Here is a 53,761-nt window from a genome sequence, read left to right as displayed (position 1 = left end):
TTCTTAAGGTGAAGCAAAAAGATAAAGGAGTGTTTGAATATGCATACCGATTTTACGAAGATGTACATTGATGGCCAATGGGTCGAAGGGTCAAGCGACAAATCGATCGATAACACCAACCCGTTCACGGACGAGACATTGTTCTCGATTCGTTCGGCCGACGAGTCTGATCTCGACAAGGCTTATGCCGTTGCGAAAGAAGCACAAACCGAATGGGCGACGATGCTGCCACAAAATCGACGGGCCTTGATTGAGAAGTTCGCCGAAGTGACGTTACAACATAAAGAAGACATCATCGAGTGGCTCGTCAAAGAATCGGGTAGCACACGTATCAAAGCAGAAGGTGAATTTTTAGCATCGATGGCGATCATCAAGGAAGCGGCGACGTTCCCATTCCGGATGGACGGACTCATCAAGCCGTCAATCGTCCCGAACAAAGAGAACCGGGTCTACCGGAAACCGCTCGGCGTCATCGGCGTCATCAGCCCATGGAACTTCCCGTTCCACCTCGCAGTCCGCTCAATCGTCTCCGCGCTCGCGACGGGCAATACCGTCGTCGTCAAACCGGCGACAGCGACACCGGTCACAGGTGGTCTCCTGTTCGCCTCGTTATTTGAAGAGGCGGGGCTTCCGAAAGGCGTCTTGAACGTCGTTGTCGGTCGCGGTTCGGAGATTGGGGACGCCATCGTCGAGCACCCGGTGCCAAAACTCATTTCGTTCACTGGTTCGACCGAGGTCGGCAAAGGCATCGCCGAGAAGGCCGGACGCCTGTTGAAGAAAACAGCGCTCGAACTCGGCGGGAATAACGTCTTCGTCGTGTTAGACGACGCCGACATAGATCGTGCCGTCGAATCGGCCGTCTACTCGAAGTTCTATCATCAAGGGCAAATCTGTATGTCGACGAACCGGATTCTCGTCGCCGAGTCGATTCACGATGCGTTCCTTGAAAAATTTGTGGAGCGGGTTCGCGCCTTGAAGTTCGGCAACCCGAACGAATCGGATACACAAGTCGGGCCGCTCATCGATCACGATCAAGTCGACCGCATCCTCGATCAAATCAAGCAGACGGTCGACGCCGGTGCGACGCTCCAGGTCGGCGGCAACGCTGACGGGAACGTGCTCGAGCCGACTGTCGTGAGCGGTGTCACGAATGACATGCCACTCGCGAAAAATGAGATTTTCGGACCGGTCGCCGTCATTCTGTCGTTCAAAGATGACGCCGAGGCGCTGAAACTCTCGAACGAACTCCCGTACGGACTGAGCGGTGCCGTCCACGGTTCAATCTATCGCGCGACCGAGTTCGCCCGCCAAGTCGAGACGGGGATGATTCACGTCAACGACCAATCGGTGAACGATGAGCCGCACTTGCCGTTCGGTGGTGAGAAAGATTCTGGTCTTGGCCGTTTCAACGGCGAATGGGTGCTTGAGGAGTTCACGACGCTCCAATGGGTATCGGTCATGCATGAACGCCGTGAATACAAACCATTTTTCTCATAAGCACAAAAAACTGTTTCGGTCCGTGGACCGAAACAGTTTTTTTATACCTTCTTGACGAATTCTGATTTGAGCTTCATCGCACCGAAGCCGTCAATCTTGCAGTCGATGTCATGGTCCCCGTCGACGAGACGGATGCCCTTCACTTTCGTGCCTTGTTTGACGACGAGCGACGTCCCTTTCACCTTTAAATCTTTGATGACCGTGACCGTGTCCCCGTCTTGGAGCACGTTTCCGTTCGCGTCTTTGATTTGCGCGTCCGCTTCTGCCTCGGCCGCCTCGCTCGGTGACCACTCGTACGCACATTCCGGACAGACGAGCAAGCTTCCGTCCTCATACACGTAAGACGATTGACACTTCGGACAATTCGGTAGTTCTGTCATGCTGATTCCTCCATTCGATTCACTGTTCCCAGTATACCGTATTTTCGGAACGTCGACAGCTAGCGGTCAGCCTTCTTGCGGAGTCTCGGGACCTTTCAAATCGAGTTGATAAAACGATAAGTCGAGCCACTTCCCGAACTTGTAGCCGGCTTTTTTAATCGTACCGGAATGGACGAACCCTAACTTTTCATGTGCTTTGACGCTCGCGATATTGGCTGCATCGATGCCACCAATCATCGTCTTCACATTCCGCTCTTCACCGATGCGGATGATTTCTCGGAGCAGCTTGTTGCCGATGCCTTTGCTGCGGTATCCAGGATGGACGTACACCGAGTGTTCGACCGTATAATGATAGGCCGGCCAAGGACGAAACGGTCCAAACGTGGCAAAGCCCATCACGACATCCCCTTCCTCCCATACGATGATTGGAAGTCCGGCCGCTTTTTTCTCCTCGTACCAAGCGATTCGATTTTGAAGCGTCACCGGTTCGTAGTGATAGACGGCGGTACTGTTGACGATGGCATCATTATAAATATGTAAGACAGCTTGAAGATCATCTCGACGACAATTGCGAATCATGAGAACACCACTTTCATACGTTTTCTTCATTATACTTATCTCGATTTCAAAATACACCTGGCGATTCGCTCCCACATAAAAAAGTCAGCCGTTTTGACTGACTTTTTCACATTATGCTGCCAAACGATCGCACATCGAGGCGCACTCGACACAGACGCGCGCACATTCTTGGCAATGGGCATGCTTATGTTTCTCGCATTCCTGGGCACACGCCTTACAGACGACCGCACAAGCCCGGGCGAGTTCGGGCACGAACGCCGAATCTCGCGTCATCGCCTCGGCGAGAAACGAACAGATGGCGGCGCACTCCCGGTCGAGCCGGATGCAGTCAACCATCATCTTAACGTCATGTTCTTCCAGGCACGACTCGAGACAGTAATTACACGTCTCCACACAATCACGTAACGTCTCCAGTTCATTTGCATAAATCCGATGCATACAATCAGCCTCCTTTTCCAAAATGAAGTGACAGTCACATCCTCTTTGTTCCCTAATCTTCAAAAGAAAAACGACCGTCGACTAGTGTCTCGGGTCGTTCACAAACGTACGGTATAAATAGGCGACTCCGTTCAACAAACGCTCTGAATAGCGCTTCGGCATGAAACGGAGCCGATAAAACCGATACATCCGCTTCAAATCTTCCCATTGGTGATCGACGTGCTGTCCTTGGCGGAAGCGGGCCAAGTCGATTAAATAAATACGGCCTTCCGGCGTCAAAATCAAATTGCGCAAATGAACGTCCGACGGCGTTAGTCCGAGGTTTCGTGCCGCGATGAGCGCTGCATCGACTTGCTGAATGTACGACGCATCAATCCAAATCCCTTCCGTCAAACATTCGAATAGCGTCTTGCCCTCGATGTAGTCGATGACGATATAATTCACACCTGCTTCATACAAGCGTGGGAATTGAGGTAACCCTTCGAGCGTTCGATAAATCACAGCCTCTTCAGCTGCGATATGCGTATAATCCGGAAAGAACACTTTGATGACGAGTCGCGTGTCTTTTATGCGAAACACGGCGGCACTGCGCCCAATCCCGTGCAGTTCGAGATCGGCATGAGCGGCGGTCACGTATGTTTCCTGACCTTGTTGCTCAAACGTGACGTTCGCATATTGTTCGTAATGATTCATAAGTCACTCCTCTTTTTCTAATCATCTCTGTCTCATCATAACTGAAATCGCTTTAGTTTGACTCGGTTCATGTCCTTCCAATACGCCCCAAAAGTGACGCCCTCCTGTTTTATCCTTATAATGAAAGCGACAAACAATGAGGAGGAACTTACCATGCAACGCATCGAACTGACAGAAGACTTATCATTCTCACGAATCATTCACGGCATGTGGCGTTTGGCCGAATGGGACATGAGCCCGCAGGAACGCCTCACTTTCATCGAACAATGTATCGAACTCGGCATCACGACGTTCGATCACGCTGATATATACGGTGGCTATACGTGTGAAGGATTGTTCGGCGAAGCGCTTCGTCTCAAGCCATCACTCCGCGATCAAATCGAGATTGTGACGAAGACCGGCATCAAGCTGACAGGCTCTTTCAACCCTGGCCAATCCATCAACCATTATGATACGACGAAAGAACATATCATCCGTCAAGCCGAGCGCTCGCTACAGGAGCTCGCCATCGATCAGATTGACACGCTTTTGATTCACCGTCCCGACCCGCTCATGGACCCGGACGAAGTCGCCGAGGCGTTCATCACGTTGCAACGAAGCGGAAAAGTGCGTACGTTCGGGGTCTCGAACCATGTGCCGGCAACCCAACAGTTGTTACAGTCACGTTTACCGTTCCAACTCGTGACGAACCAGCTTGAGCTCTCACCGATGCAACTGAAGCATTTTGAAGATGGTACTGTCGACCTATGCCACGAGAAACGGATGCCACTCATGGCGTGGAGCCCTCTCGCCGGCGGACAACTGTTCACCGAGGCCGCTTACGCACCGCTTCGTGAAAAATTGGAGGAAATCAGCGATCGGCATCAAGCGGGCGGCATCGACGCCGTCGTCTACGCGTGGCTCTTGAAGCACCCGGCCAAGATCATGCCGATCGTCGGATCTGGGAAAATTGAACGAGTACGGACCGCTGTCGATGCGCTTCAGATTGACCTGACGCGAGAAGAATGGTTCGAAATTTTGAAGGCGGCCCGTGGCCGTGACGTGGATTGAAGTTAAAAATAAACAAATAAACCCCTTTTAATACCATTTAATTATTTCTGAAGATTTTCGTCATTTTCAAGAACGTCGTCATTACAATGTTCATTCGTCAAAAATCGACACGTGTCAAATGGAGAAATTCCATTTCATATCCATAAGTGTAAAACAAGCCCGTTCAGTTCAAGTTGAGCGGGTTTTTTGATTTTTTTTAAAAAAATCGCATTAATTTTCCTAAGACTATAGTCACAAAAAAATGGTGCTAAAATGATGAAAGTTAATCATTAAAGGAGTGCACCCTGTGAAAAAGTACCTGATTCTTTGTACGCTCGCCATGTTGTTCGTCCTGTTCGGATGCGAAGAAGAACATGCATTTCGTTTACATACGGCTCCAGAGTACTATCAAGGTCGCGCCTCTCTGCCTTCTGGTCAACAAATCGAGATGACCGAGTCCGACCGGACGAACGTCCTTGATGCCTGTTACCCAGAGGACGCCATCACCCGTGCGCCTGATGGAGAGCGTCTCTTGATTGGCACGGTCAAATTGAGCCAACCGCTTACGACCACGGCCTCGACCGAAGTCTTTCCGACCGCCACATTTTTTGAAGTGGAAAATCAAACCTACGTCCAATGCCAAGCCGATACCATCACCTATATGAAACAAATCGATGCGTTGCCGGATAGTCTCACTCCGTACCGCGACCAAGCCGTCTCATCATCCGCGACGTCGAAGCTTCGAGTTGCGCAACCGCACGAGCAAGTCCATTTCACCGAAGAGATGAAAAAACCGGTCGGCAATGAGCCTTATCCAAAACGTCACGGTTTCGAACAGACGCTCGTCCACGTGACGATGCCGTTCAACGGTTCGTTCGAATTCACGTTCGAGTCACCCGAATCGCGTGAGACCATCACGTTGCCCATCAACGAATCGTCACGTCAACCGTTCCTGTCCCTCGGCTTAGGGACCGAAGTGTCTCAAGACACGCAACAGTACGGGCTCCATCTGTCATCCGATCAGACGTTATATGAGGACGTCCTGCGACCGCAGGATGCCACCTACGATCGAATGCTCGGGGCACGGCAGGCGAGCACGCTCCCGACCAAACTCGTTCCGAACGAGCGCTATCCACTGTTCAGTTTCTCCTTCATCCGCGATGGCAAACCTTATAAACACGTCGTTTCTATCACCTATAAAGAAGAGACGTTGTTGCACGGCGACCGCTTGAAAACAAAAATGCGGCAACAATTCGCCAATCGACGTCACGTCGTCGCCCATGAACTGGCTCTAATCGGCACAGAATCAAAAGATGCACCGTTCTTGCATCATGCCAACGCCGAGACCGTCCAGTTCGTGTTTCAAGCCATCGATCGCTCAAAAGCCGTGGCCACGGCCGGAACCCCAGCGCCGACCCCTTATTTGACGGTGTTCGAGGGCATTTGTGCTCAAACGTTCGATCTCAGTTACACGGAAGACGATGTAATTTTGACAAACACGAAGACAGGCTCACATTTCAAATTGCTCCGCGCCGATGCCGAACGGTGGCGCGACCTTTCCATCGGACAAGCAAACAACTGACGACACTTTTCAAGCCAGACTGGCTCACCGGTCTGGCTTTACACGTTATATAGGCAAAATCGGAAAGCCTCCTTGGCTCGCTATGCGACAATGACAACAAACAGTGCAAAGGAGAGAGTGTGATGACGAAACGATTCGAGCGCGACGTCGCCAGCCATTGGCCGGTCGCCTATAAACAAAACGGATATCCGCACGTGCAGCAGGGTTGGGTCTTGCCTCCGGAAAGAAAAGACGAGTTCGACCCGTTCATCTTGATGGCCGAGGACTGGTTCAAGCGGGGAACGTTCTCTGACCATCCTCACCGCGGCTTCCAGACCATTACCTACGTGATTGACGGACGACTTGAACATATCGACAACCATGGCGGACATTCGATTTTAGATGCGGGTGACGTTCAATATATGAATGCGGGCTGGGCGGCACGTCATGCCGAGGAGGCCGTCGACGACGACTTGATTCATACGCTTCAACTATGGCTCAACTTGCCGAAAACACTTAAAACGACGACGACATCTTACCAAAACGTATATGTCGAAGAGGCACCGCTCGTGCCGATTGACGGAGGACACGTGCGTGTCTATTCGGGTGACATCGCCGGAGTGACCGGACCGATGGACAGTCTCGTCCCCATCACGATGAGCGAAGTGAGCTTACAGAGTGGGGCCGCCTATGAGCACATCATCCCGACGAATCATAACGCTTTCGTCTACGTTCTCGCGGGTTCCCTCGAACTCGGAACGTCAGCGACACCGCTTGCGAAGACGCACGCGGCGACGCTCACGTACGATGAGACGAGTGACGGTGAGAGCGTGGTCCGCCTCAAAGCGACGTCACGTGCGAAACTGCTCATCTACTCAGGTAAGCCGATTCGGGAAGACTATATCGCCCACGGTCCGTTCGTCGTGAACACCGAAGAGGAGATTCGTCAGGCGTTCCGCGACTACCATGCCGGTGGTTTCGGTCCCCCGGCCGTCAAATAAAATAAGCCGCGCCTAGGGCGTGGCTTATTTTTTATCTGGCATGAGCACGGTCTGCTGCGTCGGGACGCGACCGATCGGGACGGTCCGTTCGACGAGGACATAGCGCTTACCGTCTACTTCAAACTTCCGGTCGCCGAGATAATGGGCCGACTTCCCGTCTTCATACAGCTTCGTCAAAATCGCCGGCACATATTCATTCAAGTTCGTGTAATGCTCATCGAGCGTCATGACGATATTGCCTTTGCCATAGCCCAACCATTGGTTCGACATGAATAACATGAGCGAAATGGTGCCGATGACACCGATGACTAAAATGACTGTCTCCATCAAATCCTCCCCGATCTCGTATGTGTTTAAATGGCGTGATTATCGTACGCCAAGACTAATCTTCTACTTTAGAGATGCTTCACGACGAACTGTCGCTTCGGTTGAAAGCCAATTTCGCTATAGAACGCGGCCGCCGCTTCGTTCACCGACCAATAATCCAGTTCGATTGACGGAAATCCGTGCGCGATGGCATAGCGTTCCACTTCTTCCATGACCAAGCGTCCATACCCTCGCCGCTTCGCCTCCGGGTTAATGCTGATTTGATGCACGTAGAGTGTCCGGACAGCTTTCCGAAACGCGTTCGCCTCACTCACTCGCTCTTGAAAACAGACGTAGCCGACTGTGTCTCCGTCGACCTCTGCCGTGAAGAAATGATAATCGTCTCGCGCCATCATCTCCGAAAACGCCGCTTCCATCGAGGCGTGATTGTAAGGCGCAAAGAACGCCGGCGCCAACTGAAGATGATGTTCATGGATTGGACAGTTCAACGTCGCAATCAACGCCGCATCATCGGTTCGTATCAACTGCATCATAACGGCCACGAACCTTCATTTTTATAGTCCCGCGTCTCCGTGACCCCGTGCGGCTTTTCATCCCCACGCAACGTATGGTTTGTCGTTTCCTGCTCTTTGCCGTGCAAACGGTGTTGAATCGGACGGGCCAGGAAGTAGCCGCCGAACAAGGAGACCGGGAAAATGATAAAGGCGGTTCCTAGAAACAGGTAGGCGTATGCACGCATCTCGTCTGTTCCGACGAAGTGATTGACGCCATAGCGCAATCCAAAAAATAAGCCGACAAATAACAGTGCGACAAACGCGTACTCGATACATTTCCCGAGAAATCGTTTCATCTCATGACCCCCCTCAACTGATTAGTTTTCTGTACGAGATGAAACGGTAAAATGTTTCAAATTTGTTGGCGAGACATATACCACAACGTCGCCTCCTGCTCGGTCGCGGATACCCAGTCTTGTTTTCCTTGGATATAGCTCTCGATATCTTCCGGATGCTGGCTCGCCAATTGTTGTTTAAGCGCCGCATACTCGTCCCGTACGTCTGGGAACGTCATCAAATAATCGCGGAACGCGAGATGGCGGGTCACGCCTTCATCCCCTTCCTCGAACATATGGACGTGAATCGTCCGGACGTCTTCTCCTTTAGCGAAGAAGCGCCGTCTCGGAATCCCATGCTCGCCGAAACTCCGGTACCCGAGCGCCTCCATATGGCCGATCCAACCGTCAATCCGTTCGATATCCCGTACGACCGGCATGATGTCGATAATCGGTTTCGCATCGAGTCCCGGCACCGACGTGCTCCCGATGTGATGAATGGCGACGACTTCCCCTTCAAACAAACGTTCGAGCTTGGTCGCCTCTTCCTTGAATTTTGTCTCCCATATCGGATTATACGGGACGACCTCTACTTTCCTCATGGTCCATTCCCTCCTTCACAATAATCGTTCCGTCTCTTTCATCATACCCGTTTTCCGAAGCGTTTAGAATTCGCCTTCGCCAATCGAAAGGTTTGTCCCGTCGCAAAATGGGAAATGCTAATATTAATGAAATCAGAACTGGAGAGTGGACCGCATGTTGACACAACAGCAGATTGATACGTTCAAAGAACGTCTATTAAAAGAGAAAGCGAAGACCGAAGGATATATGGAAAATCGGGAAGAAGTATATGACGAAGGGGAACTGTCCCACTACGATAACCATCCGGCAGACTCAGGAGAAGAATTATTCTTGCGCGAACGCGACCAAGCGCTAACTGAGCTCGATGAAGAGTTCTTGAGTGACGTCGACAAGGCGTTGCTCGCCATCGAGAACGGGACGTATGGCAAATGTGAGGTGTGCGGCGAAGACATCGAGTTGGACCGTCTTGAAATCATCCCTGAGGCGACGCTCTGCATCCAGCACGCGCGCGAGCAAGAAGAGAACGAGCACTTGACCGACCGCGAACGTCCGGTCGAAGAGGACGTGCTCAATCCATCTGAGACGGCTGCCCGGAAACAACTCGATGGGACCGACGAACCAGGCCAAAGCACGGATGCGTTCAGCCAAGTCGAAGATTTCGGGAGTTCGGACACGATTGCCGATAGCGAGGGCAATCATGACCCGACACGTGAATAACGTCAGTCAGTGACCGAGCGAAAGGAGTCCCTCTCCTTTCGCTTTTTTGATGGCTCGAGGAAACGCCCTTCTTCATCCTATATCTTCCATCTTTCTATACCGCGTGATACACTGTGTAAAAATACACTTTAGGAGCAGGTATGCATACAAAAGAAACGTTTTCCGAACTGATTTCAAGCAAGCTCAAACTGATTCGTACCGAGCAAGGATTATCGCAAGAAGAACTATGTACGCTCGTCGGCATCTCGAAAAAAACGTTGATTCAAATCGAGAAGCGACGTCTGAACGCGAACTGGACGACGACGGTCGCCATCTGCGCTCTATTCAATCAAAGCCCATATCTCCATTCGTTGATTGGGGATCAACCCATCGAGTTCATTCGTCTCGTCGCCCATACCGACCCGAGCCTGGCGACGAAAACGTTGGGCGGACACGTCTGGTGGACGACGATTGAGCATCAAGGGAAATACCGGATTCAACAGAATATGGTCAGTCAACATTACCGGATTCTCGACCACGACGACTTCCGCTGGTTCAGTACGTTCGACCGTGACGAGGCGTTCCGGAAATTAATCGAACTGCGCGCAATCCATGATGAGCAGGGAGACACAAAAAAATGACGCAACGAATCGTTGCGTCAATACGTCGCTTTGATGGGCGACGCGCCACCGAGCACTTCGGCGACATTCATCGGGTTGACCGTGTTGCCGGCCGAACTTGATGAATAAGCATATTCTCCTTGATGCACTTCGAAATGGAGGTGCGGACCTGACGAGTTGCCCGTGTTGCCGATTTGGCCAATGCCTTCGCCTTGGAGCAACGTCTGGCCTGTCTTCACTTCGATTTTATGCATATGGGCGTAGACCGTCGTCCACTTTTGGCCATCGATTTCATGCTCGATGAAGACGTGTTTTCCATACGGGCCGCCTGATTTGACGTCCGTGACCGTCCCAGCCGCTGCCGCATAAATCGGTGTGCCGACGTTCGCCGCGATATCGAGCCCGTTATGGAACGTATATCCGAACTGGCCGCTTGCCGCACCGTAACCTTGTGACAGACGTCCGGTTGCGGGCATCATAAACTTGTCAGGCGCAAGCGCCGTCGTTTGTTGCTTCAAGTCTTTCAATTGGGCCGCTTGCCCTTTCAACTGCTTATAGGCTGCTACGTGAGCCGAGCGGGCTTTTTGCCGTTCTGTTTTCACGTCCGCCTGTTTGGTCTCAAGTGCTTTTAATGATTGTTTCGTCTCGGCTTGTTTGGCTTGCAAATCACGCTTCGTCTCTTCAGACTCGGCCGCCTCTGCCTTTGCGCTCGGGAGGACGGTTGACAACACTTGTTTGAATAGAGACTTGTCAGCTGACTCCGGATGCAATGCCGTCTCGTATGAGGCGAGTTTTGATTTGGTCTGCTCAATCTTCTGATCGATTGCTTTCAAGCTCTGATCAATCGTTTCGACGTGACGTTTGGCTTTGGCGACCGATTGTTTCGACGTTTGAATCCGTTGTTCGGTCTGTTGGAGCGATTTCGTCGTCTTGACGAGGTCTTGCGGGGTAATTTGATCCGCGGATACGGCTGAAGTCCCTGATAGAATCAGGACGCCTGTACCGACGGTGACGAGTAGTTGTTTCCACATATATTGATAAAACCTCCAGATTGGATGATTCGCTAGCTTGATTAAAAAGCTCCAAGTGCGAATATAGCATCCACTCCCGAAAAGTTCAATATATGAAGCATTTCATTTGTATGTCGAACATATCAAAACCGTGAATTCCCTATCCATAAACTTCACTCGAATTTCATATGTGTCGTCAGGCGTCATCGTCTTCGTTGTAGGACAATCACGACGATACTGACGGCAGCGAGTATGGTCAACGCCGGTCCGCCGAACAAAAAGAGTCGATTCAGGCCCGATGGTAGATTCGTTGTCAGGCCGAGAATCGTGAACAAGTTCCCGACAATCAGACCGATCATGAGGACAGGCAACAGGACGCGCATCACGTCTCTATCCCGGGCTTGATCATCTCGAATTGAGCAATCTCGTCCTGGACGAACCCGAGCTGTCGCGCTGCCGAGAGCAACGCCGGGCGATCCGACGTCAACGTGAGTCGAATCGGCCCTTCGGCCGCGGCCGCACGCAATAACCACGCGGCGTCCTCATCGCGACCGAACACATCAAGCAACAGATTGCCCCGGAAGAGCAGCGCCCCGGTTTTTTCACCTTCCACCACTCGAACGAGCTCAGTCTGTTGTTGCGTCGTGCGGACATCAACTTGCCAAGTCGGTGTGTGCCCCGCTGCCGGATAATACGTATCGAACAGTTCGAGAATCGAGGCCCGTTCCCGTGCCACACTCGTCTCGGTCGGTACGGATTGAAAGTACATAATCTCTCGGACGACACGGTACCCGAGTCGGTCATAGAGGGCGAGCGCTGGTTCGTTCCCTTGGATGACCTCGAGCAGACGCGTTCCCGTCGCCTGTTCATCGAACTGTCGCATCAATTCGTGCGCAATGCCGAGATGTCGATAATTAGGGGCGACGGCCAAGCCGCCGCAACGAGTGACCCATCCCGTATCGAGGTGCGCCACGCCGCTCAACATGACGGCAACAGGCCGACCGTCCGCATAGGCGACGATGGAACGCGTCGGCTGGTTTTGATCGCGGACGAGGAAAACGGCCTCGAACTGGGCCTCATTCATGTCAAAGCGAATCATGTAATCGGAAAAGCCGTCCATGAAGGCTCGATACAAATCTTGGAGCGGTGGATGTTGGACATAAGTAATCACTGGATGCATCACGTGTTCGTTCCCTTCACTTATATTTCGGTATACTGGTGGAGACAGCTGATATGGAGGAGGATTCATCATGACGACGAGACTTGAACCACTTCGCGAGGCCCATTGGCCCGTCTTGAACACATTCACGTTACCGCTCGATCAAGAAAAATATACGACGCTTCCGATTGACCTCGATTCCCCCCTCTTAGACGGGATTCATCCTATCGTCATCGTGGCCGAAGAGCCCGTCGGCTTCTTTTTGCTCCATGATACGGAACGGGTCGCCTCGTATACAGAGGCAGACGACGCGTTGTTGCTCTCGATGTTCTCGATCAACCATTCGGCGCAAGGGAACGGCCATGCCAAAGCGGCACTCCACCAGTTGCCGAACTATGTACGAGCCCACTTCCCTCATAAACACGAGGTCGTGCTATCGGTCAATCTGAAAAACGAAGCCGCCTTTTCCCTTTATCAGACGGTCGGCTTCATCGACACGAAGCGCCGAATCGACGGCCCCATCGGCCCGCAGCGCATCATGTCGCTAGCCGTCTAAGTTCGCCTGGCAACAGGCCATACACGGCCGTGTCCGTCAGTCGCATCCCATCAGCGGACAAGTCTTCGTTCCGGAGCATGCCTTCTAGCTGAAAGCCGAGCCGTTCCGGAATCAAGCGACTGCCTTCGTTCGTCGACTCGCAGCGAATCTCGATCCGTTTGAAATCGAACTGGGCGCAACCGAAACGGACGACCGCCTCGACCGCTTCCGTCATATAGCCACGACCGGTATGCGTCGAATCGAGCCAATACCCGATTTCCGCTTTCGGGACGTCCCAATCAATCCCGAACAGGCTGACCGTCCCAACGAACGTTCCCGTCTCCCGTAAAAAGATGAGATACCGGAAACTTTCGCCTGTTCCGTACAATTCTTGCGCCCGTTGTAAATTCGCTTCCGTCTCAGACAACGTCGGTACGTCTTGCGCGAACGGGAGCCATCGCTTCAACTCTTCATGCGAGCCCCGAATCGCCTCGTTGACGACGCGCGCATCCGTCTCGGCGAGCGGTGCCCGTAAATACAGACGCGCCGTCTCCAAGCCGAGCGGGATTGTGTCTTGTCCTGTTTTCATCTTTCTTCCCCCTCTTTACTTACGAAAACACCAAATGAGCAAGCCGCCCATCCCGACCACCAGCACGACGTGAAGCAGTTGCCATAGGAATTCAATCATGGCGTTCCTCTTGAGCGGTTTTTACACCCGCCAGCACTTGCTCCCAGTAGTTGGTCGGGTGTGGTACGAGATCGCGTTTCGTCACGACCCGGGTATCTCCCGAGATGACCGAGGTCGTCTCCACCTCGGATTTCGTCCCGTCAATCAGTGCGTGCAGCGCCTTGATCTCGACCGAGACGACATCGGCCACTTCCGTTTCGTCCAACGTGAACGCTTCGCCATCATACGAATAGACGTACGTGTGGGCGAACTCGCGGTCTAAAAACGTATCCGTCTCGATGACGTCTTCGAAGACGCCGAGCGGGATCAGTTGGTCGAGTGTCAATTCGAGTCCTAACTCTTCTTGAATCTCGCGCACCCCGTCACGAACGGTCTCCCCGGCGGTCAAGTGCCCGGCGGCCGTGATATCGAACAACGCGGGGAAGTCCGCCTTCGTATCGCTGCGAAGCTGTAACAGGAGGCGGTCGTGATCCATCATCCAGCAGTGGAACGTCTCATGCCAATCCCCGTCCCGATGAACGTCTGCCCGTGATTTCAAGCCGATTTTCTTCCGACGGTGGTCGACGATTGTAATGAACTCGATCATGGCATCACCCCGTTCTCTAAAAAGGTGATCGTTCCCGCCGTCGCGTCGAGTTCGACCTCGATGCCAATCGGAAACACATGCGACGGGAACGTATGCCCGATGTCGACGTTCGTCAAAATCGGGAAGTCGACGTCCCCGAGCACTTCGAGCAGCAAGTCCTCGAATGAAAACGGTGCGTTGGCCACATCGAAATGTTCATGCTTGCCGATGACGAGACCGCTGATGACGTCGAATACCCCGGCGAGCTTGAGCATGCTGAGGGAACGCTCCTCGTCCGCCATCGTCTTGAACGAGTCTTCTAAAAAGAGAATCGCACCGGTCACATCAGGGAAATAATCCGACTTTAAAAAGCCGGTCATCGTGTTCATGTTCCCGCCAATCAACCGCCCCTGGGCCTGTCCGTCTCGAAGGGTAAGCCAGCCGTCATTCGGACGGAACGTCTTCTCCCGGTCCTGGGTCGACCAATCAATCATCTCCTCGGTCCACTCTCGGGGCACGTCGAGCGTATACGGTGCCGTCCGTTCTAAACCGAGCACCTCTCGCACGTAACGTTCCCCATCCGCGAACATCGTCTCGTATTCCCCGAACGACGGCACGATGGCCGGACCGTAAAACGTCGTCACTCCCGTCTGCGTATAACAAGCGAGGAGGAGCGCCGTGACATCGCTATAGCCCATAATGATTTTCGGCTGACGTCGCAACGCCTCATAGTCGATATACGGCAAGAGCGAGTTCGAATTCGTCCCGCCAATCGTGCTGATGATCGCTTTGACGTCCGGGTCACGCAATAGCGCGTTGAACTCTTCGGCCCGCTCTTGAATCGAGGCCGAGCGATACCCTTCCGAACGATGCGTGCATGAGCCTTCACGAACGATGAATCCCATCCGTTTCATTTGTTCGATTCCGCGCGTGTATCGTTCCGGGAACCGTGCCGGTGCCGGGAACGACGGCGTGATGATTCCAATCGTGTCTCCCGGTCGTAACGCCGGGGGGTGCTTCTTCGTTAACACAGTCATCCCTCCATCAAGTGCGATGCCTTCACTGTACGAGTTTCAAGAGTCGGATGACAACCTGGTTCAAAACAAATCAGGGTCTTCCGAAAGGGTCCGTACTTTTCGGATTTTCTGCGGCCGTCCGGTCCAACCAAGTGTGAGAAAGAAGAAACCGCCTCCGATGACACATGACAATCCGACCAACCCTGCAATCACGCCATCAAAACCGAATCGTTCCCCGCTCACGACGAGCAACAGTGGTGAAAAGAGCAAAGCCACGCCTAGCAACAACACGCCGCCCCACATCCGTCGCCGTGGAAATCCGATTGTCCACCAGCCGAATGCCACCAATCCTAAAACGATTAATCCAATCATTCCGATTAGAACCATCCTCAGCGCCTCCACTCTTCAAATTGTCTTGTTTTATTCCGCGTCAACAATTGAAAATCCTGTCAAAAAGACACTATAGAATTCCTGCAAACCGGGTAAATAACTATTGGAAACCATCGTACCGGAATCGCACAGAGGAGGAACACCATGAGAACCCGACTCATCTTTGCTCTGGCATTTATCGGTCTTTTTTTAGTTGCTGTTTATTGGATCAGCACATGGGACGACCATCAAATCGAAGGTCGAATCGAACAGATTGACATCCCACAGCTGATGATTGGACCACATGACTTGTCAGACGACGAGTTAACGTTGCAGACAATATTAATCAACGAACGAACGAAAGTGACAGGAGAAGCGAACGATGTGCAACAACTTCAGGTCGGACAAGTCGTCACGGTCGAGCTCGATCGCGACGCCAAGTTGAAAATCGCGGTATCGATTCACGTTCAACCCGATTGAGCGTTTCACCTTTTTTCAGAAAACGGGCTTAGGTTTCATAGAACGGTGGAATATGAGAACAGGAAGCTGAAAGGAGCGAATTGAATGATTTCAAATACATTGTTATCGGGGAAGGTCGCCTTCATCACTGGCGCGGCATCTGGAATCGGACGTGCCACCGTCATCCGGTTCGTCCAAGCCGGGGCGAAAGTCGCCATCGTCGATTTGAACTTAGAAGACGCGGAACAACTTGCGACTCTGATTGGAGAAGAGCGTGCCATCGGCATCAGTGCCGATGTGGGGAACGAAGACGAGATGAAACGAGCGTACGAGCAGACGGTTGAACGTTTCGGCCGCGTCGACATCGTCTTCGCGAACGCAGGACGAAACGGCACAATCACACCAATCGAGCACTTGTCGCTCGAAGATTGGAACGGTGTCGTCGAGACGAACTTGACGGGCACGTTCTTGACGGTGAAACATGCCATCCCTCATTTAAAAGAACGAGGTGGCAGTGTCATCATCACGTCGTCCATCAACGGAAACCGTTACTTCAAAAACTTTGGGTTCAGCGGCTATGCGACGACGAAAGCCGGCCAGACCGGATTCGCCAAAATGGCAGCAGCCGAGCTCGCCCAATTCGGCATTCGCGTCAACTCGATTTGCCCGGGGGCCATCGACACGAACATCGATGACTCGACGAATCGGGATGACGCCTTGCTCGAAGAAATCGTCATCCCGATCGAGTATCCGGAAGGAAATCAACCGTTGGCCGGAAAATCCGGCACGGCCAAACAAGTCGCGGACGTCGTCTTGTTCTTCGCGAGCAACATGTCGAGTCACGTCACCGGCTCCGAGGTGTACGTCGACGGTGCCGAATCATTACTTTAACAACAACAGGTCGCCCCGCGGGGCGACCTGTTTATTTGAGAATTGGGCTTTTCATGACGGCTTTCTGGTAAAACGGAATGAATCCTAAGCGCTCCATGTTCCGTCCCGAGGCCGTATCGACTTTCGTCGTCACGGTCACGTACTGGCAACCGGCTGCTTTTGCGGCCGCAATCCGTTCCAAGATGAGCTGTGTCTGATAGCCTCTGCCCCGATAAGCGGGAATCGTGCTCGTCAAAAACAGTTCGCCCATTCCGTCCTGGACGGCAAGAATCCCGCCGGCGACGGCCGTCTCGCCTTCGCGGACGAGAAACGCCTGGTTTTCGGGTAACGCGTAGAAGCCTTTCGCGGTATCGATCGTCTCTTGCATGACCGTCCCAGTCTCGGCAAAGCCGGCCGCGATGGCTCGAGCCCACTCGTTCACGTTATCGGCGTGCACGCGTTCGACCGCATGCTCCATATCCGGGAATACGAACGTATTCACGTCGAGCAACCACACGTCCAGGAAGTGGTCGAGCGTATAGTTTCGCTCTTGGAGCAACCGAATGAGTGACATGTCCGCGAGCGGACAAACCTCGATATGTAGGCGGGACACGTTCTTGCCGCGTACCCATTTCTCCATCTGGTGCAAATCGTAAAAACTGGTCGGTCGATTCAAACCGAAGCCGACCGCAAAACTCGTATTGCCCATCCGAAAGACGTGGCCTTTGTTTTCGACAATCAATTCCGAACCTTCATAGGGAGGGGACTGTTTCCGATGCCGAATATAGGCAGACGTCCCTTCCGCTTTGATGCGTTCGATCCGCCTGGCTAGTTCTAAGCGTCTCATCTCGTTCCCTCCCCACTAATCTCCCCTGAGTTTACCACACTTCGATTGCGAACAGATTGTGATTCCGTTACAAGGCGAGACGCAAGTCTGACTCAAATCGAAGTAACCGTTCCCGGACAGATGGGACGAGATCATCCAGGGCCATCAATTCTGACCAATCGACGAGACGAACCGCTACGACTTCGTCTTCCTGCAACATCAATTTCTCGAGGTCGAGGGGCGTCTCGCTTCGATAGCGATACAGGTCTAGAAAATATGTCTCGCGGCGTAACGTCGCCACCCACTCCAACTGGTCAGGTTCGATCCAGAGACCAATCTCTTCACCAAGTTCACGAATGGCACCGTCACGGCTCGTTTCACTGGCAAGAACGGAACCACCCGTCCCTTCCCAAAGAAGTGGGTGCGTCTTGCCTGGATGGCGTTGCGAGAGCAACACGTTTCCGTTCACATCAAACGTGAACACCTCGATGACGGTATGATACGTGTCCACTGCTAACTGTTCGCCGCGCACGTGCGTTTTGCCGAGCGGACGCCGCTCTCCGTCGACTAAATCCCATTGCTCACTCAAAGCCGGACCTCGTCAACGACAAACGAGGATGACCCTTCAATCTCTTCGATGAAGTGTGATCCGAACAGCATCGCCGGTGTGAAGCTGCCAGGGATGACGCGGCCTGAACTGACAAGTCGTGACACGACCTCAAGCGCCCCGTACACGGTAAAGGCATATGTGCTCGCCGTCTTGATGCGGACGATCACTTTACGTCCTGAGGCGTTCGTCGCTTCGCCCCAGACATACGTCGAGGAGCGTTCCCGTTCTGACTCGTCCGGTCCGCTCACATGTTCATCAACATAACGGAGCAGTTTCCCTTGCACCGCGTCGCTGCCGAGAATCGGACCGAACCAAGACAAAAGACGCGCCCCGTAAGCGTAAGCCGTAGGGACCGGGACCCACGTCGTGATGTTCGGAATGCCCGTCGTATAATAGGCGGTCGAGACGTCTCCCCATGGAATGGCGATGGCCGTTTTCTTGCCGCGTCCGAAATCGATGTGACGACGTTTCTCGCCCAGCGGAAACGGTGTCAATTCGCCATCTTTTCGTTCGGCACTGCTCGACCCTAGCCCACGGATCGCTGTTTTTAGTGTCCCGCGTGAGATACCGGCGGCGGCCGAGAAACCGAGTGCGAGATTCGTCGCGTCCGGCATCAGCTCTTTCAGCTTCCGGGCCACACAGTCGGTCGGAATGACGTCGAAGCCGACACCCGAACAGAGCAACACGCCCGCTTCTTGCGCGAGCTTAGCCCGTTTCTTCGAGTGGATGTATTCGAACACCTCGATTTCCCCGGTAATATCCAAGTAATGTGTCTTCGTGGCGAGACACGCCTCGACCATCGGCCGACTCGTATCGGTGAACGGTCCGGCACAGTGTAACACGAGGTCGATGTCTTCCAATTGGCGTGTCGCTTTATCAAGCGACAAGTTGAAGACGCGCGTCTCGCACCCGAGCTCCTCCCCGAGCTTGGCGATTGCGTCCGCACGCCGACCCGCGAGCACCGGTGTCATCCCTTGTTTCACCGCTTGACGGGCAATCAGTTCGCCTGTATAGCCGTTCGCCCCATAAATCATCCATTTCATCACGATTCCTCCTTCAACTCTGCAAATATGTCTTTTCTTTGTTCCCTATCCTGCCAACTTTCACCCTTATAAACGATGCATCACGTCTTGCATCACACCGCCCAAATAGACGATGCCAAAAGCCGCCACTACGACACCGACTGGGATGATGAGACTCGACCAAGCCTGTCTCGTTTCGAATCGACAGTCTTTATGCGACAAGTAGCGGTCAATCATCCAATATAAAACTGCCGCTCCTGCACCAAGCCAGAGCAAAACAAGTCCGAACCCGATATGTAAGCCAAACGAGACGAGCGGCTCGAACCGCATCGACATTCGGCGTGCCACCCAGTCGCTAAACACTGATGTCAACACCCCGTACGTGACGATGACCGGGAAACTGACTGACAAATAGGTGGCCGTCAACATGAGAAGCCCGTTCACCGTGTCCGCTACCCCTCCGCTATCCGGATATTGCGGGATGACGACCCAACATGCCAACAAGAACGAATAAACCGGGGTCGTAAGTGACGCCGCGATGATTTTTCTAGTCCACATGTCCATCCTCCTCTTCTCCTCTCACTCTACACGACCCGACTAAAAAGCGCACAAAAAAACCAGCCTCGTGAAAAGGCTGGTCGAGTCATCAGTTATTCGCAGCTTCTGCCGCTTTCGTACGGACCGTCTGCATCGCTTCTGTCCATGGGACGAGCTGATCGAGCATGTCGTTGACCGATTGGACTTGAACGTCTTTCGGTGCGAAATGTGTCCCGTTCTCGAAGTCTGTGAAGAGCGAGAGCGCTGGGTGGACACGGACGTGGGCGATCAAGAGCTCGCTCAACACGCCGCGTAAGTGTTCTGTCGCACGCGCACCGCCGACCGAACCGTATGAGACGATGCCTGCTGCTTTGTTATGCCATTCGTTGCGTAAGTAGTCGAGAGCGTTTTTGAGAGCACCTGTGATCGAGTGGTTGTATTCTTGGACGATGAAGACGAAGCCGTCCATCTCCGCGATTTTCTCAGACCATGCCGCGGCACCTGTTGCGTCGCCGCCTGGCTCGCCGAGAAGCGGGAGGCTGTAGTCTGCGATATCGATGATTTCATAGTTAGCGTCACCGCGTTTGTTCGCGATTTCTCTCACCCATTCTCCGACTTGCGGGCTGACGCGTCCTTCACGAGTAGATCCGAGTACGATTCCAATTTTCAACATGTTAGTTCCTCCTTGTGAGTTGGTTGGTTCTTCTTGTTTACCGAACAAACGATTTAAAAAGCTCATTTCATGCCCTCATATTCTTTCTCAAACGTTTTTGTACTTCTGACCGTATCAATCGGTCGAACCATCGCTTCAATCTGTTCCCGCTTCGGTTCTAAGAACGGCGGGAGTGACAATTTCTCACCGACCGTCTCATACGGTTCATCGCCCATGAACCCTGGTCCGTCCGTTGCCCATTCGAACAGGATTTGCGGCGCGACCCGTGCGTAAGACGATTCGAAGAAGAAGCGGTCGACATAGCCTGATGTCGGTAACCCGAACTGTTGCAATCGTGCCGTCCATTCATCGAGGACACTGCGGTCATCGACACGGAAAGCGACGTGATGCACGGTTCCGAACCCTTGGCGCGCGACTGGTGACGTCTCGTCATGAATGACGACGACTTGCGCCCCGTTTCCACCCTCACCTCCTTCAAAGAGATGCGCATCGCCTTCTTGTCCGATTTCTTCGAACAACATGACTTGCTCCATCACTTGTTTGAAATACGTAAAATCCGCGATGCGGATAAAGATTGGACCGAGACCCGTGATGGCGTACTCGAGCGGCACCGGGCCGTTTTGCCACGGCTCGCCTGACGCGACACCGACGTTGAACTCATCTGAGATGAACTGGTACGCCTGCTCGTCGAAGTCGACGAACGCGAGCGTCTTCTTGCCGAACTGCTCGGTGATGCCTTCATGCTTCACGCCGAGGCGGTCGAAGCGACGTTCCCAATACGTGAGTGCCTCGTCGGTCGGGACGCGGAACGACGTCTTGGCGATTTCATTCGTCCCATGCACGCCTTTTGGGATGCCAGGGAAATCGAAGAACGTCATATCTGTTCCAGCGCTGCCTTTGTCATCGGCGAAAAATAAGTGGTACGTCTGAATGTCGTCTTGGTTGACCGTCTTTTTGACGAGGCGCATTCCGAGGACGTTCGTAAAGAAGTCATAATTCTTCTCGGCGCTGCTCGTAATCGCCGTCACGTGGTGAATTCCTTTTACATGGTTCATTCGAATCGCTCCTTAAAATCTTGATTTCGAGATAATCAGTTAAAATTTTTTGACGCTTCGGCGCGTTTGCCGACTGTCTTCAATTGAGTAATTGTATTTGCTAAATCGAGGCCGTCGAACAGCTCGTCCATTCGTTGTTCATGGGCCGGAAAGATGCGCGACATGAGTGTGCGCCCTTCTTCAGTAAGCGCCACATACGTGACGCGCCGATCGCTCGGACAGGCTTTGCGAATCAAGTAGCCTTTCGCTTCGAGCCGATCGACGATGTACGTCATGCTCCCGCTCGTCAATAATACCTTTTTGCCGATCGTTTGAATCGGTTGATCGCCTTTATGATACAGCAGTTCGAGCACCGAGAACTCGGTCGGGTTCAGCCCGTACTCGGCAACCTCTTGCTTGACCACGTCTTGAATCGACTGTGAGGCCCGAAGTAACACCGTAATCGCTTTTAACGTTTGTCGTTCTTCCATGTGTTCCCCTCCTCTACTGAGAGAAAACAATACTTTAAATTTAATTATCTTTAATTCGAGATAAATATAACACGAGAAAATAGACTGGTCAATCAATTTGTCTCAAAAAAAAGACGAGTTGCCTCGTCTTGTCACGCACGGCGAATGACCGCCATCTCCCGGCCGAAGCGATTGCCTTCATCGACAAAGCCCAAGCTTTCGTATAATCGATGCGCGCCCGTATTGTCAGGATGGTAACCGACGACGATCGGTTCGGTGCCGAGCTGTTCTACTTCTTCCAGCATGAGTTCGGTCGCTTTGCGTCCAATCCCTTTTCGTTGGTGCGCATGGTCGACCATAATGCGATACACCCAGCGCGCGTCCAACTCTTCGAGTACCGTATTGTACATGAGAAACCCGACCATCGTCTCGTCCTCGTAAATCGCATACGCCCGCAGCGTCGGTTCATACATCGCTTGCAGCAGCGAAATCGCATTCGGTTCCATATACGCTTGTTGCTCGTCACTCAGAGTGAGCTGACAGCACGTATACCAGTTTTGTTCTGTAATCGGTTGAAGTGTGATCATCCGGTTCTCCTTAATCGTATGTCTCGTCCAAGTTACGCGCATAAAACACGATGGCGCGACGATACCGTTTAATGCTGTCATCCGGCTCCGGGCTTGCGAGCAGTTCGAGCAACGTACCGGTCGCTTCAGTGTGGCGCCCGAGATTATAATGGGTCATCGCTTGAAATACTTTGAGCGCCCCGATGTCTGGGAACTGTTCAATCGCCTTGGCGAACAACGCCTCAGCGTCCTCGTAGCGGCCGAGCGCCCGGTACGTGCTACCGAGTCCGATATACGTCTCACGGAGCTCTTCGCCGGCAAGCCCGAGCCGAATCGCCCGTTCATAATGTGGGACGGCTTGACGCTCTTCGCCGAGCGAGTCATAACACGAAGCACAATGGGCATGGAGGCGCGGATTTTTCTCGTCTTGCCGGAGCAACATCAGGAACAGCTGCTTCGCCCGTTCGAGCTCTCCGTTCTCACGGAGACGAATCGCTTCGTCGAGCCCCTTCTCTTCTGGGGTTTGAACTTCCAAGTCACTCAAGTCATCAAGCCACGCTTGCAACAATTCGTAATAGCGCCCAACATGGACGCCATCGACGAGGGCATGGTGGGCTTGGACCGAGAGCGGCATCGTCATCCGGTCACCGGTCTCCGTGAATTTGCCCCAGGCGATGCGCGGCACCGTATCATGCTGTTGGTCGTGTGTCGGGTGGCTGATGCTCGTGAACGTGACCCAAGGCACGCTCGTGATGTAAAGCAGACTGTCCGGCTCATCGTCGCCGACAACGACTTCCCGTTTCGCCCCGCTCATCCGGGCCGTCACTTCTTCCATAAAGTCCGGGAACGCGTCTTTATAGGTCGCCGTGCAAAAGTTGAAGACGTCATCGTCCATCATGACGGTGAACGATGGATGTACGACGTTGTGCTCGATGACCTCGTCGCCGCGAATGCGGTAGCGAAGCTCCGGGATGGCGTTCGCCGTCTTGACAGCACCGTACAAGAACAGTTTAAAGAACGACTGGCCGGTCCGTTTGGCGTGCGTATGTAACTTCGTCACATCAACGCTCGCCGTCACATTGAAATGTGGAGCGTCAAACGCCTTGAAGAATTCGTAGTGCTTCTTGCGCGACCACGTCTCGGTATTGATGATTTTCATGATTCGTCCCCCTGTTTTTTCTTTCACTGTACCAAAGGGAACAGGTCGTTCAAAGTTTTTGCTTTAACTCGGTGTAATGCTCGTTCGCCAAGTCGAAATAGACGAAGTCCCGACGTTCAATCCGGTCGAGCGTCGCATGGAAGTCACGCCAGCCCTGCTCGACGAGCTCCGGCGTCAGTTCTCCGGCCACCGTCGCTTCCTCGAACTCGTCCTCGTCTTTGCGGACGACGTCCCCGTTCGGGAAGATGAGGATGTCGAGCAACAAGTCGTCCATATACGGGATTCCGTCCTCGTATCCGATCGCTTCGACGATATCGATGTACCATTGAACGATGTGTCCTTCATCATTAAACATGACGGTCACACCGAACGGCTCGTCGTCCGGGAAATATTGGAGCCAGGCGTAGCCAGCGTCGGCGACGATGAACTCTTCTCCCTTGTGCATCTTATATTGAGGTGCGCGGACCGCATCGATTTGAAACAAGGCGACGGTCCCGGAGAAACGGTCATCATGTACCTCCATTTGCGCGTAGCGATGTTGCAAAATCCGTTCCCAGTCTCGACGATTGGCAAATTTCCGTTTTGGCATATGTCTCTCTCCTTTTGACCCAATTCATACGTAAAGAGTTCGCCAAAATCCGACATTTCCCTGTTCAATCGTACAGATTGTGTTGATTGAACGAGACGAGGTGGCTTTGCTTCAATCGTTTTCGCTCGACCATCCGCGTAAAGGCGTCTGTCGAGATGAAGCGATTGCCTGGGTGAATCGTCGCTAACTGTAGCAAGATGAAGCGTATGCCGCGCTCGCCTTCCTGAAGCGGGACATGGAGCATCGTCCCATCCTCATTGAATCGATTTAAAAACAACTCGATTTTGCAGTCCTCTTTTAACAGGCGCGATGTGACGAAGGCGGTTTGGCTGATGAGCGATTCGAAGTCGTGATGGAGCGTATAACCGGACGGACCGGTCAAATCCAAGGCGAACGTGAACGTATCGAGCGTCGTCTGTTGAAACACTTTCGACTGCAGTCGTCCGAGTTTTGCGGTCGCATACCAATCGATCTCCTTCACCGGTTCCCCTTCATACGGTTTCGACCCGATCAGTTGCAACGGATTTCGAAGCGGTGACGCCAAGTGCGGCCGGTCCCCGAGCGCTAGCCGCTTCGTCCCGACCGGTGGATGCAACAGGAGCGATGGAAGCACGGTCCACTCTGTATCGATCGGTCGTTCATACAAATACGTCCCAAGGCGAAACGGGAGCGTGACGGCGATGACGCATTCCTCGAACATGGCTGGACCGCGATACTCGGCGCGCACGACCAATTCGTGCCAGGCTCGACCGACATCGACCTCATAGTCGAGCACGTTCGGAAGGCGCTCATGCGCCGGAAAGCTGATTCCTGAGCTCGCCTTCAAGCGAACCCGTAGTGGTAGTCCGAGCCGATTCAACTCGTCCACCCCATCAACCACCAACACGAGCCGACTCTCATCTCCGACAAACAGCAATTCTTCGTATTGTGTGAACCGGAGATCGATGTGCCGCTCAAGTTGTTGCCGCGTCCGCTCGAGCATCCAAATCGCACTCGCTATAATGAAACATAGATAGCCCAACCCATAGACGTACGGGAAGAACACGAGTATGGCTCCGCTCACGAGATATACAGGGAGGAGCCAGCGCTGCAACCAGGCGTGCGTGGACAGGATCATCCGTCAGCCCTCGACCGGCACGGGCACCGTGTCCAGAATGTGCGCGACGACGTTCGCTTTCGTCGACTTGATGCCGCCTTCGAGCGTCAAGCTGATGCGATGGGCGAGCACGTACGGCGCCACGGCTTTGACGTCTTCCGGGATGACATATAGCCGGCCGGCCAAATAGGCATAGCTTTGACACGCGCGGAGCAACGCGATCGCGCCGCGCGGGCTGACCCCGACCTCGACAGACGCGTGCGCCCGGGTCGCATGGACGAGACCGAGCATATAATCGAGGACATCGTCTTGAATCGCGACTTGTCTCGTCTCGGCTTGTGCTTCTTGCAGCGAGGCGAGTGACGTCACGGCTTCGATGTGTTTGCGGGTCTCGGTCAACACTTGCAACAACAGTTCCCGCTCTTCGGCGGCGTCCGGATAGCCGACCGGAATCGAGATGAGGAACCGGTCAAGTTGCGCGTCTGGGAGCGGGAACGTCCCGGCCGATTCAATCGGGTTCTGCGTGGCGATGACAAAGAACGGTTTCGGCATCGGATACGTCTTCCCACCAATTGAGACTTGTCGTTCCTCCATCGCTTCGAGCAGCGCCGACTGGGTGCGCGGGACGGCCCGGTTGATTTCATCAATCAGGACGACGTTCGCGAAAATCGGACCTTGCCGATGGTCAAAGCCTTGCGTCTTCATATTGAAGTAGTCGGTCCCGATGACGTCGGACGGGAGCAAATCGGCCGTAAATTGGATGCGCGAGAATGACCCGTCCAAACTGCCGGCGATCGCTTTGGCGAGCAACGTCTTCCCCGTTCCAGGTACGTCCTCGAGCAAGATGTGCCCTTCGGCGAGAAGCGCCGTGCAGCAGAGCCGGACGACTTCACCTTTCCCCAAATACACTTCATTCAACTGTTTGATGACCGCTTCGATTTCCATTTCGTTCCCCTCCGTTGGTAGATGTCTTATTCGAATTTTACCTGTTTATGGTAATATAGACAATAAATAGTCTGAACATTCCGATAAGGAGGGAAAGGATGAAGTGGTCATCTCGATTTATAGGGTTCCTTGTTGTGACAGCTTGTCTCGTTGTGACGTTCGTCTTTGTCAGCAAGGAGACGTTCAGTTGGCTTCAAACGATCCATACACCTGCTCCAATCAGTGTGATCGAAATGGGCAAGCCAGAAGAGGCCCCACCACCAAAAGGTGGTATTGATTTGGGTTCTACCGATGAGAAGGGAAACGGTGGGGAACGGCAAGTGAAGGAAGACATGCTCAAATTCAAATTTGGTAGCGGGAATGGTGATGCCCCAGGCGGACTCGGCACATTGTTCGCTTTCCTTGCCGCCATCGTGTTGACCGTCTATGGCGTGCGTAGATGGCTGCGTCGTCGGCGGGGGAAAGGATTCACGTTTTCTAGTAGACAGAATGCCTTTGCGCCACTGTCTCTCAACGCGGACACATCGATTGAGGCACGGACGTTCCCGATGCTCACGAATATCGAACTGAGGGATTGGCTGATCACGTTCAACGCGTCACTCGCCCCTGAGTTAAAGCTTCGAACGAATGAGACGGTCGTCGACTGGTTCGAACGCATCGAGCTGACGGATATCGATGCCTCGCTCTATCATCTGATTCGTTATGGTCCCGCATCCGATCGCGACATCCCGTTCGAGCAGCAACAACGATTTTACGAGGCACTCGACCGTTACTTGAAGCGGCAACCCTGAGCGAGAAAGTACCCGGGTTCTCAATGACTGGCAAACATGCTACGCTCATTGATAATAGGAAAAAAATGTAACTTTCTTAGGAGGTTTGATTGATGAAACGCCTAGGCCTACTCGGATTCAGTGTGTTTTTACTGACCGGGTGCACCGATTCCGTTGAGCAACCCATCGTCCCAGCCGATACAAATGAGCCGTCGTCCGAAGACATCACCGCTTGGACGCGAGAAGATTTTAAAGACGTCTTCGACCAATATGAAAAAGTCCCGCCGCTCTTGAAGGCACTCGAGAACGATGGACTCACCCCGTTCCGCGAGACGTTTGAGCACGTCGTCATCGCCGGCGACGGCATCCAGCATACATACGCCGATATTCATCCGTTCAAACTCGATGACGGCACGTACGCCACCGTCTATGAGAGCGAGAACGGGGACATCGCTAACGGTCCCGAGTCGGTCGCCCCGCTGTTTTGGCAAGAAGCATCGTTCCTTCAATTCGTCGAAGAGATTGAAAAACGGAAATATGGGACGAGTGCCCCACCGACGGACGTCATCCTGACCGAAGATGAATTCCAGACGCTCTATAATCGCCACGCCTACACATCCGCGCTCATCGTCGAGCTCAACGAATGGGGCGTACAACTGGCGCGCGATCCGCTCGAGAACGTTATCATCGCGGGAAACGGGGTCAAGGAAGTGAAGGCCGATTTGATCGTCTTTGAAGTCGAGGGTGGCTACGCCATCGTCTATGACCGGGACGGTGAGATCTTCAAAGGGCCGGAGTCGATTGCTCCGCTGTTTTGGAGCGAGACGGATTATGAAAACCTACTCGAGAAACATGAATGACTTATGGGACACGTCGTTTCAAGTCCCGGTACTCGAGTAGCAAATTGAGCCATTGCGCCGGCTTATCGCTCGACTCAGCTACATCGTACCGGTACCTCGTCACATACACATGCCACGACAAGGCACGATAGACGCAACCGAGCTCTTCGGCGATCAATAGATGACGCCAAAGTACGTCCTTGGGTGCGACGCCGCTCCACGCTTCCAAGTAAACCGTACGCATCGTTTGAATCTGTTCATACCAGGCGACCTCGTCTTCTTCCGGCAATAAGTCGTACAGCGCGTTCCAAAACACGCGCACGCTGAAAAACGGATGCGTGACGGTCGCGTCGCCCCAGTCGAGGATACACAAATCATTCGTCCGTTCCCGCCAGAAGATGTTGCCGCCGTGTAAATCACCGTGCTCGAGACTCATCGGCATCCCAATCGCCAGCTCATCGCACATCGCGATCAATTCATCTTGAAGCGCGAGCATAGCCTCGGCTTTGTATTGCTCGAGCCCGGCGCAGAGCTCAGGTAAATACGTGCGAATTTCGCCCTTCAACTTGGCCGGTCGACGGTCCGGGATGCCGTAAGACAAGCAGGTCTCGATCTGGTCGACCTCCTGTCGCTGCAGCTGTGCGTATTGACGCAACGCCGCTTCGTATCGACTCACGTCCGGTCGTTCACGTAGCGCCTCTCCGCCGATGTCTCGCATGAGCAACCAGTTCCGGGCTGAATCGATGGCGATGACGTCAGGCACGAAATCAGGATGCCGCTCGGCCAGAAACGCCGACAATCCGGCCTCGCCGCGGCTGATATCGGTCACCGCTTTGGCGTAGTAACGTTCCTCATCGAGCGCGCCAACAAGCAAGTACGTCAAATCGGTATCTTTGATCACGTGCCACCTCGCATTCGGCACGTTTGCCTCAATCCATCGTTCGAACCGTTCACGAAACGATCGGTCACGCCATGGGATTGCCTGTCTCATCCTGTTCACCCTTTCTTTCATCATCTCCTAGGAGGAAACGATATGGACGTTGTATATTACTCATACCCGGTCGATGCCATCTTGTATATGTACTTAGGGGCGACGGCCGTCGTCAGTCTCATCATCGGGCTGCTCGTTTGGCGTCTGTTCAAGCGCCGAGCTGTCGGCTTTTGGACAACGCTCGTTCTCAGCTTTGTCGGGCTGTCGCTCTCGCTCGTCTGGTTTCAAAACGCGTCCGTCGCCGTGTTCATGGGGACACTCCCGTGGTTGATTAATCTCGTCTTTTCCCTTTTGCTGTACGGCCTATTCGTCGGCATCGCCTATGTCACGTTCCGACCGCGAAAGCTCGACCGCGTCAAATGACGGTATGCTATACTCATGTTAATAAACGACCACTAGGGGAGCCTTCGGGCTGAGACGGCATACGCCGGACCCTTCGAACCTGATCTGGCTCATACCAGCGTAGGGAAGTGGTGTGGGATTTGTCTGTCTTTCCACGCCACTTTTCCACTTGGAGAAGTGGCGTTTTCATTTTGAAAGGAGACTATCTATGCGTATTCAACAACTCACTTGGATGGCGATGCTCATCGCCATCGCCGTCATCGGTTCCCTGTTCATCTCGATTCCGACCGGTGTCGCCCGTGCCTATCCGATTCAACATATGGTGAACGTCATCGCCGCCGTCACCGTAGGGCCGATCGGGGCCGTTCTCGTTGCGTTCGTGACCGGAATCGTCCGTGTCATGACCGGTACCGGGTCGCTCTTGGCCTTTCCCGGAGGTATGATTGGGGCGCTTTTGGCCGGGGTCTTCTATATGAAGACGAACCGCGTCGCCTTCGCCGCATTCGGTGAAGTCATCGGGACCGGCCTCATCGCCTCGCTCGTCGCCGTCCCGTACGCCAAGGTGTTGATGGGGAGCGAGTTCGGGGCGCTGTTCTTCTTCCCGGCCTTCCTTGCGTCGAGTGTGACCGGGGCCGTGCTCGGCTGGATCGTCTTGGCTCGGGTCAAGCAATTACGACCGCTCACGGTGAAACGATAAATAGGAGTTGCCCCCGCTAAAGAAAATGGTAAAATCAGGATAACACATACTAGGAGGTCATGTCTTGAATCGATTGACGCTATTACTGGCTGCCACCGCTTGCCTGTTCATGTCCGGTCTCTTGTACACGCTTGAACGCATCGCCACGTTCACCCGCTGGAATGCTCAAATTGCGACGGGCACGTTCTCCAGCGAGCCGATGTTCGTCGATGTGCTGCTCCAAAACGTGTTCATCTCGATTTTCGGAGTGGCTGCGATCGTTCTCTTTTTCAAAGCGGGCAGTGCTGTTCAAGGCTCAACGACGACGAAAACAGGGACGGCCGACTTATGACGGCTGTCCCTGTTTGACGTGATACACCCAAATCTCTTCCCCGTTCGCCTCATCAATCAGGCCACTGTCGACAAATCCCCCCTTCGCATAGAACCGTTTCGCCGGTTCGTTCATCGGATGCAGACTGAGGATGAGGTCATCGACATCGAAGCGTTCTTTCATCCACTGAATCGTAAGTTGTAAACATGTTGAACCGATGCCTTTCCCTTGCTCTGTCACATCGATCATAAATCGATCGAGCCAGATGTAACGCTCCACCTTGTTCTCGGCCCCAATCATCATGAAGCCGACGGGATGCTCATCGCGACAAAGCGCATAGCACTGCCACGCATATTTGACATCGGTTTCCATCTCGCGAAGCGATTCGGCGTTTGTTTCGATAAAGCGAGCTTGGTCAGAAGCGACGGTCAAGGCGACAACAGCCTCCCGGTTTGTGTCATCGACAAGTTGAATCGTCAGCGTATCGGCAGCCATCGGCGCACCTCTTCCATGTCCAGTCCGCGCTTCGGCAAGATATAGGCGCTGACCGAGGAGTTGTATAGATACACATAATCGTCCTCCTCGACGACTTCCTTGATTCCTGCCCATGACACACGCGTCTCGCCGAACTCATTTAAATCGCGCAGACCAGTCTCCTCCAAATCCATCGTGTGGGGACCAATCATGCCTTCGTTGCTGCGTTCGTCGATGAGACGCCGCGTCTGCTTCCGGACATGCCGTTCAAAGTATTTCGGATAATACAGGAACCAAAGAATACTCGCGACCCCGTATATGCCATATAGCCACCAGTCCGTCTCTTGGAGCCACGTCGCCAGCACGAAAGCAGCGCCTAAAAAGATAAGTGGTCCGATGATTCGCTGTAAGAGGATCATCCGCTTTCCTGTTTTCGAACGTTTAATATGGCTCAAGTTGAACCGGATATAGTCGTCTTCTGTCAATTCGTATTGGATTTTCATCATCATTCCCTCCTTGGTGTCCTATACGTCTCACGTGAAGAAAAGTTCCGTTCAGAACGTTGATTGGATAAACTAAAAGAAAGGAGTGACATCATGAAACAAATCCACCATCTCTGCATCCAAACGCCCGACTATGAGGCATCCAAACGATTTTATGAGGCGCTCGGCTTCGAGCTCGTTCAGGAGTCGCCCGACTTTCATACGCGCGCGTTCAATAGCTGGCTTAAACTCGGTGATTTTTATATCGAGCTCCAAACGGCGAAAGTCGATGAGACGTTGTCACCGTATTCGAAGCATGTGGCCGGCCCGGTCCACTTCGCGCTTTATGTCGATGACCTCGAAGCGGAAGTGAGACGGCTAGAATCACTTGGCGTGACGTTCCTACCAAAGCGCGGCGGGAACATCTACTTCGTCGTCGATGGATATTTAAGTAAACTAAAAGCCCCGGAAGGCACGATTATCGAGCTCCGGGACACGTTTGTCATCAAGTGAGGCGCTGCCTCGCTTTTTTTATTGCTAAAATCGCACACCCTCATGTTTTTCGCCGTCTTCGAACAGGTACATGACAGAGAACACACTTTGTCCGTAACGTTTGGAGGCCTTTCATGAAATATCTCGATTATTGGAGTTACTTATCGCTCTCCCTCGCCAAGCTGTTCCTATTCAGTCTGTTGACGGCGAGCGCGTTCGACCTGCGCTTTTTGTTCATCAATCTAGCGACCATCTTGATGATGACGAGTTGGGCGCTACTCATAAAACAACAGACGCGCCGCTGGATTTTGTTCGCGTCGCTGTTTCTGCACAGCACGCTCCTCATCTCGGACGTCTGGTACTACCGCTATTTCGGTAACTTGCTGTCGGCCGCCCTACTGTCTGATATCGGCCAGATGGGAGACGTCGGGGGCGGCTTTCTGACACTGATTCAAGCGCCCGACTTCATCTTGTTCACGGACTTGCTCGTCTACGCGGCTGTCCTCCTCTATATGAAGCGACACCCCATCACGGAACCGAAACGTCTCGGTCGCCGTTTGGCGGTCGCCGGTTTTCTTATCGGCTTCATCGTCTTTACCGTCCCGACCGTCGTTCATTACGCCGAAACAGATCACCGGAAAAGCTCGATTTCGAATATGCGCGAGTATTATCAGCTCGGCTTTTGGGGCTATCACGGCCTCGATGCATTCCGCGGCATTCAGGACGCCCTTCATCTCGATGACGACCTGACAGAACGGGAGCGCAACCAAATCGAAGCGTTAGCGACCGAACCAGTTGAGACCACAGCCGATACGAACGTCATCGTCGTCCAACTCGAGTCGTTCCAAGCGTCCGTAATCGGCCAGACGGTTAACGGGCAAGAACTGACGCCGAATCTGAATGCGCTCCTCGACGAGATGCTGTATTTCCCGAATTTTTATCATCAGACGCACGAGGGACGGACGTCTGATGCGGAATTCACCGTCAACGCCTCGCTATACCCTGTCAAATCGGGGTCGGTATACACGCAGTATGCGACGAACACGTTTGACGCCTTGCCTGAGCAGTTACGACGAGCCGGCTATGATACGGCCGCGATGCATGCGTTCGACAAGGAGTTTTGGAATCGTGCCAACTTCTATGAGCAGATTGGCTACAATCACTTCTTCCACCAAGACGATTATCCGGCCGATCCGGTCATCGGTATGGCCGTCGGCGACAAGGAGTTCCTGACGACATCGGTCGACCACTTGGACACGTTGGACGAGCCGTTCTATTCCTTCATGGTCGCGTTGACGAGCCATACGCCGTATGAGATTCCGGACGAGGAGAAACGGTTGGATTTATCGGAATACGAGGACCCGCTCCTCCAAGACTATTATCATACCGTCCACTACACCGATGCCGCCGTCGGTCTCATGATTGAACGACTGAAAGCCAACGGAACGTGGGACGACGCCTTGGTCGTCTTTTATGGCGACCACGACAGCGGATTGACCGCTGCCGGTGACGAGATGGCCGTGAAAGCAGGTGCCGACTCCACGGTCGACCTGTTCCAGCTTGACCGTTCCGTCCCGTTATTCATCAAACCGGCCGGACTCGAACGAGGTCAGACGGTGAATGCGAGCGGCGGTCAAGTCGATTTGGCCCCGACCATCCTCGATTTGCTCGGGATGACACCGACGTACATGCTTGGAAGTTCGCTCCTCGACGACGAGCCCAATTTGACCGTGTTCCGGAACGGCTCGTTCCGCTACGACGACCTCTATTTTGTCCCGGATTTGACAGAGCCGGTCGGTGGCGGCATGTGTTATTCGGTCGAAACCGGTGATGACTTACCGCTTCAAGCATGTGAACCATACATTGACGAGGCCGCCGAACAGCTTCGCTTATCCGATACAATGATTGAGAAGGACGCCCTGTCCGACTTCACACCAAACGACAAACAAGCCGCCCCGAAGTAATCGGGACGGCTTGTTTTGGTCAGTAGACGTTTCGTAAAGCGGCGACATCGATTTTCTTCATCGTTAAGAACGCTTGCGTCACGCGCGCCAATTGTTCCTTTGTTCCGGTCGTCAGCATCTCTTCCATCTCCCAAGGCACGATTTGCCAGGAGACACCATACCGGTCTTGGAGCCAGCCGCACTGTTCCGCTTCCGGGACGGCCGACAGCTTGGCCCAGTACTCGTCAATCTCGGCTTGCGACTCACAAAATGCGATCAGCGACTGCATCTCATTGAAGGCGAATTGATGATTCTCCGCGCTGTCCATGGCGACGAACTCGCGTCCGGACAAGACGAAGCGGGCGTAATTGAGCTTCCCTTCCAACTCTGGACCGTCTGTCGCTTCGTAACGAATCATATGGTCTTCGAGCACATAAGAATCCGGGAAGATGGAGATCCAGTCGTTCATCGCCGCCTCGGCCCGACCGAACACGTCTCCGACGAACAAGAAGCACGGGGTCACCGTCTGGATGTCCATCCCGCCGCTATGCATGATTTGCCAGGAGACACCGTACTTGTCTTTCAACCAGCCGTAGCGCTCACTGAAATCATACGTGTCGAGCGGCATGAGCACCTCTGCCCCCTCCACAAGCTCGTTCCACAGCGTCTCCACTTCTTCCGACGTCGGGAACGCAACCATGTATGAGATGGACGGGTTGCGCTCCTTCAGCGGACCAGCACCGAGCAGTTGAAAGAACTGTCCCGCCAGCGAGACGGTCACAATCGTCGTCTCACCTGATGGCGTGTCTATCAGTTTCGTCGTATAGTCGACGAATGAATCGGGAAACTTCGACACATACCACTCCGCAATTGCCTCAACGTCACCTTCGAACCAAATGCACGGGATAATCGGTTGAGTAATCATAGTCTTTTCTCCTTTCAGACTTCGTGGAGACGATACACCTCACGAACCGCGAGCAACGTCTCTGCCGCCTTCCGATACGCCTGATAGTGAGATGAGTTGATGTGCGCGTTGAGCGCCGTCTCGTCTCGATACTTCTCATAGAACACGAACGTGCCCGGTGCGTCGATTGACTCATGGAGCACATACGTCAAACATCCTTCTTCTTGTCTCGACGGGGGAATGACCTCATCGAGCGCTCGTCGCAACTCGTCCTCTTTACCCGGGTGCGCCTTCAAAATAGCGGTAATCGTAATTTCCATACGCGATTCCTCCTTTTAATCATCTGTTCGTTCATCTGTTCCCTAAACGAAACGAATCTATCCCAAAAGCGGGCATCTCGATTGAGACGCCCGCTTGCAATTATTTCTTGTGTTTCGGTTTGAACGGCCACCATACCCCGTCCCCGAACGATACCGTGATTGCTGGGATGAGCAGTGGCAACACAATCAATCCGTATAACAACAGTCCGGTGATGACGATCGTCGCAATCTGGACGAGACTGAGCACGCCAGACGGGATCATCGCCCCGAACGTACCGGCAAGAATGACGGCCGCGGTCATGATGACCGTCCCCATCTTCGTCATCGAATGGACGAGCGCGTCGCGCACCGTCATTCCGTTAATCGACTCCTCGCGGAACCGGTCGAGCAGGAAAATCGAATAGTCGATGCCAAGGGCAATCAACATGACGAATCCGAAGAACGGAACGGCCCAACTGATGCCGTCATAGCCGAGTCCTTCGACGAAAATGAGCTCCGTGATGGCCGCTGACGTGTAATACGTCAATAAGAGTGAGCCAATCATATAGAGCGGCATGACCATCGACCGGAACAACACCGTCAAAACGATGAACAGCGTCACGAGCATAATGGCGACGGTCCGATTGAAGTCGTTCGTCGACGTCTCATTCAAGTCGCTGTTAATGCTCGAGATACCGGCATACCCAATCGTTGCCTCCGCGAACGGCGTATCGGTGACGACCCGATCCATCGTCGCTTTCACGGTCTCGACCGTGTCAATGGCTTCCGGCGAATATGGGTCCATCTCGAGGATGACTTCGAGCTGTGTCGCCGTCCCGTCGTCAAACACGTAGCGCTCGACAGCTGGAGCGAACTCCTCTGACGTGAGCGTCCCTTCCGGTAGATAGACGCCCGTATCGCGCAGGCTGTCCGAGCTACTCAGGTCTGATAGGAATGCTGCCGCTTCATTGATGCCTGTGTCGATTTGAGCGAGCCCTGCGTTCGCTTCACCGACACCAGCAGCGAGTTGTCCGAGACCCGTTCCGAGTTCTCCGGCTTGGGCGCCTTGTGCCGTCAATGCCGTAGCTGCCTCGTTAATGCCTGCCTCGATTTGACCGAGACCGGCCGACACTTGCCCGAGCTGCGTTACGGTCGCAGGAATATTTTGCGTCGCCGTGAGTCCTTGGCCAATCAGACCGAGCTGAGCGTTCAATTGACCAAGTCCCGCTGCCGCTTCTGCGAGCGGGGCACCGGCGTTCGTTGAACCGCCCGGCAATTGATTGACGACGGCGTCAAGACCAGCTTCCACTTGCGTGAGTCCATCCTGGACGTCACCGAGGCCAGTCTCGGCTTCCGTCAATCCTGCACTCACTTGTTCGAGCTGAGTGTCGACGTAAAAGTCAGCGATGACGTCACCGGTCGGACGCGTCACCGAACGGACGCCGCTCACCCCATCGATGTTTTCAAGTTCATTCGAGAACTTCTCGATATACGGAATCTCCGCTTCCGAGAGCTCGCCGTCTTGTTTCAAAATGACTTGGACCGGCAGCGACTCCCCTTGCCCGAATCCTTCTGAAATCAAGTTGAGGCCGCGTACGGAATCATAATCGTCACCGATCTCATCGACCGTATTGAATGACCGGGCATCGTCATACGTGAACAACACCGGTACGGTAATCAACGCGACGACGAGAATCGAGACGAACGGCCGATTGACCGAGATGCGGCTGAATCCGGCCCAGAGGCGGCTGTCGTGATGTTCGCCCGCCTTTTTCGAGGGCCAGAACAAACGATGCTTGAGCGTCGCCATAAAGAACGGCACGACCGTGAACAAGATTAACAGTAAGACAGCAATCCCGACCGCGACGGCGACGGCTGATTTGAAGATTGGGAAATCGGCGAAACCGATAGCCGCAAAGCCGACGAACACGGCGAGACCGCTGATGAGGACTGTCCGCCCTGCCGTTTTGTACGTGTTGACGATGGCATCTTCAATCGCGTGACCCGCGCCGAGCTCTTCTTTATACCGGCTGAGCAGCAAAATACAATAGTCGGTTCCAATCCCGAACAAGATGGCCACGAGGAAAATCTGCGTATAGTTCGAGACCGGGAAACCAAACCAATCAACAAAGAATGCGACGAACGATTGGCTCAATAAATACGTGAATCCGACCGCAATGAGCGGGATGAACGGTGTCACGATTGAGCGGAACACGAGTAGGAGCAGTCCGAAAATGAGGACGACCGTGATGATTTCCGTCTTCTTCAAGCCTTCCTGCGCACTCAAGTTCACATCGTTGTTGATGATTTCTTCACCTGTGATGTAGACCGTCTCGTCTTCCGGGAGAATGTTCGCCCGCACGTCGTCTGCGAAGGCGTTGATGTCTTCCATCGACCCTTCGACCGTGATTGGGACGAGCACGATGCGGCCGTCCTCCGAGACGAGCTGTGCTTCCGTCTCTTCACTTTCAAACGGGTCGAGTACGTCTTTGACGACCGTGTCGTTTTGTTCCATCTCGTCGATGACCCGGGAAATATCGGCCCGTTCGGCATCACCGAGCGTTTCGAACTCATAGACGAGTGAAATTGTCTTGTCGCTCTTCCCGGCGGCGTTCAAGATGTCCTGCGCCCGCTGCGAGTCCATGTCCTCGGATAATTGGAAGCTGCCGGCTTGTTCGGCCTGCTTCGTCAAGTTCGGGGCCGCCACAAACAAGGCGGCTGTCAAGACGATGAGACCGATTAAGATGCCCCAGCGCCATTGGATGATTTTATGCACGTGTTATTCCTCCCCAATTCGAAGCAGCTGTTTAATTTTCCGGAACGTCCGGACGAACTGTTCGATTTCTGTCTCTTCGATGTTTCCGTCGAGCAACGATTCGACATAACGGTAGACGGCCGCATCCGCTTCTTCGACGATGCGATGTCCGGCTTCCGTCAACTCAATCAACCGCTCGCGCTGGTCATGCCCGCGTCGACTGACGACGAGCTCTTTGTCGACGAGCTTTTTTAACCGGTTGGAGACGGCGCTCTTATGAACTCCTTGTTTTTGGGCCAATTGCCCGGCTTGAATCGGACCGAACTGTTCGAGCAGCTTGAGTAGCTGCAGTTGTTCCCGCGAATAATCATGCCAGACGTCACCGTCCATTGCCTCGATGACATGCTCCGCACCTTGGAACATGACCTCTTCGAACAACTGGACAGCTTCCCGCATCAATTCTTTCATTTTGGTTTACCCCCTAAACTAGATAAAGATAGTTTATGTCCTAAACTATCAACCGTCAACTAAAACGACCGATGAAGTCGTTCCTTCACCGGGCGAGTGGATACACATATGTATAAAACGTCAGCGTTCTTCCTGCCCATTCCAGCTGTCGTGCCTCGCCGTCATGGATAAAGCCGGCACGCACTAATACGCGCTGGGACGCCACGTTGTCGCTTGTCGTCTCGGCTCTCAATCGTTTGAATCCAGGCAACTCGAACGTCAGCAATTGGCGCAGGGCCGCCGTGGCATACCCGCGGCCCCCATGCTCCGCCCCGACCCGGTAACCGACCTCACCAGTGTCGGCATCGGTGTGATGGACGTTCAGACGCCCGACGATTGTATCGTCGTACCACATCAAGTAATAGCATCCGTCCCCGTCCGCCTGCTCGCTCAATAGTTGCTGCAATGCCTGATGGAATGATTCCGGCTCATAGTAGGCGTCGCCACGGCTCGGGACCGAGCGTTCGAAATGTATGCGATTCGCGCACTCGAACGCATACAGCAACGCCTCATCTTGAAGACGCAACGCCTTTACGTTTACCCGATCCATGTGACGAGCGCCTCCCGTTCTCGCGACGCCTGGGCGAAGACACGTTTCAACTCATCGAACTGGTCCAATAAATACTGTTTTTCCTCGAGTCCCCACTCACGTTCAAACGGATACAGTTCCTGCTCATTCATCGTCGTGACATCGTAACGCGCTTCTAGCGCCTCCAGCTCGATGTATTGAAGCCGGGTCGACAAGTCCTCCACCTCTCCCGGCGTCAAATAAGCGAGGCCTGTCTCCCCGTCGATAACGTCGCCGCCGAAGACTGCCTTGCCGAGCGAATGACGGTCAATCTCGTCCAAATCGGTCTCACCGGTCAATAAAAAGTACAGGCCGTGCCACGCCTTATCGATATCGGTCTGCCGTTCCTCGTCTTCCAACAGTTCTTCGAAGCGGTCCGGCTCTTGAAGCAGTTCGGTCAACTCTTCGCTCGATACCCGCATGTATGCGCCAACCATCCCCATGTCTGATTCCCCTCTCCAACTCGTATGTCTGACTATTCGGTATGGTCATGAAAAAAACCTTCCGAAGAAGGTTTAGCGCATCGCTTCCGCAACGCGGAGTCCTGAGACGTATGCACTCTCAAATCGCGTTCGACCTGAGGTGTCGTCCGGCTCGAGGAAGACGTCACCGGCCAAAAAAATCGGCTCGGCCCGCAATCGATAGTAAGGCTCGTTCCAGACGTCGGTCGCCTGCGCGTAGCGCCACCGTTTCAACTGCTTCGATTGAATCACCGCCGACCCTGTCATCGTTTGCAACAGACGTTCAATCTCACGAAGCGTGTCTTCGTCCGCTCGTTCATACCACTCCTCGCTCCACGACTCGTCCATATAGACGCTGACGAGTTCGGTATCCGAGACGCCCTTTTGGCGGTTGTTGATGACTTTCAAGATACCCGGCGCCAAGTCCGTATCGAGGATCCCGTCCGGACCGATGGCAATCTCGCTTCTGAACTCGAACAAGCCGACAAACGTCGGGGCGTACGTCAATTCACGCAACGCCGCATCGACTGCAAAGTCAGTGAGCAAGTCGAGTGTCTGTGGGAGCGGCGACGTGATGAGGAGACGATCATACTGTCGCGTCGTCACATCCGTCTGGACGCTGACCTGACCATCTCGTGTCGTGACCGTCTCGGCCCGTTCGTTCAAATGGACGGTCAATCCGTCAGCCAACCGTTTGGCCAAGGCGTTCATCCCGTCGACGGCGACGTAGCGCGGATACGGGTCGGCGTACCACACGTTGACCCACCCTTTCGTCTGCCAGTCGGCGACATCTTGTTTGAGTTCTTCCCCTCGTACGGTGAAATAGACAGCCCCGTGATCGGCTTTGCCGTCTCCGATCCGTCTCGTCGCCAAGCGTCCCCCGACGCTCCGACTCTTTTCAATCAATTCAACTGTATGACCGTGACGGGCGAGGTCGCGTGCTGCGACAATCCCGCTCAGTCCGGCACCAATAATACCAATGTTCATGTCCATTCCCCCTTCTGTCAGGAAGATTGTATCATGACCGAGGACCCGTCGCCGGAACCGATGCGCTTCACGCCGATCGATTCCATTGCTCATCATACTCACGGCGCGTGTCTTCATACATGACGGCGAAACGGCTGACGATGAACGGGCGGATGAGTGCAATCGCAACGAGGTAAATCAACGATCCGAGAATGACGGATTCGATGCTGATAAAGAACGTCAATCCGACCAAGAATAGCGGGATGAATGGCAAAATCAACTTGAATGCCTCCCACTTTCGTCCGCGCATCAACGTCCGTGATTTCGTGATCGCCTCCGTGATGGACAAATCGGGCTCGTCGCGCAAGATAAAGAAGGTGAAGGCGTACGAGAAGTACTTCACGATGCCTGGTACAAGCAGTAACAATGACCATAGCACTTGGAACAACATGACGAGCAATGAGGCGAGCAAATGTTTCACGTAGCGATGTCGGAACGGCGTAAGGATATCGCGTAACGACATCGACTTCCCACGGATTGTTTCTAACATCACCCAGTTATAACCGACGAGGACCGGGAGCAGTCCCGCGTACAAGATGAGACCCGCTAGGCTAATCAATGTGAGTGCCAATGTATCATACTCGAATCCGTAATAATACGGGTCCATCATCAATCCAACTTCTAATACAATCGAGCATACAAATGACCAGAGGATCAATGTACCCGTCTTCCCTTTTATTGCGGTGCGCGCCCGATCATTCCATGTCTGGACCATCTTGTTTCCCCTTTTCGTTCTTCTTTCCTGTCTTATACGCAACGTGATGGAAAACGTTTCAAACTCCACAAAAAACAGGGCAATCGCCCTGTCCATCACTCTTCCCGATATTCTAAAATGTCGCCCGGCTGACAGTCGAGCGCCTGACAGATTGCTTCGAGCGTCGAGAAACGAATCGCTTTCGCTTTGCCGGTCTTTAAAATCGACAAGTTCGCCATCGTGATACCCACTTTTTCAGACAGCTCGGTCACACTCATCTTTCGTTTCGCCAACATTACGTCAAGATTTACGATAATCGCCATATGTCTCACCTCAGACCGTCAAATCATTTTCTTGCTTCATGTCGATCGCACGCTTCAATAGTTTCTGTAACAGTTCCGCAAATACGGCGACGACAAACGCGGCAAACACAAAGACGAGCCCGATGAGAAGGAACCCAGGCGCATCATCTCGCTCGGCGAACCAGTAGAAGAAAGGGAGCGTCCCGATATAGACGGCCGTGATTGCCAGCGCACAATACTTGATTGTGCGGAGTGATTGGACAGCCCGATACGAAAAACCCTCGTCTCGGTCGATCAACCGTAGCAGCATGAACGCTTGGAACAACGCAATGAAGAACGGGATGGCCGATACGTACATGCCAATCACAATCGGACGAATCGAGTCCTCAATCCAACTCCCACTCTCGACCGCCTCGCGCCAAATGTACGGAAGCAACAACAAGCAGGCCGCCACAATCGGGACAGCCAGAACGAATACGGCCAACCGTAAAAAAACCGTCTCTCGTTTCATGATTCAGACACCTCACCTCGTTTGATACCTTCATCATAATCTGTTTTTTATCGTTTATCAATAAATAATCACCGTTAATAAATAAAAACCTCAGGATATCCTGAGGTTGATTTTTATTTTACGGCTTCGAGTTCATCTTCTGTGACCCATTTGTGGTTCGTGACGTCTTCCCCGTCGTTTGTCGTGAAGTCGACCATATACACCGTCGTCTGTTCGGCCGAATCAATCGTCGCCTCGGTGCCGTCCATCCCGTCCATATGGTCCGTGGCCAGAGTGGCTTCGGTCCCTTCTTCTAACGGTGCCTCACCTGGATTGTCGAGTTCTTCATGGATGACCCACTTGTGATCTTCGACCGGGTCACCTCCATCCGTCGGGGTATAAGAAACCGAATAGACGGTCGTGTCATATGCACCGACGATTGTCGCCTCGGTGCCATCCATGCCCGGCATGTGGTCGGCCGTCATCATCGCGGTCGACCCGACCGGGAACGTCGGATCTGTCGCTTCACTTAACCCGCTCGGCACCTCTCCTGATCCCGAATGGTCCATCATCGAATGGTCCGAATGTTCTTCTGTCGAATCGCTCGTCTGTTCTTCCTCGGCATCTCCACAAGCTGCCAAAGTCGTCGCGAGCAACATCGCGCTCAAACCGGTCATCCATTTTTTCTGTCTCATCGAATCTCTCCCTTACGTCTTTATCTTTATACGTTACCCTGCTATCGAGGTGGTGAGACGTTTTTGAGACCGATGCGATGATTTGTTATCGCTTTGATACATTAAAAGACCGCCTCGCGGCGATCTTCTAATTAATGCGCGTGCTTCACATCCTCGAACAAGCCGAGCGCGAACCCGGCCACCGCTCCGATTGTCGTCACGATGAGCACGTAATTCAAATCAACACCTTGCCAGAACTGGCCTTGCATCACGTTCGTGACTTCAATCAAGACGGTCAACACGAGTGCCGTGACGAAGCTGGCCAATAGGAAGAAGCCGAGTGCCTTCTTCCCGTACACGATGACGCCGAGCATCGTACCGAAGGCCGTCGTCACCATAATCAGGAATGCCGTGTTTCCGTACGTGTCACCGAGCGTCGGGAAGATGGCCGCGAACGTTTCACCGACCGTAAACCCGAGCAAGATGGAGGCGACCATGCCAATCGTGCTCAAACCGACATTTCGAATCAAGTGTTCTCGGTGACCGAGCAATAAGAACAACAGGATGCTGCCGACGACACCGGTGAGGAACGTGACGAGCACACCGGCTTCAATGAAGAGACTGAAGAGGAAACTGCTGAGTAGGAACGACACTAAACCGATCAACAACCCGATTGCCCAATGCGTCCGGTGACTTCCATGGACAATGTTCATGATACTCATCCCCTTTTATGCGTCCTACTATCCTATTGACCACTTTTTCAACTATGAAACGAGTTCTCTCTTTCTAGTTGGCGGTTTCCAATCGAATTCTCCACATCGTCACAAAAAGACCGTCCCCGAACGAATCACGGGACGGTCTGTGCCTCAATGGTGCTTGATTTTTCTCAAGAAAACCAACATCGGGAGGAGCAAGAGCGCCGCTGCCCCAAGCCCTCCTTGAATCGACGTGTAAAGGGCGAGCAATCCAATCAGCGGACCCCCGGCGACTTGACCGAACGCGTCGACCTGACCGAACATCGACAAAATCGTCGCCCGGCCTTTCGATGGGAGCCGCTCGTTCGTCATGACGCTCATGAGCGGATAGTGCACGTTACGCAGTGCCGCAATCGTCCAATACAGCAACACGGCCAACCAAAACTGTCCGACCGAGGCGAAAGCAAGCATCGCGATGATGAGCAGCACGTTGAACCAAAACAAGGTCGTCGCATAGCGTCCTTTGACGTATAGCTCGACACCTTTCAACACCAACATGTTGAGTAGAAACGCGACGGCATAGAACAAACCGAACCAATACACGGCCGCCTGTTCCGACAACTGGAACGTCTCAATCAAATGCGCGCCCCATAACCGGTCGAATCCTTCACTAGCGAGACCCCAGACGAGCGTGATGGCAGCCAAGCCGACGAGAATCGAATTGCCACGGATATGGGTGTATCCGTCTCGAACCGTCCGTTTCGCTTGCACGAGATTCGACGTATCGGCTCGCGTGATCGGTTCGAACCGCGTCTCTGGCAAGACGCGCCATGCGATGATCGCGAGCGCCACCAACATCCCCCCGGCAAGCACGATTGTCATTTGGACAGACGTGACTCCAGCGAGGAGGACGGCGAACCCAATTCCGACGAAGCGGCCGAGTGAGCTATACTGTGCACCTCGCAAAAACACTTGTTCTAAGCCATCATTCCCCATCTCATCGGCAATCCATGCCTGTTCGGCCCCGCTGATGAACGTCCAGCCGATACCCCATAACGCTGACGCGACCGCGATGGCCCAAAATTCAGGGATGCCCCCTTCTAGCAAATGGGCCAGTCCAATCAAACCGATACCGATGACCATCGACCGCTTCCGCCCATATAAATCGGCGACGAGACCGGTCGGTAGCTCAAATAGTAAAATCGATACTTCTAATATCGTTCCGATCAAGACGAGTTGTAACGCATTCAACTCGGCGGTCGTCACATAATAGATGGCGTTCAACGTGAACACCATCTGTATGATGAGCGAACGCGAACTCGATACTGCATAATACAGCTGTTGAATCTTCAATTGTATATTCCTCCGATAGGATTGTTCCAATACAGTGAATCATCGGAGGAGGTGGCCAACTTATGAACGCACGTCCTCCGGCAGGATGAATGTGTCAAATAGTTGGATTTGCATGGCGTTCTCTCCTTAGTCGTTATACCTTCAGTATACAAGCCGGTTCGCATGACGTAAATCACAACAAAAAAAGCCAAGATCCCGAAAGATCTTGGCCTATCATTTATTCGACTGTGACTGATTTCGCCAAGTTACGTGGCTTGTCGACGTCGCAGTCACGCGCAAGTGCCGCATAATAAGAAATGAGTTGAAGCGGTAATACCGTCACGAGCGGCGTGAGCAGTGGCTCGACACGCGGCAAGACGAATGAATCACTCTCGTGTTCCATGCCTTCCATCGAAATCGTGCAAGCAACGGCGCCACGAGCGACGACTTCCTTGATGTTTCCGCGGATGTTGAGGTGCGTGTTCGGTTGCGAGACGAGTGTGATGACCGGTGTGCCATCTTCAATCAAGGCGATCGGTCCGTGCTTGAGCTCACCACCTGGGTAGCCTTCTGCTTGGATATACGAGATCTCTTTGAGCTTGAGGGCACCTTCGAGACCGACGTATGAATCCATACCGCGACCGAGGAAGAACGCGTTGCGTGACTCTTTCAAGAACTTGTCTGCCAATTGCTCAAAGATTTCTTTTTGAGCCATGACCGAGTCCATGATCGTCGCGATACGCGCGAGCTCTGTCATGAGGTCAAACGGAAGCTTCTTGCCGTTCGCACGAGCGATGTCGTAGGCGAGGATGGCGAGCACGGCGATTTGGGCCGTGTACGCTTTCGTCGATGCGACCGCAATTTCCGGGCCGGCGTGGAGGAGCATCGTCTCGTTCGCTTCACGTGAGAGCGTCGAACCGGCAACGTTCGTGAGTGTAAGCGCCTTGTAGCCGCGCTTCTTCACTTCGACGAGGACGGCACGGCTGTCCGCTGTCTCACCTGATTGTGAGATAAAGAGGAACAACGGCTTCTCTGTGAGGAGTGGCATGTTGTAACCGAACTCAGAAGCGACGTGCACTTCTGTCGGAACACCTGCGACGCGCTCAATCAATTGCTTGCCGACAAGACCAGCGTGGTAACTCGTACCACAAGCGACGATGTAGATGCGATCCGCTTCCGAAACGAGCGAGCGCACGCCTTCCGTGAGCTCGATGTCACCGGCGTCGTTCTGGTAGTGCTGGATGATGTTGCGGATGACGGCCGGTTGCTCGTCCATCTCCTTCAACATGTAGTGCGCGTACGTGCCCTTCTCGATGTCAGACGCATCGATCTCGGCCGTGTACGGGGCACGTTCGAGGACCTCGCCGTCGAGTGTCTTGATCGTCGCCGATTCGCGCGTCAAGATGACGATCTCGCCGTCGTGGAGCTCGAGGTACTGGTCCGTCACTTGGAGCATCGCCATCGCGTCAGACGCCACGACGTTGAACGTTCCGTCGCCGAGTCCGACGAGGAGCGGTGACTTGTTCTTACCGATGTAGAGGCGCTCTTGATCCTCTGAGTCGATCATCGCGATTGCGTACGAGCCGTGGAGCTCAGCCAACGTCTTGCGGAACGCCGCCTCGACGTCGCCAAGTTCGACGAAGTTCTTCTCCATCAACTGGACGATGACTTCCGTGTCCGTCTCCGAGAGGAACGGGACGTCGAGCGTCGCCTTGATCTGCTCGTCGTTCTCGATGACACCGTTGTGGACGAGCGTGAAGCGGCCCGTCGTGCTCTGGTGCGGGTGGGCGTTCGGGACGCTCGGCACGCCGTGTGTCGCCCAACGTGTGTGACCGATTCCGATCGTGCCATCTACTTCTGCTGGGACGACTTCGCGTAGCGCAGCGATTCGGCCGACTTCTTTATGCACGTTCACGTTATCATGCATCAAAGCAAGACCTGCCGAGTCATAACCGCGGTACTCAAGTTTTTCAAGACCTTTGAGAAGGATTTCCTTCGCTCCGGTGTTCCCAATCATTCCTACAATTCCACACATACAAAAATCTCCCTTTATTTTCGATTTCTCGAAAAAGGAAACGGGCTTTTTCTAAGAGCTGTCAACGCGCTCCCCTTTGGCCGTCCGGTCGCCCGGGCGTTTTGAGGGTTTGCTTGTAGTCGTGACAGGCGACTAGGAGGCATCCGCCGAAAACTCGATAACCTCCAACCTCGTCAACTCCGTAGAGTTCTGGCGCTTGTTTCGTACTGGGTGTCCTTCCGTTTCTAAGGGCACGCTCTTAATAGTACAAATCACACCTCCATTCGTCAAGAAAATCACATAATTTCACAGTGACAAAACGGAAACAAAAAGGGAACCCGCAGACGGATTCCCTTGTTTTATTCCCTATTTCGACAAAATTATCCTTCTACACCGTAATCTTCGCGAACAACTTGTGCAATTCGTTCGACATAACGGTCACACTCTTCTGATGTCGGTGCTTCCGCCATGACGCGCACGAGCGGTTCCGTACCAGAAGCGCGGACGAGGATGCGGCCGTTGCCGTTCATTTCTGCTTCCGCTTCTTGAATCGTCGCGAGAACGCGGTCGCCGTTCATCGCCTCGTTTTTGTCCGTGACACGGATGTTGACGAGTTTTTGTGGGTAGAGCGGCATCTCAGCCGCGAGTTCTGATAGCTTGCGGCCTGTCGTCTTCACGATTTGGGCGAGTTGAACGCCAGAGAGCATGCCGTCTCCCGTCGTCGAGTGGTCGAGGAAGATGAGGTGACCCGACTGCTCGCCACCGAGTGTGTAGTTGTGTTTCTTCATCTCTTCGACGACATAACGGTCACCGACCGCCGTCTGAAGCGCCGTCATACCAGCATCTTCAACCGCTTTATGGAAGCCGAGATTACTCATGACCGTCGCGACAATCGTGTTGTCTTTGAGACGGCCTTTCTCGCTCAAGTACTTCCCGCAGATGTACATGATTTTATCGCCGTCGACGATATCACCGTTCTCATCGATTGCAATTAAGCGGTCGCCGTCGCCGTCAAAGGCGAGACCCATGTCCGCTCCTTTTTCACGAACGAACTGTGCCAAATGCTCAGGGTGTGTCGAGCCGACACCTTCGTTGATGTTCAAGCCGTTCGGCGAGTTGCCAATCGTCGAGACGTTCGCTTCGAGGTCAGCAAACAGACGTGCTGCCAATCCGCTCGTCGCACCATGGGCGCAGTCAAGGGCAATATGGAGACCGTCGAAATCTTCGTCAACCGTCTGTTTCAACATTTGAAGGTACTTCTGTGCACCCTCGTAGTAGTCTGAGACAAAGCCGAGGTCTTTTCCGACCGGGCGTGGCAACGTGTCTTCCGCCGCATCCAAAATCGCTTCGATTTCCGCTTCTGTCGCGTCGTCGAGCTTGAAGCCGTCGCTACCGAAGAACTTGATGCCGTTATCGGCTACCGGGTTGTGCGATGCCGAGATCATGACACCAGCCGTCGCATCGAGCGACTTCGTCAAATAAGCGACACCTGGCGTCGAGATGACGCCGAGACGCATCACTTCGGCTCCGATTGATAGGAGACCCGCGATGAGCGCACCTTCAAGCATATGACCTGAAATGCGTGTGTCACGGCCAATCAATACTTTTGGCTGTTCGCCAGCTGGCAAGTGTTTCGATAACACGTAGCCGCCCGCACGACCTAAACGATATGCTAACTCTGCTGTCAATTCTGAGTTCGCGACACCGCGGACTCCATCAGTTCCAAAATATTTACCCATAAATTCAATTCCTCACTTTTGTATGATTGAACGCCTCATTGAATCGAGGACGTTTCGGTTTGTTCATCGACGCTCGTTAACTCGATGTCGATTGTCTTCGGTGAGACGACGGTCACACCTTTTGGTACTTCATAGTCGACGTCGACCCCGTGTAACCCGCTCGGGAGGCCCGTCAAATCCAAGGTCACACTCACACTGTTCGACGTGATGCTCTCTAAGAGGGACCGCTTCCCGGACAAGGTGACCCCGATCACTTCAGGGGCTTGGAGCGTAAAGTTCGTTCGGTCATATCCTCGTACGGTCACAGGTACTGTCAATCGGACTCGTTCCGTCAATTCACCCGTGTCGTCTCGCGACTCATCCGCCGCTCGAACGAGCAATTGGACTTCCACTTGCTTCGTCTCAAGCGATGAGGCACCCTCCGGCACGGCGAGCGTTGCGGTCACTTTTCCGGTCTTGTCGATGCCGTCTAAATCGATCGGCTCCGTCTCGACGGTGTCGATTGCATCGAGCACGTCTTGTGGCGCAAAGACACGGACTTCCGTCTCTTCTAGCAACGTGTCGACGAGTCTGAAGTCATCTGCCACGTCACCGGTCGTCACCGCCTCAATCGGGAAGACGGCACTTTGTTCGTAGACCGGCACCGACACACTGATGATGTTCGGTTCGACGGTAACATTGAGCGGATTGCCATTGGCATCTAAAATCGTTGGCGTCAATTCACGCGTGAACGTTTGACTTTGATTGGCGACATCGACGTTCAACGTGATTTCTTGAACGTTTTGAATCCGACTGGCACCGCCCGACACTTTCACTGTCGTCGGTTCGATGTCGGCGTCACCGACCACTTTCCCTTCTGGCAATTGGTCTTTATTCAATAGGTTGACCGATACCGGGACTTCGACCGTCTGTTTGCGGTCAATATAGATTTCGACCGTATCCCGCTCGAGTTCGACGTTGACGTCTCCGCCAAAGCCGCGTGCCTCGACCGGAACGCGATGGAAGCCTGTCCCAAGGTTCGTTAAATCGACGAAGACTTGATAATCTTTCACCAACTTGGTCATCGTCAAACTGCTGGACGGACCTTGCAGTTCGACGCTCATTTCTTCTGGGACGTTATATGCCACGTACTGCACCTCATCGAAGAACACTTCGACGGGAACGTCGAGCGTCATCGAACTTTGTCCGACAATCGGGAGGGCGTTTGTGGAGTTGGTCGACGAGCTCGTCTCGGCGACCATGAAATAAAGTAGGATGGCTAAAGCAAGTGCGATGACGCGGAGAAACCATTTATGTTGTAACCACTGATCAATCACTTACTTGTCCCCCCCTTTTTTATTGAAGAACGAGAGTGTCGTCTCTTTTTCTTCAATAACGAGTTCTTGGATCAATTTATTGCGAAGTCCCTCCTCATCCAACTCTCGATACAGACGTCCCGCAATCGCGAGCGACACGGCGCCTGTTTCTTCAGAGACGGTGAGCGTCACGCTATCCGTCACTTCACTGACCCCGATGGCGGCCCGGTGTCGGGTACCTAGCGCTTTATCGATATGTGGACTTTCCGACAATGGTAAATAACAGGCTGCTGCCGCAATTTTCCCATCTTGGATAATCATTGCCCCATCATGGAGCGGGGTGTTCGGAATGAACAGGTTGATAATCAGTTGTGACGTGATGTGTGAATCCATGCGGATCCCGGTCTCGACATACTCATTCAATCCCGTATCGCGTTCAATCGCAATCAGCGCACCGATGCGACGTTTTGACATATATTGTGCCGAGCTGACAATCGCTTCAATCATTTGACGCTGTTTATCCTCGTCACTTGTGCTCGTGCGACCGAACAAGTTACTCGTTCGCCCTAGATGCTCGAGCCCACGTCGGAGTTCCGGTTGGAAGATGATGATAATCCCAAGTAATCCGTAGGTGATGACCTGGTTCAATAAGAACTGTAACGTCTTCAAACCAAAGAATCCGCTGAGGAACCAGCTGACAAGGATGATGGAAATCCCTTTAATCAATTGGACCGCTTTTGTCCCACGTACAATCATCATCAATTTATAGATGACATACGTGACGACGACAATATCTAAAACGTCATTCAAATAATCGTACCAATGTACGTTTTCTGAAAGACTAAAGAATGATAAGAATGAAACCTGTTCAAGTAGCGGCAAATGCTCCCCTCCTCAACTACCTAGCCAATTCGTGCAAATTACATTATATCACATTTCTGAAACCACGCATCGCCAGACGATAAAACGAAACCAGATTGAAACGAACCAAAAAGACGCCGTCTCCGGCGCCTTCTTTTAGAAGATTTGTTTGAACGAATACCACATCCACTCAAACATCCGATCGATTTGTTCGAGTTCTCCCGTGACTTCTCCAGCGCTAGCCAGATAAGCCCGACCATTTACGGCCGTCGCGTTCCCGTTGACCGTCCCTTCAATCCGGAGGTCACCGCCTTGCACCGTGATGTCCCGCTCGACGGTTACACCTTGTGGGACGACCACCTCGTTCGATGTCACAACGATGCCCGGCACTTTCGTGTATGTCATCGTCTCCGTCGATTCATTCCATAAGCCAAGTGTCGCGCTCGACATCAAACTAAAGAAGAGAGCGGCCGCCATCAGTCCTGGATGCTTACGGAACCACGTCATCCATTTAGATTGTGGTTTCTGTTTTGTCCGGACTTTTTCTTCAAATCGAGTCACTGGTGCGACCTCGACCCGTGCTTTCGCTTCCGGTAAGGACGCCATGACACGGGCTGTAAAATCATCGGATAGTTTGGGCCGTGGTAAGGCCTTCAGTTCGGCATCTATTCGTTCGTAGTGGAGGTACGCTTCATATAAATCGTCGTCCTCCAACAATTGACGTAGTTCGTCAGATTCTTCGGGCAGGATGCCATCTTCCAAATATTGTTGTACTTTTTCTTCAGGAGTCAATTGAACCCCTCCCTGTTTTGAAAGATTGTTTTTAACATTTCTCTTCCCCGGAAGATCCTTGTTTTAACCGTAGCAACCGGCATATCGATCATGACGCTAATTTCCTTAAGCGATAAGTCATCCACGTATTTCAACAGCAATGGAATCCGATACTTGTCGGGCAGCTGTTTAATCGCTTCATGCATCTCGCCTCGAATTTCGCGATGAACGACTTGGGCGTCGGGTTGGGGTGCTTCATCAGCCAAGTGGTCCTGGTAGGTCAAGCCATCGGTGCCCGCAATCTCGGCATCCATTGAATATTCCGGCTTTCGCTTTCTCAGACGGTCGATTGCCACGTTTGTCGCAATCCGGTAAATCCACGTCTTGAACTTGTACTGGGGATCATACGTATCGATTCGGGTATACGCCCGAATAAACGTCTCCTGGGCAGCATCTTCCGCTTCGCCTCGATCATATAATATCTTATAAGCGACAGCAAAGACACCATCCTTGTACAGTTCTACCAGCTCAGCAAACGAATCATGATTCCCCGACCTTAATTCGTCGACTAAACGGGTGGTCAGCCGTTCCATCAGTCCACTTCCCCTCTCCGCAACCTATGCGGTCATCCTTCTATACGGATTTGTCTCTATGTAGGTTTCATTAAAATCGCATGACAATAAAAAAAGTTTCCAAGTCCATTGTAGCAAACAGACTTGGAAACTGTAAGGTCGTCAGACAGTTTCACTTTCCAATAACAGGTTTTCTTTGGATTTCAAAATCGTCTTACATAACTCGAACGCCAACTGGGCCGTTGTGTCATCATGATCGAGCGATGGATTTAATTCTACGAGTTCGACCGCAATCAAATCGTCAGCCTTCATTACTTCGGCCAAGATGGCTTTGCCTTCTTCGGCGGTCAGTCCTTGATCGACTGGCGTGCCGGTACCTGGAACAAGTTTCGCATCCAAGCTATCCATATCGAAGCTAAGATAGAACCGGTCCACACGTGCGCGCAAATAAGCGAGTGCCTCGTCCATCATGACGTCGACGCCCCGTGTCCGAATCTCTTCGACCGTGATTACTTTAATACCGAGTCGATTGATTTCTCGAATTTCACCTTCGTCGATATCCCGAAGCGCCATATACACCAAATGTTCGGGCGCGAGTTTCGGTTCACGTCCACCGACCTCGGTCAGGCGGATATCTCCCATCCCCATCGCCGCAGCAAGTGGCATCCCATGAATATTGCCCGATGGTGAGGTCTCACCCGTGTTCAGGTCAGCGTGCGCATCGACCCAGATGACACCGTATGGCCCCGTTTTGGCAAGACCCGCCAGCGTTCCGATTGCCATGCTGTGATCGCCCCCAACGATCAACGGGAATCGCTTCGCTTGAATGTCTGCATCGACGACCTCCGCGAGTTCTTGGACCGTGTATAAGACTCCATCTACCCGCTTCAAATGCTCTTCACTGTTAATCATTTCAGATTCAGGTAAGACACGGATCGTCTGTTGCTTCGTTTCTGCTGGCAATAGTGTTTCCAATCCGAGTGTCCGTAATTTTGATGGACCTTGTTCTACGCCATGTTTCCCCTGTCCATAACGTAGCGGCACTTCAATATATGACCAATTCATCCCCATTCCCCCTTGAACGTTTATAGCTTCATTGTAAACGCTACCAAACGCGTGGTTCAACTTCACACAATGATGAATAAACATACAAAAAGGCAGCCTGAATGGTGGCAGGCTGCCTTTCTCTGTACTCTCAAGTGAATGGTTCATGGATTTAGGCAAAAAAAAACTTAAGTCATAAGTAACTTAAGAAAAAAACAAATGGTGGAGCCTAGCGGGATCGAACCGCTGACCTCCTGCGTGCAAGGCAGGCGCTCTCCCAGCTGAGCTAAGGCCCCGTCAAGGGAATAATATGGAGCGGAAGACGGGATTCGAACCCGCGACCCCGACCTTGGCAAGGTCGTATTCTACCACTGAACTACTTCCGCATAAAAATGAGCCATGCAGGGCTCGAACCTGCGACCCTCTGATTAAAAGTCAGATGCTCTACCAACTGAGCTAATGGCTCAAACCTGGTGGGGGGGGGCGGATTCGAACCGCCGAACCCGAGGGAGCGGATTTACAGTCCGCCGCGTTTAGCCACTTCGCTACCCCCCCAAGGAGTGCCGGCGAAAGGATTCGAACCCTCGACCCTCTGATTACAAGTCAGATGCTCTACCAACTGAGCTACACCGGCATATATGGTTTGATTGTTTATTAAAAAGATGGTGGAGGATGACGGGATCGAACCGCCGACCCCCTGCTTGTAAGGCAGGTGCTCTCCCAGCTGAGCTAATCCTCCAAATGGTGACCCGTACGGGATTCGAACCCGTGTTACCGCCGTGAAAGGGCGGTGTCTTAACCGCTTGACCAACGGGCCTTAATTGGCTCCGCAAGTAGGATTTGAACCTACGACCTACCGGTTAACAGCCGGTTGCTCTACCACTGAGCTATTGCGGAATGATCTTGCCTGGCAGCGTCCTATCCTCACAGGGGGAGACCCCCAACTACTTTCGGCGCTGAAGCGCTTAACTTCCGTGTTCGGCATGGG

Annotated in this window: 66 protein-coding genes, 8 tRNA genes, 1 rRNA gene and 1 riboswitch; of the genes, 16 read left to right on the top strand and 59 right to left on the bottom strand. The window is 53.2% G+C overall.

What is annotated here, in order from left to right:
• Positions 1-39: 39 nt before the first annotated feature.
• Positions 40-1,497, top strand: coding sequence for an aldehyde dehydrogenase family protein (locus KNP71_RS09785; protein ID WP_029594491.1), 1,458 nt, complete (start codon positions 40-42; stop codon positions 1,495-1,497).
• Positions 1,498-1,538: 41 nt separating this feature from the next.
• On the opposite strand, the gene KNP71_RS09780 is transcribed toward KNP71_RS09785, so the two are convergent.
• From KNP71_RS09780 to KNP71_RS09765, 4 genes are all read right to left on the bottom strand, one after another.
• Positions 1,539-1,877 carry a zinc ribbon domain-containing protein YjdM gene (locus tag KNP71_RS09780; protein WP_021065910.1) on the bottom strand — a complete coding sequence of 113 codons (339 nt, stop codon included), beginning with the start codon at positions 1,875-1,877 and terminating at the stop codon, positions 1,539-1,541.
• A 66-nt stretch (positions 1,878-1,943) separates the two neighbouring features.
• Positions 1,944-2,456, bottom strand: a complete 513-nt coding sequence (locus tag KNP71_RS09775; RefSeq protein WP_214830587.1) for a GNAT family N-acetyltransferase — start codon at positions 2,454-2,456, stop codon at positions 1,944-1,946.
• Positions 2,457-2,567: 111 nt separating this feature from the next.
• Positions 2,568-2,894 (bottom strand): four-helix bundle copper-binding protein, encoded by a 327-nt coding sequence (locus tag KNP71_RS09770; protein WP_021065908.1) that lies wholly within the window; start codon positions 2,892-2,894, stop codon positions 2,568-2,570.
• An 81-nt stretch (positions 2,895-2,975) separates the two neighbouring features.
• Entirely contained in the window at positions 2,976-3,587 is a 612-nt protein-coding gene (locus KNP71_RS09765) for a serine/threonine protein kinase (protein ID WP_029594488.1), read from the bottom strand.
• A 153-nt stretch (positions 3,588-3,740) separates the two neighbouring features.
• On the opposite strand from KNP71_RS09765, the gene KNP71_RS09760 reads away from it, so the two are divergent.
• The 3 genes from KNP71_RS09760 to KNP71_RS09750 all read left to right on the top strand — a co-directional run bounded on the left by KNP71_RS09760 (position 3,741) and on the right by KNP71_RS09750 (position 7,178).
• Positions 3,741-4,637, top strand: a complete 897-nt coding sequence (locus tag KNP71_RS09760; protein ID WP_021065906.1) for an aldo/keto reductase — start codon at positions 3,741-3,743, stop codon at positions 4,635-4,637.
• A 286-nt stretch (positions 4,638-4,923) separates the two neighbouring features.
• Positions 4,924-6,198 carry a hypothetical protein gene (locus KNP71_RS09755; RefSeq protein ID WP_353049147.1) on the top strand — a complete coding sequence of 425 codons (1,275 nt, stop codon included), beginning with the start codon at positions 4,924-4,926 and terminating at the stop codon, positions 6,196-6,198.
• A 122-nt stretch (positions 6,199-6,320) separates the two neighbouring features.
• The gene (locus tag KNP71_RS09750) at positions 6,321-7,178 is read left to right on the top strand and encodes a pirin family protein (RefSeq protein WP_214830585.1); all 858 of its coding nucleotides are present in this window, start codon (positions 6,321-6,323) and stop codon (positions 7,176-7,178) included.
• Positions 7,179-7,202: 24 nt separating this feature from the next.
• On the opposite strand, the gene KNP71_RS09745 is transcribed toward KNP71_RS09750, so the two are convergent.
• The 4 genes from KNP71_RS09745 to KNP71_RS09730 form a co-directional block, all read right to left on the bottom strand.
• Positions 7,203-7,505 (bottom strand): hypothetical protein, encoded by a 303-nt coding sequence (locus KNP71_RS09745; RefSeq protein WP_029594486.1) that lies wholly within the window; start codon positions 7,503-7,505, stop codon positions 7,203-7,205.
• Positions 7,506-7,573: 68 nt separating this feature from the next.
• Entirely contained in the window at positions 7,574-8,035 is a 462-nt protein-coding gene (locus KNP71_RS09740) for a GNAT family N-acetyltransferase (protein WP_165569441.1), read from the bottom strand.
• Complete coding sequence (locus tag KNP71_RS09735; protein WP_029594483.1) at positions 8,035-8,355, bottom strand: hypothetical protein; 321 nt, start codon at positions 8,353-8,355, stop codon at positions 8,035-8,037. The genes KNP71_RS09740 and KNP71_RS09735 overlap by 1 nt, the downstream gene beginning before the upstream one ends.
• Before the next feature lie 56 nt (positions 8,356-8,411).
• Positions 8,412-8,936, bottom strand: a complete 525-nt coding sequence (locus tag KNP71_RS09730; RefSeq protein ID WP_214830584.1) for a GrpB family protein — start codon at positions 8,934-8,936, stop codon at positions 8,412-8,414.
• Between the two features lie 154 nt (positions 8,937-9,090).
• On the opposite strand from KNP71_RS09730, the gene KNP71_RS09725 reads away from it, so the two are divergent.
• Together KNP71_RS09725 and KNP71_RS09720 are read left to right on the top strand one after the other, a co-directional pair.
• Positions 9,091-9,633 carry a TraR/DksA C4-type zinc finger protein gene (locus KNP71_RS09725; protein ID WP_021065899.1) on the top strand — a complete coding sequence of 181 codons (543 nt, stop codon included), beginning with the start codon at positions 9,091-9,093 and terminating at the stop codon, positions 9,631-9,633.
• A gap of 140 nt (positions 9,634-9,773) precedes the next feature.
• Positions 9,774-10,253, top strand: coding sequence for a helix-turn-helix transcriptional regulator (locus KNP71_RS09720; RefSeq protein ID WP_214830583.1), 480 nt, complete (start codon positions 9,774-9,776; stop codon positions 10,251-10,253).
• Between the two features lie 17 nt (positions 10,254-10,270).
• On the opposite strand, the gene KNP71_RS09715 is transcribed toward KNP71_RS09720, so the two are convergent.
• The 3 genes from KNP71_RS09715 to KNP71_RS09705 all read right to left on the bottom strand — a co-directional run bounded on the left by KNP71_RS09715 (position 10,271) and on the right by KNP71_RS09705 (position 12,422).
• Entirely contained in the window at positions 10,271-11,263 is a 993-nt protein-coding gene (locus KNP71_RS09715; protein WP_214830582.1) for a M23 family metallopeptidase, read from the bottom strand.
• Between the two features lie 182 nt (positions 11,264-11,445).
• Positions 11,446-11,625, bottom strand: coding sequence for a hypothetical protein (locus KNP71_RS09710; protein ID WP_021065896.1), 180 nt, complete (start codon positions 11,623-11,625; stop codon positions 11,446-11,448).
• Positions 11,625-12,422, bottom strand: a complete 798-nt coding sequence (locus KNP71_RS09705; protein WP_214830581.1) for a GNAT family N-acetyltransferase — start codon at positions 12,420-12,422, stop codon at positions 11,625-11,627. The genes KNP71_RS09710 and KNP71_RS09705 overlap by 1 nt, the downstream gene beginning before the upstream one ends.
• 70 nt (positions 12,423-12,492) lie before the next feature.
• On the opposite strand from KNP71_RS09705, the gene KNP71_RS09700 reads away from it, so the two are divergent.
• Positions 12,493-12,957 carry a GNAT family N-acetyltransferase gene (locus tag KNP71_RS09700; protein WP_021065894.1) on the top strand — a complete coding sequence of 155 codons (465 nt, stop codon included), beginning with the start codon at positions 12,493-12,495 and terminating at the stop codon, positions 12,955-12,957.
• Here the strand turns inward: KNP71_RS09700 and KNP71_RS09695 are convergent.
• From KNP71_RS09695 to KNP71_RS09680, 4 genes are all read right to left on the bottom strand, one after another.
• Positions 12,938-13,525, bottom strand: coding sequence for a GNAT family N-acetyltransferase (locus tag KNP71_RS09695; protein ID WP_214830580.1), 588 nt, complete (start codon positions 13,523-13,525; stop codon positions 12,938-12,940). The two genes, KNP71_RS09700 and KNP71_RS09695, sit on opposite strands and share 20 nt — an antisense overlap.
• A gap of 91 nt (positions 13,526-13,616) precedes the next feature.
• A complete protein-coding gene (locus KNP71_RS09690) occupies positions 13,617-14,210 on the bottom strand; it encodes an NUDIX hydrolase (protein WP_214830579.1) in 594 nt (197 codons plus the stop codon).
• Positions 14,207-15,220, bottom strand: coding sequence for a S66 family peptidase (locus KNP71_RS09685; RefSeq protein WP_353049146.1), 1,014 nt, complete (start codon positions 15,218-15,220; stop codon positions 14,207-14,209). Before KNP71_RS09685 ends, KNP71_RS09690 begins: the two co-directional genes overlap by 4 nt.
• 66 nt (positions 15,221-15,286) lie before the next feature.
• A complete protein-coding gene (locus KNP71_RS09680; RefSeq protein WP_021065890.1) occupies positions 15,287-15,592 on the bottom strand; it encodes a hypothetical protein in 306 nt (101 codons plus the stop codon).
• Between the two features lie 147 nt (positions 15,593-15,739).
• On the opposite strand from KNP71_RS09680, the gene KNP71_RS09675 reads away from it, so the two are divergent.
• Entirely contained in the window at positions 15,740-16,054 is a 315-nt protein-coding gene (locus KNP71_RS09675) for a hypothetical protein (RefSeq protein WP_214830577.1), read from the top strand.
• 84 nt (positions 16,055-16,138) lie between these two features.
• Complete coding sequence (locus KNP71_RS09670) at positions 16,139-16,924, top strand: SDR family oxidoreductase (protein ID WP_021065888.1); 786 nt, start codon at positions 16,139-16,141, stop codon at positions 16,922-16,924.
• Positions 16,925-16,955: 31 nt separating this feature from the next.
• On the opposite strand, the gene KNP71_RS09665 is transcribed toward KNP71_RS09670, so the two are convergent.
• From KNP71_RS09665 to KNP71_RS09610, 12 genes are all read right to left on the bottom strand, one after another.
• Positions 16,956-17,750, bottom strand: coding sequence for a GNAT family N-acetyltransferase (locus KNP71_RS09665; protein WP_021065887.1), 795 nt, complete (start codon positions 17,748-17,750; stop codon positions 16,956-16,958).
• A gap of 67 nt (positions 17,751-17,817) precedes the next feature.
• Positions 17,818-18,318: an NUDIX hydrolase gene (locus KNP71_RS09660; protein ID WP_214830575.1), complete on the bottom strand. Its 501-nt coding sequence runs from the start codon at positions 18,316-18,318 to the stop codon at positions 17,818-17,820.
• The gene (locus KNP71_RS09655; RefSeq protein WP_214830574.1) at positions 18,315-19,382 is read right to left on the bottom strand and encodes a saccharopine dehydrogenase family protein; all 1,068 of its coding nucleotides are present in this window, start codon (positions 19,380-19,382) and stop codon (positions 18,315-18,317) included. The genes KNP71_RS09660 and KNP71_RS09655 overlap by 4 nt, the downstream gene beginning before the upstream one ends.
• A gap of 66 nt (positions 19,383-19,448) precedes the next feature.
• A complete protein-coding gene (locus tag KNP71_RS09650) occupies positions 19,449-19,919 on the bottom strand; it encodes a hypothetical protein (protein WP_214830572.1) in 471 nt (156 codons plus the stop codon).
• An 88-nt stretch (positions 19,920-20,007) separates the two neighbouring features.
• Positions 20,008-20,637 (bottom strand): NADPH-dependent FMN reductase, encoded by a 630-nt coding sequence (locus KNP71_RS09645; protein WP_214830570.1) that lies wholly within the window; start codon positions 20,635-20,637, stop codon positions 20,008-20,010.
• Positions 20,634-21,626, bottom strand: coding sequence for a ring-cleaving dioxygenase (locus KNP71_RS09640; protein ID WP_214755965.1), 993 nt, complete (start codon positions 21,624-21,626; stop codon positions 20,634-20,636). Before KNP71_RS09640 ends, KNP71_RS09645 begins: the two co-directional genes overlap by 4 nt.
• 35 nt (positions 21,627-21,661) lie before the next feature.
• On the bottom strand, positions 21,662-22,096 hold the full coding sequence (locus KNP71_RS09635) for a MarR family winged helix-turn-helix transcriptional regulator (RefSeq protein WP_131472157.1): 435 nt from the start codon (positions 22,094-22,096) through the stop codon (positions 21,662-21,664).
• 131 nt (positions 22,097-22,227) lie between these two features.
• Complete coding sequence (locus tag KNP71_RS09630; protein WP_131472155.1) at positions 22,228-22,662, bottom strand: GNAT family N-acetyltransferase; 435 nt, start codon at positions 22,660-22,662, stop codon at positions 22,228-22,230.
• Between the two features lie 10 nt (positions 22,663-22,672).
• The gene (locus tag KNP71_RS09625; protein WP_214830568.1) at positions 22,673-23,800 is read right to left on the bottom strand and encodes a tetratricopeptide repeat protein; all 1,128 of its coding nucleotides are present in this window, start codon (positions 23,798-23,800) and stop codon (positions 22,673-22,675) included.
• 49 nt (positions 23,801-23,849) lie between these two features.
• Positions 23,850-24,389, bottom strand: coding sequence for a ribonuclease FAU-1 family protein (locus KNP71_RS09620; protein WP_131472151.1), 540 nt, complete (start codon positions 24,387-24,389; stop codon positions 23,850-23,852).
• 64 nt (positions 24,390-24,453) lie between these two features.
• Complete coding sequence (locus KNP71_RS09615; protein ID WP_131472149.1) at positions 24,454-25,506, bottom strand: DUF58 domain-containing protein; 1,053 nt, start codon at positions 25,504-25,506, stop codon at positions 24,454-24,456.
• Positions 25,507-25,509: 3 nt separating this feature from the next.
• Positions 25,510-26,430: an AAA family ATPase gene (locus KNP71_RS09610; protein WP_131472147.1), complete on the bottom strand. Its 921-nt coding sequence runs from the start codon at positions 26,428-26,430 to the stop codon at positions 25,510-25,512.
• A gap of 98 nt (positions 26,431-26,528) precedes the next feature.
• On the opposite strand from KNP71_RS09610, the gene KNP71_RS09605 reads away from it, so the two are divergent.
• On the top strand, positions 26,529-27,221 hold the full coding sequence (locus tag KNP71_RS09605) for a hypothetical protein (protein ID WP_131472145.1): 693 nt from the start codon (positions 26,529-26,531) through the stop codon (positions 27,219-27,221).
• Positions 27,222-27,313: 92 nt separating this feature from the next.
• Positions 27,314-28,060 (top strand): hypothetical protein, encoded by a 747-nt coding sequence (locus KNP71_RS09600; protein ID WP_131472143.1) that lies wholly within the window; start codon positions 27,314-27,316, stop codon positions 28,058-28,060.
• A gap of 1 nt (position 28,061) precedes the next feature.
• Here the strand turns inward: KNP71_RS09600 and KNP71_RS09595 are convergent, their stop codons facing one another.
• Positions 28,062-29,030: an aminoglycoside phosphotransferase family protein gene (locus tag KNP71_RS09595; RefSeq protein WP_214798552.1), complete on the bottom strand. Its 969-nt coding sequence runs from the start codon at positions 29,028-29,030 to the stop codon at positions 28,062-28,064.
• A 42-nt stretch (positions 29,031-29,072) separates the two neighbouring features.
• Between KNP71_RS09595 and KNP71_RS09590 the strand changes: the two genes are divergently transcribed.
• The 3 genes from KNP71_RS09590 (at position 29,073) to KNP71_RS09580 (ending at position 30,400) form a co-directional block, all read left to right on the top strand.
• On the top strand, positions 29,073-29,393 hold the full coding sequence (locus tag KNP71_RS09590; protein WP_214798549.1) for a hypothetical protein: 321 nt from the start codon (positions 29,073-29,075) through the stop codon (positions 29,391-29,393).
• Between the two features lie 24 nt (positions 29,394-29,417).
• Positions 29,418-29,516: riboswitch (TPP riboswitch) on the top strand.
• Between the two features lie 64 nt (positions 29,517-29,580).
• Positions 29,581-30,069 (top strand): energy coupling factor transporter S component ThiW, encoded by a 489-nt coding sequence (thiW, locus tag KNP71_RS09585; RefSeq protein ID WP_138858585.1) that lies wholly within the window; start codon positions 29,581-29,583, stop codon positions 30,067-30,069.
• A gap of 64 nt (positions 30,070-30,133) precedes the next feature.
• Positions 30,134-30,400: a hypothetical protein gene (locus KNP71_RS09580; protein WP_029594454.1), complete on the top strand. Its 267-nt coding sequence runs from the start codon at positions 30,134-30,136 to the stop codon at positions 30,398-30,400.
• Here KNP71_RS09580 and KNP71_RS09575 read toward each other — a convergent pair.
• On the bottom strand, positions 30,395-30,874 hold the full coding sequence (locus tag KNP71_RS09575) for a GNAT family N-acetyltransferase (RefSeq protein ID WP_021065869.1): 480 nt from the start codon (positions 30,872-30,874) through the stop codon (positions 30,395-30,397). The genes KNP71_RS09580 and KNP71_RS09575 overlap by 6 nt on opposite strands.
• On the bottom strand, positions 30,856-31,356 hold the full coding sequence (locus KNP71_RS09570; RefSeq protein WP_165569440.1) for a YcxB family protein: 501 nt from the start codon (positions 31,354-31,356) through the stop codon (positions 30,856-30,858). Before KNP71_RS09570 ends, KNP71_RS09575 begins: the two co-directional genes overlap by 19 nt.
• Before the next feature lie 93 nt (positions 31,357-31,449).
• On the opposite strand from KNP71_RS09570, the gene KNP71_RS09565 reads away from it, so the two are divergent.
• Together KNP71_RS09565 and KNP71_RS09560 are read left to right on the top strand one after the other, a co-directional pair.
• Positions 31,450-31,848 carry a VOC family protein gene (locus KNP71_RS09565; protein WP_214755960.1) on the top strand — a complete coding sequence of 133 codons (399 nt, stop codon included), beginning with the start codon at positions 31,450-31,452 and terminating at the stop codon, positions 31,846-31,848.
• 113 nt (positions 31,849-31,961) lie between these two features.
• The gene (locus KNP71_RS09560) at positions 31,962-33,791 is read left to right on the top strand and encodes an LTA synthase family protein (protein WP_029594451.1); all 1,830 of its coding nucleotides are present in this window, start codon (positions 31,962-31,964) and stop codon (positions 33,789-33,791) included.
• 19 nt (positions 33,792-33,810) lie between these two features.
• Here the strand turns inward: KNP71_RS09560 and KNP71_RS09555 are convergent, their stop codons facing one another.
• The 29 genes from KNP71_RS09555 to rrf form a co-directional block, all read right to left on the bottom strand.
• Positions 33,811-34,695 carry a VOC family protein gene (locus KNP71_RS09555; RefSeq protein ID WP_214830566.1) on the bottom strand — a complete coding sequence of 295 codons (885 nt, stop codon included), beginning with the start codon at positions 34,693-34,695 and terminating at the stop codon, positions 33,811-33,813.
• A 14-nt stretch (positions 34,696-34,709) separates the two neighbouring features.
• Positions 34,710-34,994, bottom strand: a complete 285-nt coding sequence (locus KNP71_RS09550; RefSeq protein ID WP_021065864.1) for a putative quinol monooxygenase — start codon at positions 34,992-34,994, stop codon at positions 34,710-34,712.
• Between the two features lie 100 nt (positions 34,995-35,094).
• On the bottom strand, positions 35,095-37,749 hold the full coding sequence (locus KNP71_RS09545; protein WP_214830564.1) for an MMPL family transporter: 2,655 nt from the start codon (positions 37,747-37,749) through the stop codon (positions 35,095-35,097).
• Positions 37,750-37,752: 3 nt separating this feature from the next.
• Entirely contained in the window at positions 37,753-38,196 is a 444-nt protein-coding gene (locus tag KNP71_RS09540) for a MarR family winged helix-turn-helix transcriptional regulator (RefSeq protein ID WP_021065862.1), read from the bottom strand.
• Positions 38,197-38,281: 85 nt separating this feature from the next.
• Positions 38,282-38,785, bottom strand: coding sequence for a GNAT family N-acetyltransferase (locus KNP71_RS09535; protein ID WP_214830562.1), 504 nt, complete (start codon positions 38,783-38,785; stop codon positions 38,282-38,284).
• Positions 38,773-39,246 (bottom strand): YfbM family protein, encoded by a 474-nt coding sequence (locus KNP71_RS09530; protein WP_058765057.1) that lies wholly within the window; start codon positions 39,244-39,246, stop codon positions 38,773-38,775. The genes KNP71_RS09535 and KNP71_RS09530 overlap by 13 nt, the downstream gene beginning before the upstream one ends.
• 72 nt (positions 39,247-39,318) lie before the next feature.
• Entirely contained in the window at positions 39,319-40,251 is a 933-nt protein-coding gene (locus KNP71_RS09525; protein ID WP_251132794.1) for an NAD(P)/FAD-dependent oxidoreductase, read from the bottom strand.
• 67 nt (positions 40,252-40,318) lie between these two features.
• Entirely contained in the window at positions 40,319-41,005 is a 687-nt protein-coding gene (locus KNP71_RS09520; protein WP_214830558.1) for a DUF975 family protein, read from the bottom strand.
• 95 nt (positions 41,006-41,100) lie between these two features.
• Entirely contained in the window at positions 41,101-41,307 is a 207-nt protein-coding gene (locus KNP71_RS09515) for a helix-turn-helix domain-containing protein (protein ID WP_021065857.1), read from the bottom strand.
• A 10-nt stretch (positions 41,308-41,317) separates the two neighbouring features.
• Entirely contained in the window at positions 41,318-41,797 is a 480-nt protein-coding gene (locus KNP71_RS09510; protein ID WP_214711172.1) for a DUF2975 domain-containing protein, read from the bottom strand.
• A 113-nt stretch (positions 41,798-41,910) separates the two neighbouring features.
• Entirely contained in the window at positions 41,911-42,471 is a 561-nt protein-coding gene (locus KNP71_RS09505) for a YdhK family protein (protein ID WP_021065855.1), read from the bottom strand.
• A gap of 131 nt (positions 42,472-42,602) precedes the next feature.
• Positions 42,603-43,163: a hypothetical protein gene (locus tag KNP71_RS09500; RefSeq protein WP_214830556.1), complete on the bottom strand. Its 561-nt coding sequence runs from the start codon at positions 43,161-43,163 to the stop codon at positions 42,603-42,605.
• A gap of 153 nt (positions 43,164-43,316) precedes the next feature.
• Positions 43,317-44,498: an MFS transporter gene (locus tag KNP71_RS09495; RefSeq protein ID WP_214830555.1), complete on the bottom strand. Its 1,182-nt coding sequence runs from the start codon at positions 44,496-44,498 to the stop codon at positions 43,317-43,319.
• Positions 44,499-44,715: 217 nt separating this feature from the next.
• A complete protein-coding gene (gene glmS, locus KNP71_RS09490; RefSeq protein ID WP_058765069.1) occupies positions 44,716-46,512 on the bottom strand; it encodes a glutamine--fructose-6-phosphate transaminase (isomerizing) in 1,797 nt (598 codons plus the stop codon).
• Between the two features lie 359 nt (positions 46,513-46,871).
• On the bottom strand, positions 46,872-48,230 hold the full coding sequence (gene glmM / locus KNP71_RS09485) for a phosphoglucosamine mutase (RefSeq protein ID WP_214830553.1): 1,359 nt from the start codon (positions 48,228-48,230) through the stop codon (positions 46,872-46,874).
• A gap of 35 nt (positions 48,231-48,265) precedes the next feature.
• A complete protein-coding gene (locus KNP71_RS09480; RefSeq protein ID WP_214830551.1) occupies positions 48,266-49,546 on the bottom strand; it encodes a CdaR family protein in 1,281 nt (426 codons plus the stop codon).
• Entirely contained in the window at positions 49,547-50,407 is an 861-nt protein-coding gene (gene cdaA, locus KNP71_RS09475; RefSeq protein ID WP_021065185.1) for a diadenylate cyclase CdaA, read from the bottom strand.
• Positions 50,408-50,542: 135 nt separating this feature from the next.
• On the bottom strand, positions 50,543-51,178 hold the full coding sequence (locus KNP71_RS09470) for a polymer-forming cytoskeletal protein (RefSeq protein WP_029594435.1): 636 nt from the start codon (positions 51,176-51,178) through the stop codon (positions 50,543-50,545).
• Positions 51,175-51,750, bottom strand: a complete 576-nt coding sequence (sigW, locus tag KNP71_RS09465) for an RNA polymerase sigma factor SigW (RefSeq protein ID WP_021065187.1) — start codon at positions 51,748-51,750, stop codon at positions 51,175-51,177. Before sigW ends, KNP71_RS09470 begins: the two co-directional genes overlap by 4 nt.
• Positions 51,751-51,891: 141 nt before the next feature.
• Positions 51,892-52,794: an arginase gene (rocF, locus tag KNP71_RS09460; protein ID WP_021065188.1), complete on the bottom strand. Its 903-nt coding sequence runs from the start codon at positions 52,792-52,794 to the stop codon at positions 51,892-51,894.
• A 199-nt stretch (positions 52,795-52,993) separates the two neighbouring features.
• Positions 52,994-53,069: transfer RNA gene (locus KNP71_RS09455), tRNA-Ala, on the bottom strand.
• Between the two features lie 15 nt (positions 53,070-53,084).
• Positions 53,085-53,159: transfer RNA gene (locus KNP71_RS09450), tRNA-Gly, on the bottom strand.
• A gap of 7 nt (positions 53,160-53,166) precedes the next feature.
• Positions 53,167-53,239 (bottom strand) — tRNA-Lys (locus KNP71_RS09445).
• A 5-nt stretch (positions 53,240-53,244) separates the two neighbouring features.
• Positions 53,245-53,328, bottom strand: a tRNA-Tyr gene (locus tag KNP71_RS09440).
• Positions 53,329-53,334: 6 nt separating this feature from the next.
• Positions 53,335-53,407 (bottom strand) — tRNA-Thr (locus KNP71_RS09435).
• 29 nt (positions 53,408-53,436) lie between these two features.
• Positions 53,437-53,512: transfer RNA gene (locus KNP71_RS09430), tRNA-Val, on the bottom strand.
• Between the two features lie 3 nt (positions 53,513-53,515).
• Positions 53,516-53,590: transfer RNA gene (locus tag KNP71_RS09425), tRNA-Glu, on the bottom strand.
• Between the two features lie 5 nt (positions 53,591-53,595).
• Positions 53,596-53,670 (bottom strand) — tRNA-Asn (locus KNP71_RS09420).
• Between the two features lie 8 nt (positions 53,671-53,678).
• Positions 53,679-53,761: ribosomal RNA gene (rrf, locus tag KNP71_RS16110) — 5S ribosomal RNA — on the bottom strand; the annotation flags it as partial.

The sequence above is a fragment of the Exiguobacterium sp. s56 genome (assembly GCF_018618255.1).
GTDB classification, from domain to species: domain Bacteria; phylum Bacillota; class Bacilli; order Exiguobacteriales; family Exiguobacteriaceae; genus Exiguobacterium; species Exiguobacterium chiriqhucha.
Note: the sequence above shows the minus strand (reverse complement) of the source record. Positions and strands in the feature narration are given on the sequence as shown.

What these genes read in the sequence shown, in the direction of transcription:
- KNP71_RS09785 (WP_029594491.1), top strand. Translation starts at nt 40, where the DNA reads ATGCATACCGATTTTACGAAGATGTACATTGATGGCCAATGGGTCGAA.
- KNP71_RS09780 (WP_021065910.1), bottom strand. Translation starts at nt 1,877, where the DNA reads ATGACAGAACTACCGAATTGTCCGAAGTGTCAATCGTCTTACGTGTAT.
- KNP71_RS09775 (WP_214830587.1), bottom strand. Translation starts at nt 2,456, where the DNA reads ATGATTCGCAATTGTCGTCGAGATGATCTTCAAGCTGTCTTACATATT.
- KNP71_RS09770 (WP_021065908.1), bottom strand. Translation starts at nt 2,894, where the DNA reads ATGCATCGGATTTATGCAAATGAACTGGAGACGTTACGTGATTGTGTG.
- KNP71_RS09765 (WP_029594488.1), bottom strand. Translation starts at nt 3,587, where the DNA reads ATGAATCATTACGAACAATATGCGAACGTCACGTTTGAGCAACAAGGT.
- KNP71_RS09760 (WP_021065906.1), top strand. Translation starts at nt 3,741, where the DNA reads ATGCAACGCATCGAACTGACAGAAGACTTATCATTCTCACGAATCATT.
- KNP71_RS09750 (WP_214830585.1), top strand. Translation starts at nt 6,321, where the DNA reads ATGACGAAACGATTCGAGCGCGACGTCGCCAGCCATTGGCCGGTCGCC.
- KNP71_RS09745 (WP_029594486.1), bottom strand. Translation starts at nt 7,505, where the DNA reads ATGGAGACAGTCATTTTAGTCATCGGTGTCATCGGCACCATTTCGCTC.
- KNP71_RS09740 (WP_165569441.1), bottom strand. Translation starts at nt 8,035, where the DNA reads ATGCAGTTGATACGAACCGATGATGCGGCGTTGATTGCGACGTTGAAC.
- KNP71_RS09735 (WP_029594483.1), bottom strand. Translation starts at nt 8,355, where the DNA reads ATGAAACGATTTCTCGGGAAATGTATCGAGTACGCGTTTGTCGCACTG.
- KNP71_RS09730 (WP_214830584.1), bottom strand. Translation starts at nt 8,936, where the DNA reads ATGAGGAAAGTAGAGGTCGTCCCGTATAATCCGATATGGGAGACAAAA.
- KNP71_RS09725 (WP_021065899.1), top strand. Translation starts at nt 9,091, where the DNA reads ATGTTGACACAACAGCAGATTGATACGTTCAAAGAACGTCTATTAAAA.
- KNP71_RS09720 (WP_214830583.1), top strand. Translation starts at nt 9,774, where the DNA reads ATGCATACAAAAGAAACGTTTTCCGAACTGATTTCAAGCAAGCTCAAA.
- KNP71_RS09715 (WP_214830582.1), bottom strand. Translation starts at nt 11,263, where the DNA reads ATGTGGAAACAACTACTCGTCACCGTCGGTACAGGCGTCCTGATTCTA.
- KNP71_RS09710 (WP_021065896.1), bottom strand. Translation starts at nt 11,625, where the DNA reads ATGCGCGTCCTGTTGCCTGTCCTCATGATCGGTCTGATTGTCGGGAAC.
- KNP71_RS09705 (WP_214830581.1), bottom strand. Translation starts at nt 12,422, where the DNA reads ATGCATCCAGTGATTACTTATGTCCAACATCCACCGCTCCAAGATTTG.
- KNP71_RS09700 (WP_021065894.1), top strand. Translation starts at nt 12,493, where the DNA reads ATGACGACGAGACTTGAACCACTTCGCGAGGCCCATTGGCCCGTCTTG.
- KNP71_RS09695 (WP_214830580.1), bottom strand. Translation starts at nt 13,525, where the DNA reads ATGAAAACAGGACAAGACACAATCCCGCTCGGCTTGGAGACGGCGCGT.
- KNP71_RS09690 (WP_214830579.1), bottom strand. Translation starts at nt 14,210, where the DNA reads ATGATCGAGTTCATTACAATCGTCGACCACCGTCGGAAGAAAATCGGC.
- KNP71_RS09680 (WP_021065890.1), bottom strand. Translation starts at nt 15,592, where the DNA reads ATGGTTCTAATCGGAATGATTGGATTAATCGTTTTAGGATTGGTGGCA.
- KNP71_RS09675 (WP_214830577.1), top strand. Translation starts at nt 15,740, where the DNA reads ATGAGAACCCGACTCATCTTTGCTCTGGCATTTATCGGTCTTTTTTTA.
- KNP71_RS09670 (WP_021065888.1), top strand. Translation starts at nt 16,139, where the DNA reads ATGATTTCAAATACATTGTTATCGGGGAAGGTCGCCTTCATCACTGGC.
- KNP71_RS09665 (WP_021065887.1), bottom strand. Translation starts at nt 17,750, where the DNA reads ATGAGACGCTTAGAACTAGCCAGGCGGATCGAACGCATCAAAGCGGAA.
- KNP71_RS09655 (WP_214830574.1), bottom strand. Translation starts at nt 19,382, where the DNA reads ATGAAATGGATGATTTATGGGGCGAACGGCTATACAGGCGAACTGATT.
- KNP71_RS09650 (WP_214830572.1), bottom strand. Translation starts at nt 19,919, where the DNA reads ATGTGGACTAGAAAAATCATCGCGGCGTCACTTACGACCCCGGTTTAT.
- KNP71_RS09645 (WP_214830570.1), bottom strand. Translation starts at nt 20,637, where the DNA reads ATGAGCTTTTTAAATCGTTTGTTCGGTAAACAAGAAGAACCAACCAAC.
- KNP71_RS09640 (WP_214755965.1), bottom strand. Translation starts at nt 21,626, where the DNA reads ATGAACCATGTAAAAGGAATTCACCACGTGACGGCGATTACGAGCAGC.
- KNP71_RS09635 (WP_131472157.1), bottom strand. Translation starts at nt 22,096, where the DNA reads ATGGAAGAACGACAAACGTTAAAAGCGATTACGGTGTTACTTCGGGCC.
- KNP71_RS09630 (WP_131472155.1), bottom strand. Translation starts at nt 22,662, where the DNA reads ATGATCACACTTCAACCGATTACAGAACAAAACTGGTATACGTGCTGT.
- KNP71_RS09625 (WP_214830568.1), bottom strand. Translation starts at nt 23,800, where the DNA reads ATGAAAATCATCAATACCGAGACGTGGTCGCGCAAGAAGCACTACGAA.
- KNP71_RS09620 (WP_131472151.1), bottom strand. Translation starts at nt 24,389, where the DNA reads ATGCCAAAACGGAAATTTGCCAATCGTCGAGACTGGGAACGGATTTTG.
- KNP71_RS09615 (WP_131472149.1), bottom strand. Translation starts at nt 25,506, where the DNA reads ATGATCCTGTCCACGCACGCCTGGTTGCAGCGCTGGCTCCTCCCTGTA.
- KNP71_RS09610 (WP_131472147.1), bottom strand. Translation starts at nt 26,430, where the DNA reads ATGGAAATCGAAGCGGTCATCAAACAGTTGAATGAAGTGTATTTGGGG.
- KNP71_RS09605 (WP_131472145.1), top strand. Translation starts at nt 26,529, where the DNA reads ATGAAGTGGTCATCTCGATTTATAGGGTTCCTTGTTGTGACAGCTTGT.
- KNP71_RS09600 (WP_131472143.1), top strand. Translation starts at nt 27,314, where the DNA reads ATGAAACGCCTAGGCCTACTCGGATTCAGTGTGTTTTTACTGACCGGG.
- KNP71_RS09595 (WP_214798552.1), bottom strand. Translation starts at nt 29,030, where the DNA reads ATGAGACAGGCAATCCCATGGCGTGACCGATCGTTTCGTGAACGGTTC.
- KNP71_RS09590 (WP_214798549.1), top strand. Translation starts at nt 29,073, where the DNA reads ATGGACGTTGTATATTACTCATACCCGGTCGATGCCATCTTGTATATG.
- thiW (WP_138858585.1), top strand. Translation starts at nt 29,581, where the DNA reads ATGCGTATTCAACAACTCACTTGGATGGCGATGCTCATCGCCATCGCC.
- KNP71_RS09575 (WP_021065869.1), bottom strand. Translation starts at nt 30,874, where the DNA reads ATGGCTGCCGATACGCTGACGATTCAACTTGTCGATGACACAAACCGG.
- KNP71_RS09570 (WP_165569440.1), bottom strand. Translation starts at nt 31,356, where the DNA reads ATGAAAATCCAATACGAATTGACAGAAGACGACTATATCCGGTTCAAC.
- KNP71_RS09565 (WP_214755960.1), top strand. Translation starts at nt 31,450, where the DNA reads ATGAAACAAATCCACCATCTCTGCATCCAAACGCCCGACTATGAGGCA.
- KNP71_RS09560 (WP_029594451.1), top strand. Translation starts at nt 31,962, where the DNA reads ATGAAATATCTCGATTATTGGAGTTACTTATCGCTCTCCCTCGCCAAG.
- KNP71_RS09555 (WP_214830566.1), bottom strand. Translation starts at nt 34,695, where the DNA reads ATGATTACTCAACCGATTATCCCGTGCATTTGGTTCGAAGGTGACGTT.
- KNP71_RS09550 (WP_021065864.1), bottom strand. Translation starts at nt 34,994, where the DNA reads ATGGAAATTACGATTACCGCTATTTTGAAGGCGCACCCGGGTAAAGAG.
- KNP71_RS09540 (WP_021065862.1), bottom strand. Translation starts at nt 38,196, where the DNA reads ATGAAAGAATTGATGCGGGAAGCTGTCCAGTTGTTCGAAGAGGTCATG.
- KNP71_RS09535 (WP_214830562.1), bottom strand. Translation starts at nt 38,785, where the DNA reads ATGGATCGGGTAAACGTAAAGGCGTTGCGTCTTCAAGATGAGGCGTTG.
- KNP71_RS09530 (WP_058765057.1), bottom strand. Translation starts at nt 39,246, where the DNA reads ATGGGGATGGTTGGCGCATACATGCGGGTATCGAGCGAAGAGTTGACC.
- KNP71_RS09525 (WP_251132794.1), bottom strand. Translation starts at nt 40,251, where the DNA reads ATGAACATTGGTATTATTGGTGCCGGACTGAGCGGGATTGTCGCAGCA.
- KNP71_RS09520 (WP_214830558.1), bottom strand. Translation starts at nt 41,005, where the DNA reads ATGGTCCAGACATGGAATGATCGGGCGCGCACCGCAATAAAAGGGAAG.
- KNP71_RS09515 (WP_021065857.1), bottom strand. Translation starts at nt 41,307, where the DNA reads ATGGCGATTATCGTAAATCTTGACGTAATGTTGGCGAAACGAAAGATG.
- KNP71_RS09510 (WP_214711172.1), bottom strand. Translation starts at nt 41,797, where the DNA reads ATGAAACGAGAGACGGTTTTTTTACGGTTGGCCGTATTCGTTCTGGCT.
- KNP71_RS09505 (WP_021065855.1), bottom strand. Translation starts at nt 42,471, where the DNA reads ATGAGACAGAAAAAATGGATGACCGGTTTGAGCGCGATGTTGCTCGCG.
- KNP71_RS09500 (WP_214830556.1), bottom strand. Translation starts at nt 43,163, where the DNA reads ATGAACATTGTCCATGGAAGTCACCGGACGCATTGGGCAATCGGGTTG.
- glmS (WP_058765069.1), bottom strand. Translation starts at nt 46,512, where the DNA reads ATGTGTGGAATTGTAGGAATGATTGGGAACACCGGAGCGAAGGAAATC.
- glmM (WP_214830553.1), bottom strand. Translation starts at nt 48,230, where the DNA reads ATGGGTAAATATTTTGGAACTGATGGAGTCCGCGGTGTCGCGAACTCA.
- sigW (WP_021065187.1), bottom strand. Translation starts at nt 51,750, where the DNA reads ATGGAACGGCTGACCACCCGTTTAGTCGACGAATTAAGGTCGGGGAAT.
- rocF (WP_021065188.1), bottom strand. Translation starts at nt 52,794, where the DNA reads ATGAATTGGTCATATATTGAAGTGCCGCTACGTTATGGACAGGGGAAA.